Source organism: Veillonella sp. (assembly GCF_041333735.1).
Lineage (GTDB): Bacteria > Bacillota > Negativicutes > Veillonellales > Veillonellaceae > Veillonella.
This window is the reverse complement of sequence record NZ_JBGKFB010000001.1, coordinates 1889214-1946884: the sequence shown is the minus strand read 5'-3', so window position 1 is coordinate 1946884 and position 57671 is coordinate 1889214. Positions and strand designations below refer to the sequence as shown.

The following is a 57671-nucleotide window of genomic DNA, read 5'->3' as shown; positions in this document are numbered from 1 at the left end:
GCTAACTAGAAAAGCCATTCATGAAGGCTTTGAAGTTTTTGGTATTGAACGTGGCTATTTAGGTATTATGGAAGAACAATTTGTTCCTTTAGCAAACCGTTCTGTAGGTGGCATTATTACTCAAGGCGGTACCATGCTAAAAACAGCTCGTTTTCCTGAGTTTCAAAATGAAGATGTTCAGCGTAAAGCTTACGATATTTTGAAAGCCCATAGCATTGACCACCTTATTGTTATTGGTGGCGACGGTTCTATGCGAGGCGCTACGAGTTTAGCTAAGTTAGGTATGTCTACGATGACGATTCCCTGTACTATAGATAATGATATGGGTGGCACTCAATATACGCTAGGATTTGATACGGCGCTCAATACTGTAGTTGATGCGGTTGGAAGAATTCGTGATACATCTAATTCCCATGAACGGGTAGCCATTGTAGAGGTAATGGGACGTAAAGCAGGTCATATTGCGCTTAAAGCGGGTCTTGCCTGTGGTGCAGAAATTGTACTCGTTCCTGAAAAACCTATGCCTTTACATGAGGTCTGTCGTCATTTGAAGGAAACACAAATCCGTGGTAAAGAATATAGTGTGATACTCGTTGCTGAAGGTGCTTACAATAGTGGAGAAGTAAAATTCTATATTAAGGAGCATACGGAATTTGATCCTAGTTTGACTGTATTAGGCTATTTACAACGCGGTGGTGGGCCTTCTGCATTCGATGCTATTTTAGCGGCACGTATGAGTGAAACTTGTATTGAGTTATTGATGAATGGTACAGATAATCGACTAATTGGATATATTGATGGTCATATTCGTGCTATTTCTTATCAAGAGGCTGAAAGTCTTTTATTTCCTATTAATGAAAAGGATTATACATTATTATCCATTTTAAGCAGTTAAAAATATAATGACCCGCAAGGGTCATTTTCTTTTATCATCAATTATTCATTAATGAAATTATATTGCATAAAAGTAATTGGTACTGTATAATTTAAAAATACTAATAGTATTGTTAGGAACGATACATGTTGTGCCAATATCTTCATTTTAATATAAGGAGATTATAATGAAAGAATTTTTGCAAAAGCATCGTAAACGCATTATTGCAGGTGCTGTTGTTCTTTGTGTTCTTGGTGGTGGTACATACTACTACATGCATAGCGAAGGTTCTAAGCAAACACAAAAATTATATACAACTGGTAAGGTAGAAAAGGGTGATGTAAAAACTAGTATTAGCGCAACTGGTACTATTAACCCTGTAAATTATGTAGACGTTTCTACGAATGTGGCTGGCAAGCTTGAAAAAGTCTTAGTAAAAGAGAATGATCAAGTTACGGCTGGTCAAGTTATCGCTTATATTGATACACGTCAATTACAAGCCTCTGCAGATGATGCACGAGCTGCATTAGCTAAGGCAGAACTTGATATGAATCGTTATAAAACATTAGCAGAACAAAATGCTATCGCTCAACAAACCTATGATGATTCTGTAACATCTTATGAACGTGCAAAATCTACGTATGACCGCGCAGCAGCAGATTTAAGCGATGCTACAATTACAGCACCAATGTCTGGCACTGTTATAGGCACTCCATTGAAAGCTGGTCAAACTATCAGTACCGGTATTTCTACACAAATGATTATCGCTACTATTGCAGATTTAAGTGACTTAGAAATTTACTTAACTGTAGATGAAACCGATATTGGTAGTATTAAACAAGGTGCTAAGGTAGAATTTACAGTAGACTCTAAGCCAGGTGAAACTTTCACAGGCTACGTATCTGAAATTGCAAAAGGTACAAAAGGTAACATGGGCGCTACAAGTACTAGCGTAGTGTACTATACTGTAAAAGTTCAAATTCCTGAAAATATTTCCAACAACTTCTTACCATCTATGACTGCTCGTGCAACCATCTTTGGTGAGGATATTAAAAATACATTGGTAGTACCTCTTACGGCAGTGCGTACAGATAAGCAAGGGGAATACGTATATGTTATTAAAGATGGTCAACCAGTACGTACCGCTGTTTCTACAGGTGTAACTGGTGATACTAACGTACAAATTCTAAAAGGCTTATCTGAAGGTGATGAAATCATCGTCAGTGGTGATGTAACAGCACCTAAGAATAATAGCCGTGGACCATTCTAATAGTAGGTGAATATGAATCAAGCAGTAATCGATATACAAGGGATTACGAAGACCTATGTAAATGGTAAATTATCGCTGCCTGTTTTGCATGGTATCGATTTACAGGTCAATAAAGGCGAATTCGTATCTATTATGGGTCCTTCTGGTTCTGGTAAGTCTACATTTATGAACATTCTTGGCTGTTTAGACAGACCAACGACAGGTTCATACCGCCTTAATGGCGATGAGGTAGCTACCTTATCCGATGATGAATTGGCCTTTGTACGAAATAAACAAATAGGCTTTGTATTCCAAAGTTTCAACTTATTAACAAAATTAACAGCCTTAGAAAATGTAGCGCTCCCTATGATTTATGCAGGGATGGATAAAAAATCGCGTAATGAACGAGCTGCTGCACTATTATCTTCCGTTGGTCTTGGCGAACGTATGGATCACTTGCCATCTGAGTTGTCTGGTGGTCAACGTCAACGTGTTGCTATTGCTCGTGCACTGGCTAATAACCCTGCTATCATCATGGCCGATGAACCGACAGGTAACCTTGACTCCAAGTCGACTATCGATGTTATGAATATTTTTAGAGGCCTTTACGATGAAGGGCGAACTATAATCCTTGTTACTCATGAACCGGAAATTGCAACCTATGCAAGTCGCAATGTAGTATTGCGTGATGGTTTAATTGTAGAGGATTCCCAAAATCTTAATATGACGCCTGTACAGGAGGTGCCACATGTATAAAGAGAGTTTCTTAATGGCATGGGCATCCCTCATTGCTAATAAAATGCGATCCATTTTAACCATGTTAGGCATTATTATCGGTGTAGCTGCCGTAATTGCCTTAGTATCTATTGGTAATGGTGTAAAGCAAGATATCCAAAATTCTATTTCTAGCTTAGGTTCTAATCTATTGATGGTTATGCCTGGTGCACCTCGTACACCGGGGGTTCGACCTTCTGCAGGATCTATGAAGTCTTTAAAGGTTTCTGACTATGAAGCTATTTCAAAGTTAGATGGTGTTAAAGCAGCTAGTCCCATGACAAATGGCTCGTATGTAGTGATTTATCAAAATAAGAACTGGACTACTTCAGTATCTGGTGTTAGCTATAACTATTTAGATGTAAACAATTGGTCTATGAAATCCGGTCGATTCTTGTCTGAAAAGAATGTACAGAATCGTGAACGCGTTGCAGTCGTAGGTAAAACAGTTGTTAAGAATCTATTTGGTGATGAAGATCCAGTAGGTGCTGAAATTCGTGTCAAAAATATTCCATTCCGTATCATTGGTGTTCTTAATAGTAAGGGCAGTGGTGCTATGGGTAATGACCAAGATGATATGGTAATTATTCCATATACTACAGCTATGGAACGGGTAGAAGGTGTTGATTATCTCCGGATGATCTACGTGGTAGGTAAGGATGAAAGTGGTATCGATCGTTTACAATCCGATATTGAAAACCTATTGCGTGTACGACATGGTATTAAAGATACAAACCTCGATGATTTCAATATCCAAAACATGAACTCCATCATGGAAACTATGGAGGAAACAACAGGGACGTTAACATTATTCCTTGGTGCTGTAGCGGCCATTTCCCTTGTGGTCGGTGGTATTGGCATTATGAATATTATGCTCGTATCCGTAACTGAACGGACAAGAGAGATTGGGATACGTAAAGCGCTGGGTGCTACTTATAGTGTTATCGTTACACAGTTCCTTATCGAAGCTGTTGTTATCAGTTTGATGGGGGGCATAATAGGGATTATACTCGGCATAGGCTCATCTAAGCTGATTGGCATGGCTTCGGGCATGAGTACGGTTATATCTATACCAACGATTGTAATGTCCTTTGCCTTCTCTATGGCAATAGGCTTGATCTTTGGTATTTATCCAGCCCGTAAAGCGGCTAAACTTAATCCAATTGATGCATTACATTATGAATAATCCTTAGTTGTAGATGCGTTTTTTTAAGAACATACTACATAATTAGATAGAGTTATTCGCATATGGTGCGTTGCATGATACAATATGTATGATGTAACGCACCATTTTTATGTTTGCATTGAGTTTTGTAAAAAATCTTTGAATCATTTCATGCAAGCATTTGGAAATAGAAGGGGATTAAATTTAGTTAATCTATGTGTCAGTATATTGAATGGAGAACCATATGGCTACAACATTGTTAGAATATTTCAACGAATTACGAGATCAAAATCCATTTTCTTGGGTAAAAGATTCTGAGATTACAGCGGTTGAACCAGGTCATGCAGAAATGACCTTACAAACTAATGAAACAGATTACTGCAATTTTAGAGGAGATTTGCATGGCGCCGTTTGCATTGGCTTAGCAGATAGTGTGATGGGAACAGCTTGTTTTACATTGGGCAAATCTGTGAGCACCATTGATCTTAATGGTAACTATGTGAAAGCTGTTAAAGGCGGTACTGTATTGCGTGGTGTAGCTAATGTAGAGCATAGTGGTAAAACAACTATGGTTGCGACAGCTCGTATTTATAATGAATTAGGTGAACTAGTTCATTTAGCACGTGGTACATTTTTTGTACTAGAAGAGAAGCCATTACCTGAATTACCATGGCGTTTTATTGAAGAAGATAACCCTGATTTGGTATAATACAGTTTAGACTTTTAAATATAGGAGGATGCTTTAATGGAACAAGAATTACAACGTCTTAAGGCAGAAGCCCTTGAGGCCATCAAAGGCGCTGCTGATCAACAAGCGTTGCAAGATATACGTGTAAAATATCTAGGTAAAAAAGGTGAGGTAACAGCATTACTAAAAGGTCTTGGTAAATTATCTCCTGAAGAACGCCCTAAGGCTGGTGCTCTTGTTAATGCGGTTCGTGAAGCATTAGAGGCTGAACTTGAGGCAGTAAAAACTCGTATGGAAACAGAAGAGTTGAATGCTCGTTTAGAACAAGAACGCATCGATATTACATTGCCAGGTCGTGCAGTAAAATCTGGTCATATCCATCCATTAACAAAGGTTAATGAAATGATTGAAGACTTCTTCATGAAAATGGGGTATACCGTTGAAGAAGGTCCTGAAATTGAACAGGATTACTTTAACTTTGAATGTTTAAACTTACCTAAAGACCATCCTGCACGTGATATGCAAGATTCCTTCTATATTACAGAAAACTTCTTATTGCGTACCCATACATCTCCTGTACAAGCTCGTACAATGCAACGTCATGAACCTAATAGTCCAATCCGCATGATTGCGCCTGGTAAGGTTTACCGTTGGGACTATGATGCGACTCACTCCCCAGTATTCCATCAAGTGGAAGGTCTCATCATTGACGAGCATATTACATTTGCTGATTTGAAAGGTACATTAGAGTCTTTCTTACGTCACATGTATGGTGATGAAACAAAGGTACGTTTCCGCACAAGCTTCTTCCCATTCACAGAACCATCTGCCGAAGTAGATATTTCTTGTGTAATGTGTGGTGGCGAAGGTTGCCGTGTATGTTCTCATACAGGTTGGCTTGAAATTTTGGGCTGCGGTATGGTTCATCCGGATGTATTGCGCATTAATGGGTACGATCCTGAAAAGGTTAAAGGCTTTGCCTTTGGCATGGGCGTAGAACGTATTGCTATGCTTTTATACGGCATTAACGATTTACGTCTATTCTTTGAAGATGATGTACGATTCTTGGAACAATTTTAGGAGGAACTCATGAAAGCAAGTTTACAGTGGATGAACGAATACGTGCCTGTGGATATGAATCGTCCTGCTCAAGAATTGGCCGATGAATTAACACAAGCTGGTATTCCTGTAGAAGATGTCATTGCTATGGATAATGGCATTAAGAAAATTTATACTGGTAAAATCGTTGAGATTACAAAGCATCCAGATGCAGATAAATTACAAGTATGCCAAGTTGAATGCCTTACTGAAGAAGGTGAGCCTGTTACTAAACAAATCGTAACAGCGGCTACTAATGTAGCTGTAGGTCAAATCGTACCTGTAGCGTACCATAAATCTCGCCTAGCTGATGGCACAGAGATTAAAAAAGGTAAATTGCGCGGTGTAGTTTCTGAAGGTATGTTCTGCTCCGTTGCGGAATTTGGTATTTCTAGTGATTTAGTATTGCCAGAAGAAGCACAAGGTATTTATATCTTCCCTGAAGGTACACCAATTGGTCTTGATGTAAAAGACGTGTTGGGCTTAAATGATACAGTGTATGAATTTGAATTGACTGCTAACCGAGCAGATTGCTTCTCCATGGTTGGTTTATCCCGTGAATTCGGTATTATGACAAACCAAAAAGCTTTATTCCCTGTTATCGTGGTTAACGAAAATGGCGAGTCCATTGAAGGCAAAGCATCTGTATCCATCGAAGCGGATGATCTTTGTACTCGTTTTACCGCTCGCTTAGTAACTGATGTTAAGGTTGAGCCATCTCCATTGTGGATGCAAAACCGTTTGCGTAACAGTGGCATTCGTCCTATCAATAATGTAGTAGACGTTACAAACTACGTTATGTTAGAACTTGGTCAACCTATGCATGCCTATGATTATGACCATGTAAAAGGACATCAATTAGTGGCAAGACGCGCTAAAAATGGCGAAGTGCTTGTTACCCTTGATGGTTCTGAACGGGAATTAAATGACTCCATGCTTATCATTGCTGATGCAGAACGTCCAGTAGGCGTAGCAGGTATCATGGGTGGCTTTGATAGCGAAGTAACAAATGAAACGACTACAGTTCTCTTCGAAGCTGCCGTATTCAACGGTCCATCCATTCGCCGTACAGCTAAGGCTCTTGGCATGCGTTCTGAAGCGTCTGGTCGTTTTGAACGTGGTGTAAATCATAAATACACTGCTTATGCTATCGACAGAGCAGCTCAATTATTACAACAACTCTGCCCTTCTTGTAAAGTTGATGTAGGCGTTATCGATGTATATAAAAATCCTGTAGAACAACATACAGTTACTTTCACAGCAAAACAAATCAACGATTACTTGGGTACAAACATTGAAAAAGACGAAATGGTTCGTATTTTGACTGCCCTTGAGTTCGTTGTAACCGAAGAGGGCGACAAATTGACTGCTCTCGTTCCAACATGGCGCGGCGACGTAACAGTGATGCCTGATATCGCTGAAGAAGTAGCTCGTATTTACAACTACGATAATATTAAGCCTACAATTCCGGTAGCCGTATTATCCTCTGGTGGTATGACACCTAAGAAAGCTCTTACTAAAGAGGTAACTCATGCATTGGCTAAATTGGGTATGACTCAAATCATTACATTTAGCTTCATGCATAAAGATGGCCTTACTAACATGATGCTTCCTGAGGGGGATAGCCGTTATACAGCCATTCCAATCTTGAACCCTATTTCTGAAGAATTCCCTTATATGCGTACTACATTGGTACCAGCTGTTATTGAAGCAGCTAAACGCAATATTGCGCAACAAAATAAGGATCTTTGGTTGTTTGAAACAGCTAATGTATATGAACCAAAAGCATTACCTTTAACAGAAGTACCTCATGAACGCCCTATGGCTTGTGGTATCTTGATGGGCAAGGCAAACCAAGCTGGATGGAATCAAGCAGAACGCACTACAGATTTCTATGATGTAAAAGGCATTGTAGATGCATTGTTAGCTGAATTAGGTGTTACAAGCTATGAAATTAATCGCGGCACTGAGCCATACTTCCACCCAGGTGTAAGTGCTCAATACGTAGTTGATGGTAAAATGATTGCTCAATATGGTGAATTACACCCACAAGTGAGCAAAAACTTTGATTTACCTGGCAAAGTATACATGTTTGAAATCGATTTGGAAGCAGTATTATCCTTAACGATTCCAGCATTCCGTTATACATCCTTCAGTAAATTCCCAGGCACTAGCCGTGACCTTGCTATCGTTGCACCTGTGTCCGTATCTAGTGGCGAAATTTTATCTATCATCAAAGAGCATGGTGGAGAATATTTAGAAAATGCATCTATCTTCGACGTTTACGAAGGTGAACATATCGAAGCAGGTTACCGCAGCCTTGCATACAACTTACAATTCCGTTCTATGGAAGGTACGTTGAATGATGAGGATATTGATGGTAATATTCAAGCTATTATTGATGCATTAGCAGAAATTAACTGCAAATTACGTTAATTGTAAGCAGTATATTGAAAGGGTTTACCGTATGGTAAACCCTTTTAGTACTATAGTTATACCTTTAGTTAGGTAGAAAGGATTGTCCATGGAATTATTGGCTCCTGCCGGTACGATGGAAAACTTTATAGCTGCCTTAGAATCTGGAGCAGATGCGATTTACCTCGGTGGTAAAGGCTTTAATGCTCGTGCTCATGCGGCAAACTTTGGCATTGAAGAACTAGCTGAGGCTATTCGATTAGCCCATATTCTAGATGTGTCCGTATATGTAACAGTAAATATTCTTATAGGCGATTCTGAATTATCTGCTCTTGAAGAATATTTAAAAGATTTAGAGCGTATTGGTGTGGATGCTATCATCGTTCAAGATTTAGCTGTTGCAAAATTGGCGCAGCGCGTAGCTCCGAAATTACATTTGCATGGTAGTACACAAATGACGGCGGCAACGCTAGATGCTGTTCGTTTTTATGAAAGTCTTGGCTTTACCCGCGTTGTGTTAGCTCGTGAATTGAGCCTAGCTGAAATCGAACATATTTGTAAAAACTGTACAGCTGAAATCGAAGTCTTTGTACACGGCGCCTTATGCGTATGTTATTCTGGTCAATGCTTAATGAGTTCTTTCATCGGTGGTCGTAGTGGCAACCGTGGTGCTTGTGCACAACCTTGCCGCTTGCCTTATGAGCTATTGGATTCATCAGGCACTAGCTTATTGCCAAAACACGAAGCCTATCTATTGAGTCCAAAGGATCTTAACTATAGTGAACATATGAATGAACTCGTTGCAGCTGGAGTTACGTCCTTTAAGGTAGAAGGACGTATGAAAAAGGTTTCCTATGTGCGTCAAGTTATTGGGACTTATCGGCATATTTTAGATACAGCTCATATAGACTCTTCTGATGCCGATGCATTGGCTTCTGGATTTAATCGTGGGTTCTCTACGGATTATTTAACAGACCATGTTGGGAAATCTATGATGACTGTTGTGGCTCCAAATAATCAAGGGAAATTGATCGGTAAAGCAGAGGTCAAAAAGGGACAAGTTCATTTATACTTAACGGAACCGATTGAAAAAGGTTCACTCTTAAAGGTAATGCAAGCTTCTGGTAGTATTACGTACTACCAAATTGATCAGAATTGGTCCTTAGTAAATGAAAAGCATTTTGTAGGTAAACCTGATGAAGGCTTTGCAGCAGGACAAGTATTCTTGGCATCTTCACCAAAATCTCAAAAGCAACGGGGCTTACAAGACTTTAGTGCTAAATTAGAGGTACATGGGTATCTATCTATTAATACAGACCGAGAACAGCCATGTACAAATCTTACCTTTGTATTAAACGATGGTCGTACTGTGACAGTATCTAATGAGTTTGAACCTGTGTATGCTAATAATAAACCGACTACCTTAGAGAAGGTTACAGATCAAGTGGGTAGATTAGGTAATACATTGTTTACTCTAGCTTCTATGTCCATTCCCGAAGGGCCATACATGTGGCCTGCTAGTGTGTTAAATGCATTGCGTCGCGATGCAGTGGAGGCTTTAGAAACTCTGTTAATTACAGATCATGAAACAGCTTGGGCCGAACTTGCCGTAGAACCTCAAGATATGTCATCCTTAGTAGCTAAGGATACGATTCAGTATACAGAACCTATGGTAAGTGCTCGTGTTGATGAATTAGAGGCTGTGAAAGCTGCTATTGCAGGTGGTGCTAAGAAGATTATCTTTGGCGGTGACCGTTTACAACGCAAGCCTTATGAACTTAGTATTTATGAAAAGGTAGCTAACCTTTGTAAAGCACATAATGTGCTTTGTGTATTTGCTACGCCTCGCGTTGTGAAAGACGATGAAGTTGAGGCGTACATGAATACTCTTAAGGCTATAGTTGAGGCTAAACCAGATAGCATTTCTATTCATGTGCCACAAGCCTTATTATGGCTTCGTGATTTAGGGTATACAGGTGCTATTGAGGCTGATACAGGTCTTAATATATTTAATGGCTCAGCACTACAAGTATGGCAAGATTTTAATATGAGTAGCATAGCACCATCCTTAGAGTTAACCTTGGCACAACTTGTTAACTTGCAAAAATCTACTACATTGCCATTAGAAATCATGGTACATGGTTACACGGAAATGATGATTTCTGAATACTGTGCCATCGCTAGCTTTGTGGGCACTGGCAAAAAGGAAAACTGTCCTATGCCATGTGTAACAGAGGACTATGCATTGAAGGACCGTAAAGGGGAAGTGTTCCCATTGCGTACAGATCCTTATTGCCGCATGCACATCATGAATAGTCATGAAATGGACATGCGTGCCTACGTGCCAGAGTTACATCGAAAGGGGCTACATATTTTGCGCATCGATGGACGCCATATGGATCCAAAGAGATTGCGCACTATTGTAGCAGATTATGTATCCATTCAAAATGGAACAAAAAAGGCTCCGCCTAAGAGTATAGGTAAAGATGATACTCCTATTACAAGGGGTCACTATTTTAGAGGTATTTTATAAAAGAGGTAGTACATTGTTTAACGAAGATGTATTAGACTTTCACCATATAAAAGAACAATTACAACAACACTGTAGTTCTACTATTGCTAAAGAATTAGCTATGCATATTGAACCAATGACGGATGCTAAAGCTATTCAAGAGAACCTTGATGAAACAGCAGAAGCCATGCGTTCTTTGCAAACTGAGGTAGAACAACCATTAGGTGGTACGCGAGATATTCGCGAATCCTGTAAAAAGAGTCGTAAAGACTTTGTCCTTACTCGTGAAGCATTGTGGGATATTTACTTGACCATTGGTGCTTATAAGCGGATGACAAAGTTCTTTAGAACGAAATATATGGAATATCCATTGCTATCCCTATGGGTACAGGATATGCCGAATACAGACCGCATTGAAAACCGTTTTAAACGCGTTTTTGATGAAAAAGGGGAATTGCTTGACACAGCATCTCCTAAATTGGCGAGCCTTAGAAATACGATTATTAAGACTCGTGAAAAGATTAAAAATGATATTCAAGCTATCTTGCACGATAAGGATAATCAAAAGTATTTCCAAGAAGCAATCATTACACAACGTAATAATCGTTACGTAATCCCTGTAAAACAAGAGTATCGCCAATACTTTGATGGTCTTATTCACGACCGTTCTGCAACGGGTCAAACCTTATATATTGAACCGATGCGCTTGGTGAATCTAAATAATGAATTACAAGAGGCATTAATTGGTGAAGAGCAAGAGGTATTGCGTATTTACCGTGAATTATCGGCACTTGTAAAACAACATAGTAATGATTTGATGGATGCCTGTGAAAAGGTATCACACATCGAATTTGTATATGGTAAGGCGAGCCTTGCTATTTCTTATAAGGGTGTACCAGCAATCTTGAGTACTGATAGAACAGTTAATCTCATGAGAGCTCGTCATCCATTAATTCCACCAAATGTAGTAGTGCCTACAAACATTCAATTGGGCACATCGTACCGTATTTTATTAATCACTGGTTCTAATACAGGTGGTAAAACAGTATCCCTTAAAACATTGGGGCTATTGAGTTTAATGAACCAATGTGGTTTATTTATACCTGCTGATCACGGCTCTATGTTGCCAATATTCCATAATATATTCGCTGATATTGGGGACGAGCAAAGTATTGAGGCCAGCCTTAGTACGTTCTCTGCTCATATGACACAAGTTATTTCTATCATTAAACATTGTGGTCCTAATGACTTAGTCTTACTAGATGAGTTAGGTTCTGGTACAGACCCAGAAGAAGGTAGTGCACTTGCTGTATCCATCCTTGAGTTCTTCCGTAAAAAAGGCGCTCTCATGATGGTAAGTACCCATTATAATGAGCTTAAAAATTATGCATATCATACGGAAGGTATTGAAAATGGCCATGTAGAGTTTGATGAGCGCACATTAAAACCAACGTATCGACTCCATATCGGCGTAGCTGGTAGTAGCCATGCATTGAGCATTGCTGCACGCTTAGGCTTACCAAAGGATATTGTGACGCGCGCAGCAGAGTATAAATCTCAATTTGGTAGTCATGAAATGGAAGAGGTTCTTTCAGATTTGAATGAACAACTTCGTAAAGCCTCTGAACGTGAAAGAGCGTTAAAGAAAGAGCTGGATGAAACACGTCGTATGCGTGGTCAATTAGAGAAGGAAAAGAAACAGTTTAACGAAAAACGTAAACAAATCTTAGCCAAAGCTCAAGCAGATGCAGAATCTATGAAACGTAGCTTACGCGTTGAAGGGGAAGCGATTATCAAGCAATTGAAAGCGCAATTCTCTGAAACAAATAAAGATAAGCGTCAATCTGCCATTAATGCAGCACGCAAGGGTATCTCTAATGTACATGTACCAGATGCTCCAGTAGATGATGATCGTAAGTCCTTGACGGCAGATGCTATTAAGGTAGGTCAAGCTGTATATGTTACATCATTGCGTTCTCTAGGTACTGTATTATCTATTAATGGCAATCGCGTGAATGTAGATATTAATGGATTAACAGCAACTGTTAAGGTTAGTGAATTACAATCTACTACACGAGAAGAAGGAAATAAACTAGCTCGTGAACAAAAGGCAGCTATGCCTAAGACGCGAAAACGCATGGGTGGTTCTGCTGTACAACGTCAGAAAGAGGTCCGTACAGAAATCAATATTCTCGGTCAAACTGTAGATGAAGCGACAGTTTCCGTTGGTAGATTTATTGACCAAGCTTTGCTTGGCGGTGTTAACCAAGTACGCATTATCCATGGTAAGGGGACTGGTGCTTTACGAGAAGGCGTACATCAATATTTACGTACCTTACCGCATGTAGCACACTTTGAAACTGCAGGCTATGATGAAGGTGGTGCAGGGGCTACTAATGTAGTTCTAAAATAAACTAAATATTTCTCTTATGATGATGTTCTATATGGAGATATTACATAGTTAGATATCAATAGAATACAATAGAAAAAGGTAGTAAGTTCTTTGAACTTACTACCTTTTTTGTTTAAAAGAAAGGAGCGGAACATATTGTTCCGCCCCTTGTTGAGGTCTATTAAAAATTAACGATCTTTTTTACTAGACTTTTTACTTTTAGATGAATTAGATTTTTGTTCACTAGCATCATCTTTTGAAGAGCCACTGTCATCTTTTACTGCTTCATCTTTGGACTTGTCTTTATCGTCTTTTTTATCTGCTTTTTCGTCCTTAGCAGCTTCTTTCTTAGGCTGTGCTTTTACAGGGTTGTAATACCCTTCAGAGACAGCTGATTGTGCGCTAGCAGGAACAGGGAAATCAGAAGCAGGGGTATTGGCAAGAGCATTTGCCATGAATTGGCCCCACATAATAGCAGGTGTGTCACCACCGGTGATGCCTCGTAATGTTTCCGAGCCATAGTCATCACCAATCCAAACGGCAGCTACTAAATCAGGCGTGTAACCAACGAACCAAGCATCCTTGGAATCATCTGTTGTACCAGTTTTACCTGCTGCAGGACGTCCGATTGCGGCATTACCACCAGTACCGCCATTTATAACGGATTCTAGCATATTTGTAATGATTGCTGCATCTTTTTCGTCTACAACGCGTTTTTCTTGGATGGAGTGTTCCTCCACCACTTGGCCGTTGCGATCAACAATTTTAAGGATTGCCGTAGGTTGAACTTTGATACCGCCATTAGCGAGTACACCATAAGCTTGAACCATTTCAAGAGGTGTTACACCGTGAGTTAAACCACCAAGTGCAGTAGACAAGTTATTATCTTGATCTGTAAGGGTAGTGATACCCATTTCTTTGGCAAGTTTAATAATCTTAGACATGCCTACTTCATCAGCAATTTTTACAGCAGCTACGTTACGAGAATGTTGTAATGCATAGCGATATGTAATATTACCTACGAAGTCATTTTCATAGTTTTTAGGGCTCCAGTTACCAAATGTAACAGGGCTGTCATCTACGATAGAACCAGGAGTTTTACCAGATTGAATAGCTGCTAAATAAACAAATGGTTTCATAGCAGAACCTGGTTGACGTTCTGCTTGTGTAGCACGGTTAAATGCATCATCACCACGGCCACCAACCATAGCCATAATGTAACCGTTGTGCGGATTCATAGCTACGATAGCACCTTGAGGTTGATGTAAACCATTGCTATCAGTGTAGTAGTTAGGCAAGTTTTGCATTGCTGCTACAGCCGCATTTTGTGCATCCATATCGAGTGTGGTATAAATTTTTAAACCATCTTTATAGATTGCATCGTCACCATATTTCTCAGAAACTTGTGCAATAACATAGTTAATGAAGTAAGACGCATTAGATTTTTCATGCGTTTGTTCTTGTTTTGCTACTAAGCCTAAATCTGCTTGACGCGCTTCATCGGCTTGCTCTTGTGTAATGTATCCGTATTTAACCATTTGGCCTAAAACTACGGCTTGACGTTTTTTACTAGCTTCCAAATCATTGAATGGAGAGTAGTAGTTAGGACTTTGTGGTAAGCCCGCAATGAGCGCTGCTTGAGCAAGCGTTAATTGGCTAGCATCCTTACCAAAGTACACATGAGCTGCAGATTGTACACCGTATGCACCTTGACCAAAGTAAATTTGGTTCATGTACATTTCTAGGATTTCATCTTTAGTGTAATGTTGTTCAATTTTAAGTGCTAGCAATGCTTCAGAAATTTTACGTTTAAATGTTCTGTCTTGCGATAAGAATGCATTACGCGCTAACTGTTGAGTGATTGTAGAACCACCTTCAGATACGCCACTATGAACAATGTTAACCCATACAGCACGCAAGATACCAACCGGGTCGATACCGTGATGGGAATAGAAGCGAGAGTCCTCAGTAGCAACAAAGGCATTTTGTAAATCCTTTGGTACATCTTTTAAAGGTACTGGTAATCTGTTCTCTGTGGAATGAACCGTTGTGATGAGATTACCATGGACATCGTAAATTTGAGACGATGCAGAAGGACGTACATTGGATACATCTGGTAGGTTAGACAGTGTGGCACTGATAAAACCACAGCCACCTCCGGCTACGATGAGTATAAGGAGAAGGGCACAAATCCAAAATAGACGCTTCGGACTTGTTTTCTTCGGTGTAGAGCCGCTACCGTTAGAACGGCGGCTGCTTCTCGCATTTGAGTTATTACTCATAGAGTCACCTCTTTTTTCTTTTGTTAGTAAATATAACGTAAATTCTATTACGCAGTTATAAATATTATATCATAAATGGCTTAAAACCAATACTATATATATAATTGTGAAAGTTTTTAGATAATGGTATACTAAAACAATAGTATTTCGAGGAGGATTATCATGGTTAGTGCTCAAGAACAAGTACGCCAAATTAAACACGGCGTAGCAGATTTAATTAATGAACAAGATCTTGTAAAGAAAATAGAAAAATCCATTAAGGAAAATAAACCTTTAGTTGTAAAACTAGGTTTGGACCCAACAGCGCCAGATATTCATTTGGGTCATACTGTACCGCTTCGTAAATTACGTTTGTTCCAAGAATTTGGTCATCAAGTAGTTATTGTTATTGGTGGTTTCACTGCACGTATTGGTGATCCTACTGGTAAAAGCGCAACTCGTCCACCACTTACAAAAGAAGAAGTATTGAAAAATGCTGAAACTTATAAAACACAAATCTTCAAAGTGTTGGATCCTGAAAAAACTATCGTTCGCGACAATAGTGAATGGCTTGAATCCATGAACTTTGCTGATGTACTTCGCTTGGCAAGTTCTTACACTGTAGCACGTATGATGGAACGTGATGATTTCAATAAACGTTTCAAAGAAGGTCGTGCAATCGGGGTTCATGAATTTATGTATCCATTGATGCAAGGTCATGATTCTGTAGCATTACATGCTGACGTTGAATTTGGTGGTACAGACCAAACTTTCAACTTGTTAATGGGTCGTCATTTACAAGAGTTAGAAGGTCAAGAGCCACAAGTTGTTATCACAATGCCATTGCTTGAAGGTCTTGATGGCGTTCAAAAAATGAGTAAATCTTTAGGCAACTACATCGGTATCGATGAAGAACCTAAAGAAATGTATGGTAAAGCAATGTCTATTCCTGATGAATTGATGATGCGTTACTTCATGCTCGTTACAGATATGCCAATTGAAGAACAAGAAGACATGGAAAAACGTCTTGAAAGTGGTGAGTTACATCCACGTGATGCTAAAATGCAATTGGCTCGTACCATCGTTCGTTTGTACCATGGTGAAGAAGCTGCTCTTGAAGCAGAAGAGGAATTCAAACGCGTATTCCAACAACGCGCGTTGCCTACAGATATTCCTGAATACGCTATGGATGCGCCAACAGAACCAATCTTTGTTCCACAATTCTGTACAGATGCTGGTTTGACTGCTTCTAATGGTGAAGCACGTCGTTCCATTAAAGCTGGTGCTTTCAAAGTAAACGGTGAAAAATATACGGAAGAAAACCTTACCCTTGAAGATGGCATGATCGTTCAAGTTGGTAAACGTAAATTCCTGAAAATTAAATTTAACTAATATAAAACTGTGATGAGATAGAAACTTCATCACAGTTTTTTTCTGTCTATTTGGTCTATAAGATTATTTATCTACTAAATCTGTTGTTTATGAAGCAAAAAATGATTTACAAGTTCATGTATAATGAAAGTAAAATATAAATTCAAATTTAAATACAGACACAAATATAAAATACAAATTTGACACATAAAAATTTTATATAGATATCGTATAGTATCTATAAAGTAAAAGGACTATATATGGACAAAGAACTAAGCAACTTTTTAGAACAACGAGAGCATACTGTTCTTACCGACATTGACGTTATAACTGCTGCCGTAGCTGTACCATTATTAGAAATCGATGGGGAAGATCATGTGGTATTTACTGTACGGAGTAATAAGTTGCGCCGTCAACCTGGTGAAATCAGCTTCCCTGGTGGGCATTGTGAACCTAATGATAAAAGCGGTGCTCATGCTGCCATGCGTGAATGCTCTGAAGAATTGGGTATCGATTTTGATCAAATTGAACTATTAGGCAATTTAGACTGCCTAGTATCGGCTATCGGTGTCAAACTATACGCCGTAGCCGTACGCCTACATACAAGTGATTTAAAACCAAATCCAGATGAAGTAGGAGAGGTATTTACAGTTCCACTAAAGTATCTACTAGATATGAAACCGACAGTGGGTCATCTAGACATTGGAACGAAACCATTAAAAGATTTTCCGTTCCATTTACTAGAAGGCTACAACATCGACTGGAAAATTAGACAAAACTACTCCGTCTATTTCTATCCTTATAAACAATACACCATATGGGGGCTAACGGGACGAGTACTAAAGAATTTTTTAGATATATATAAGACGGTTAAATGAATGCAGAATTTATCTGTATAGAAATATTATATTTTGACTTTATAAGAGAGAGCATATTTTGTTTAAATCATTACGTTTATTAGTATTTAAACCAATTTCTATTGGTGCAAATTACATAATGGAAAATGAAACCATTAAGTCTTTGTTTTCATTCTTTTTAATGATATGGTTTATAAACCACTTATTAATAATGCTCGTAGGTGGACATGTTAAGTATTGGAATGTAATATATCCTTTGTCCATAGATCAATATATAGGTTTTAGTTTATTCCCTTATATTCTTAACCTTAGTAGTATTATCTTAATAAGTATTTTTATAGCATTCCTTTGTTGGGTCAATTTTAATATTTGGACAGAGGTAAAATTTACAAAACTATTAAAGGCATCTTTAATATTAACCTGTTTACAACAAATTCCAGATTTTATAAGATTGTTTTTATTATATCCAATTCAGTTTTTATATGTTTATAGTCCATTCTGGGCTCAGACGATATATGATTCTTTAAAATTTATAGCAAGTATATCAGAAATTTATATTGCGTTTCTTTTTATTGTATTGTTATATAAACTTACAAAAGTTAATAGATTAGGCATAGCTATATTTGTTATTGTAGTACTTCTAGGAGTTACAGAACTTCAGAATGTAATTATTCAAGCAATTTCTTAAATCCAACTTGAAAGAAATTATAATGGAAGAATTAGAGACTAATAAGAATCCAAAGTAAATAATAAATTAGTGAAAACGGTAATGTCTACAAAGAATAGGTAATATGAATGTTAATAAATGATTTACTAGATACAATTTTAAGCAAATTAATTGATATGTCGGATTATATTTTTAACTCTCTGATTATACTTTTTTTCTGCTTACTTGGAATATTATTTCCTTGGCTTAATGATGTTGTTTATGGAACATTTAAAAGATCCTATAAAGTAGAAAGAATTACTTTCCTTGTTATTTTAAGTATTACATTAGCTTATATTTTCTATCAGCTTATATCAGTATAAATGCAATAAAATATTTAAAGTTTATTCAGTATGAAGATAAAATTCTACAGATTAGAAGATATATCAGAAATTATAATCTGGAGTAATTGAAAGAATTATTTTATGAAAAAATCTTTATATTTATTAATATTTAGGCCAATTTCAATTGGTGCAATTAATATAATTGAAAACGGAACTATTAAATCTTTATTTACTACTTTTACTCTATTTTGGCTTATAAATAGTATGTTAGTAGTCCTACATGGTGGGTACGTAAAGTATTCGAATTTCTTGTTTAGTTTATCACTGGATAGATATATTGGATTTAACTTGTTTCCCTATATTTTCGATTTTATTATTAGTATAATCGTTACTCTTTTGATGGCTTGCTTATGTTGGGCTAATTTTAACCTTTGGACTGAGATAAATTTTACTAAATTATTTAAGGTGTCTTTAATAATATCTTGCTTACAGCAAATCCCTAGTATTATAAGATCTATTTTTTTGTATTTAGTACAATTTTTAGCTTTGCATAGTCCATACTGGACGAAAATTGCATTGGATTGTTTAAAATCAATAATTAATTTATCAGAGATTTATATTATGTTTCTCTTTATTGTATTGTTATATAAACTAACAAAAGTTAATAGGTTTGCTATAACTTTATTTGCTATTGTAGTGTTTATAGGTATTGCACAACTCCAGAATATAATTATTAAATCAATCTCTTAATTCCAACTTGAAAGGAATTATAATGTTACAAACCTTTATTAATCTCTTTATACGTCCTCGATCTGTTGGAATTAGCCAAGTAATTGAAACTACAAGTTTAAAATGTGCTTTAAGTTTATATACTGTATCTTGGGTATTGCTACGACTTGTTTTAGGGGATATAGGTGTTGATATTCTTCATATAGCACCAATTATTAATGATGTTGAGATACTTTCATACTTTAGTACTATAGTAATTTTTTGTATTGACTATATAACTATTTTACTGAGATTAATCATAGCCATTTTATTATTATGGATTCTATATCGGTTCTGGTGCTCCGTATCCCTGAAAAAGCTGATTATAATATCACTTTACTTTATGGGACTATGGTTCTTATTTGCTAGTATTAAACTTAATTTACAATACTATTTTTTGAGCTTAGACTATCTTGATGACAGTAATTGGAGCTTTCTCATGTGGAATGTTACGGGCTTGTTAGGGAATATAATTATACTCTATACTTGCATATTGCAATTTTTAACCCTATACCGTCTGACACAAATAAACAAATTCACATTTCTAGTTACTACAGTAATAGTATTTATCCTATACTCTACAGTGGAGATTACTATTAAATATTAACGTTTATAATTTAAGGGATGATTGCCTAGTATTAGGCAATCATCTTTTTATGTTTTGATTAGTTTTATTTGTATAATAATCCTCATATAAATTGACAGATTGTAAATTAAGGTATACTATTTATGTGTAAAAGGTTTAATGTGTTGCACTAATTAATCTAGGAGGTTCTCACATGAATCGCGAAACAGCATACGTACTTTGGTTTGATGAATTACGACGTGAAGATGTTAATTTAGTAGGTGGTAAGTCTTCTTCCTTAGGGGAATTGACATCCTCCACTAATGTGCCTGTACCTTACGGTTTTGCTACAACTGCTCATGGTTATCGTGAGTTTATGAAAGCAACAGGTTTGGAAGATAAAATCCGCGCTGAGCTTGATGCGTTAGATGATGTAGAAAATTCTGCACTATTGCGTGAAGTATGTGCTAAAATTCGCCGCATGATTTGCGAAGAAGAAATGCCTAAAGAATTGGCAGATGCTATCCGTAATGCTTATGAAGAACTTGGTAAAAAAGTAAACGAAGAAAATCCGTTCGTAGCAGTTCGTTCTAGTGCAACAGCAGAAGACTTGCCAGATGCAAGTTTTGCAGGCCAACAAGATACATATTTAAATGTACGTGGTGCTGATGTTATTATCGAGAAAGTTAAAGAATGCTATGCATCTACTTTCACAGACCGTGCAACATATTACCGTGTAAAACAAGGTTTCGATCATATGACAGTAGCATTGAGTGCTGCCGTTCAAATGATGGTATTCTCTAAAGCTGCTGGCGTAATGTTTACTGTTGACCTTGTAACAGGCAATGACAACAATATTCTTATCGAAGGTTCTTGGGGCCTTGGTGAATACGTTGTACAAGGTACAGTTACACCAGATAATTTCCATGTAGATAAAGCAAAAATGGAAATTACAGACCGCATGATTAATGACAAACATATCCGTTTAGTTCGTAAAGCTGACGGCGATTGCGTTGAAGAGGTTGTTCCAGCAGATGAAGCTAAACAACAAGTGATTACAGATGCTCAAGTGTTAGAGCTTGCTGAATATGCAAAAGCAATCGAAAAACATTATGGTTGTTACATGGATATGGAATGGGGCGTAGATGAACGAGATGGTAGAATTTGGATTTTACAAGCTCGTCCAGAAACAGTTTGGTCCCGTAAAGAAAAAACAGAAGTATCCGAAAAACCTAGCACATTAGATGCCGGTAATCGCGATATTATCGTAAAAGGTTTGCCAGCATCCCCTGGTAATGCAGCTGGTAAAGCTCATGTTATCATCAATCCTGAGGATATTGATGAGTTCAAAGAAGGAGAAATCCTTGTCACAGCTATGACAGCTCCTGACTGGGTGCCAGCAATGAAAAAAGCGAAAGCTATCGTTACAGATGCCGGTGGTATGACTTGCCATGCGTCCATCGTTAGCCGTGAGCTTGGTATTCCTTGTATCGTTGGTACTAAGAGCCGTAGCCATGAAGCAACTACATCTATTAAAGATGGTCAAATGATTACTGTAGATGCTACAAATGGTATCGTATATGATGGCGTATTAGAAGATATCGTTAAAAAGCCAGAAGCACAAGCTACTGCAAATGTTGTTGCTGAATCTGTTCCTGTAACAGGCACTAAGATTTACATGAACTTAGGCGATCCTGATTTGGCTGAAAAACATGGTGTATTGCCTTGTGATGGTATCGGTCTTATGCGTGAAGAGTTCATTTGGACTACTTTCATCCATGAACATCCATTGCACCTTATCGAAACAGGTCGCAGTGATTTTGCTGTAAATACATTGGCAGAAGGTATGCGTAAAGTATGCCAAGCTTTAGCTCCTCGCCAAGTTGTGGTTCGCTTGAGCGACTTCAAATCTAGCGAATATCGTGATCTTAAAGGTGGCGACAAATACGAACCACATGAATCCAGTGCATTACTTGGCTGGCGTGGTGCTTCTCGTTACTACGATCCTAAATACACACCTGCTTTCAAATTAGAATTAGAAGCAATCAAAAAAGTACGTAACGAGTTTGGTTTCAAAAATCTACAAGTTATGATTCCATTCTGCCGTACTGTAGAAGAAGCTGAACTGGTAACTAATTTGATGGCTCAAGAAGGCCTTGTACGTGGTAAAGATTTCAAAATCTGGCTCATGGCTGAAATTCCAGCAAATATTATCTTAGCTGATCAATTCAATAAATATGTAGATGGTTATTCCATTGGTTCTAACGATTTGACAATGCTTGTTCTCGGTTGTGACCGCGATAACGAAACAGTTCAACATATTTACGATGAACGTAATTTAGCTGTTCGTAGAGCTATTCGTCATCTTATCGAAGTAGCACACAAAGATGGTAAAACTGTATCCATCTGTGGCCAAGCACCAAGTGTATACCCTGAACTTTGCGAATTCCTTGTGAAGAGCGGTATCGACTCCATTTCTGTTAATCCAGATGCGGTAGTAAGCACTAAGAAAATGGTGGCTCAATTAGAACAACGAATCATGCTTGATGCTATGACTGGTCGTGGTCGTCAAGAAACTGATGATTTAACTTGGTAATAATATAGTTATATTAAAAGAGGAGGCCGGTAGGTCTCCTCTTTTTCTGAATGGTAACTTAGGATATAATACAAACAGAGATGAAAGGGGGTTACCGTGTGAAACTGTCGAAACGACAAGAACAAATTGCTCAAATCGTTCGTGAAGAAGGACCTGTTACAGGTAGTGCTATTGCTGAACATTTAGAGGTTACACGATCTGCATTGCGTTCAGATTTATCTGTTTTAACTATGCTAGGTGTCTTAGATGCACGTCCTAATGTGGGCTATTACTATGTGGGGCTTTCAAAAGAAACACAAACAGCGGAGCGATTAAAGTCATTTCTGGTAAGTGATGTATTATCCCAAGCAGTCGTAGTCAATGGGGATACAAGTTTGTATGACACGATTGTTACTATATTTACTGAGGATGTAGGGACCATTTTAGTGTGTGATGATTCCTATTTAGTAGGTGTCGTATCCCGTAAGGACTTGTTGCGTGCCTCTATGGGGCAAACAGATTCGCACAGCATGCCTATATCTATGATTATGACCCCTGTAAGTAAGGTTATAACTGTGGAGCCTACAGATACATTGGTAGAGGCTGCTCAGAAGATGATAGATTATGAGGTAGATTGTTTACCTGTCGTCGTTCGCGAGGATGTGGAAAACAAGAAACGTTTAAAGGTTGTAGGCCGCGTATCTAAAACGACGGTAACAAAAGTATTTTTAGAATGTAGCATACATTGAGGTTGATAGAATGGCAGAAAAAATTATTTATGCAATATCGGACTCCCTTGGGGAGACCGCAGAGGCTGTAGCAAGAGCTACGGCGAGTCAATATGATAAGGAACAAATTGAAATTGTTCGCATTCCTTATATTGATAGTGAAAGCCAAATTGATGAAATTATAGCAGATGCAAAACGTGGTAATCATGTTATTTGTCATACCATCGTATCTGAGTCTTTGCGCAAATATCTTCATGAAAAAGTAGCAGAATACAATATTCCTGCTGTAGATATTATGGGCCCAGTTCTCGATGCAGTAGGTACTGTAGCATCTACAAAACCTCGCATGACTGCGGGTATGGTTCATAAACTAGACCAAGAATATTTCAAAAAGGTTGAAGCTATTGAGTTTGCTGTAAAGTATGATGATGGTAAAAATCCGTCTGGCTTTGAAAAGGCTGACGTAGTCATCATTGGTGTATCTAGAACAAGTAAGACACCATTGTCTATGTTCTTGGCATACAAAAAAATTAAAGCTGCCAACTTGCCATTAGTGCCAGAGGTACCATTGCCAGAGGAATTATTTAAAATTCCAGCAAAGAAAATCGTGGGCCTTATTATCGACCCATTTAAGTTAAATAATATTCGTAGTGAACGGTTACGCGCTATCGGTTTAGAGGACGAAGCAAATTATGCTTCTATTGAGCGTATTCAATCCGAACTAGAATACGCGAAGGCTATTATGCGTCGTTTGCATTGCCAAGTGTTAGATGTTTCCAATAAATCTATCGAAGAAACAGCATCTCTTGTTATGCAACTCATCGACCGTAACCGCGCATCGGAGGGTAAATGAATATACGGGAACAAATAGAGGAGAGAGAGGCATTGCTTCTATCTCCTTATGCTGCTAAAAGCCGCGATGCAATCCGTGATATTGAGGAAGCTCCCGATCCACTTAGAACCGCGTTTCAACGTGATCGGGACCGCATTATTCACAGTAAATGTTTTAGACGGTTAAAGCACAAGACACAAGTTTATATTGCGCCAGGTGACCATTATCGTACACGCATGACTCACACCCTTGAGGTGGGCCAGATTGGTCGTACAGTGGCTCGTGCATTGCGACTCAATGAAGACTTAGTAGAAGCTATCGCCATGGGCCATGATGTGGGACATACACCATTTGGTCATGTTGGAGAATATGCGTTACGTGATATGGTAGGCCATTTCAACCATAATGAACAGAGTTTGCGTATGGTTGAAGTGTTAGAAAAGCATGGTGAACATCAAGGTCTTAATTTAACGACCGCTGTTCGAGATGGTATTTTAGGCCATACAGGGGCTACTATTCCTGTTACCTTAGAAGGTCAGATTATTCGTATCGTTGACCGCATTGCTTATTTATGTCACGATTTTGATGATGCTCAACGGGCAGGCATGTTGACGGCGGAGGAATTACCTTTTGAAGTACGTGAACACTTCGGTATGACTCCATCTAGCATGATTACAGCCATGGTTGAAGATATGGTGAGGGAATCTTTAGATAAGCCTGTTATTTCTATGTCCTCTGATATCGAAATGACCATGAATCTATTCCGTCAATTTATGTTTAAAAATGTCTATTTGGCGCCAGCTTTAATTCCTGACCGAAATAAGGCGTCTCATGTGGTGAAAAACTTATTTACTCACTTTATGGAACATCCTGATGATATGGAGGGCTGTGAAAGTAACCGTGAGTTTTACTCCACTCGCGATGTAGTGGATTATGTGGCCGGCTTAACTGATCAATATGCTATTAAGTTGTTTAAACAGTACTATATTCCAAATATTACCTTGTAAGATTTTTAGTAATAGGTATATAGATAACAAAAAAAGCAGTTAGTTCAAATGAACTAACTGCTTTTTTTGGGGCTCTAGAACCCCAAAGAGTACATGTACTTTTTATTTTACGCGCGTGTAATTTTATTAGAACGAAGGCAGCGAGTGCATACGTTAACTTTTTTAGTAGCACCGTCTACAACCGCCCGTACTCTTTGAATGTTCGGTTTCCAAGTTTTTCTTGTGCGAATGTGAGAGTGACTCACGTTCATACCGCTAGATGTGGATTTGCCACATACTTCGCAAAGGTTTGCCATAGTTTCCACCTCCAAGCTTAATCTATAACATAACAAAAGTATATTATCATAAAGACATAGTTAAAGCAAGTGTTTTTATCGTACATATTGCTCTTTTTATGAAATATACTACAATATAAGGTATACTATATATCATATTCTATGATATGAATGGGCTTTTACACAAGGATATACAGAAATTGGATATATCCTCAGTGTTTATCGTATATTTAAAGGAGTTTCTATGGATGAACGGTTAACGACCATTAAAGGGATTGGTCCTGGTCGGGAGAAACAATTGCATAAGCTAGGGATTACGAATGTAACATCGTTGTTGACATATTTCCCGCGAAGCTACGAAGACCGCCGTACAATTTATAGAATTGGTGAATTAAAGTCTGGTATGACCGGTGGCGTTGTGGGCAATGTTATTGCTGTTCAAGAAAAACGTCCTCGACCTAGATTGTCTATATTAGAGGTAGTCATTGCAGATGGTACTGGTCCATTAAAGATTGTTTTATTTAACCAAGGGTATAAAAAGAACTTTTATAAAAAAGGTCAGCGTCTATATGCATATGGCAAAGCAGAATTTCAATATGGGTCTATGCAAATGAATACGCCCCAAATAGAAAATTTGGGAGATGGTGGAGAGCCAGATCGTGGCATTGTTCCTATTTATGCCTTGGCTGATGGAGTGTCTCAATTTGTGGTGCGCTCATCAGTACGCAATTGGTTCGCTGCTAATCATGAATTGCAAGAGATTTTGCCTGCTGAGGTTCGTGAAGCACATCAATATATGAGTCGCTATGATGCATTTAAAATGATGCATTTCCCGGATTCTTCAGAGCGATACGAAGAAGCGCGTCACCAATTGGCCTATGAAGAGTTATTTGTCATGCAATCTGGATTGGCCTTGTTGCGGAATAAAGAGCAGTGTCATAAAGGGCCTAAGATGGGACCTAATGGGGACTTAATGGCTCAGTGTATAGAAAACTTACCGTTCTCCTTAACAGGTGATCAACAGCGTGCATTAGAGGATATTCGCATCGATATGGAAGATGAACGTCCTATGCAACGATTATTACAAGGTGACGTAGGTTCTGGTAAAACCGTTGTAGCTACATTGAGTTTGTTGAAGGCCATTGAAAATGGGTACCAAGGTGCGTTAATGGCCCCTACGGAGATTTTGGCGGCTCAACATTATGAAGGCATAACAGAGGTATGTCGTAATTTAGGCATTACTATGGAGTTATTAACTGGTTCTACTACAAAAAAAGAAAAAGAGCGCATCTATGAAGGCTTAGCTGATGGATCAATTAATATGATCATCGGTACTCATGCGCTTATTCAAGAGGGCGTAAACTTCCATAATTTAGGCCTCGTCATTATCGACGAACAACATCGCTTTGGTGTGGAACAACGGGCACGATTACAACAAAAGGGTACATACCCACATGTACTCATTATGACAGCTACACCAATTCCACGGACCATGACCTTATCTGTATATGGTGATCTTGCTGTATCCTTGATTAAAGAGATGCCACCAGGGCGTAAGCCTGTTAAAACGTATGCTGTAGATAGCTCATATAAAGAACGATTGAGAAACTTCTTTGGCAAAGAGATGGCAGAAGGTCGTCAAGTTTATGTAGTATGTCCTCTAGTAGAAGAGTCTGAAAAATTAGACTTACAGGCAGCAGAAGAACTGTATTTAGAACTAAAAGAGTACTTTTACAAGGCTTATGAAGTTGGCCTTGTACACGGTCGTATGAAACCAAGTGAAAAGGATGAAGTGATGAATGCCTTTCATAAAGGTGAGATTTCATTACTCGTTTCTACTACCGTTATTGAGGTCGGTGTCAATGTGCCTAATGCGACCATTATGTGCATTGAAGGGGCAGAGCGATTTGGTCTATCTCAATTGCACCAGTTGCGTGGCCGTGTAGGCCGTGGATCTCATCAATCCTATTGTATTCTTGTAAGTGATTCAAAAAATGATGTAAGCCAAGAGCGTTTAAAATTGATGGAACAGACACAGGATGGTTTTGAACTTGCCGAACAAGACTTATTATTGCGTGGTTCTGGTCAATTATTTGGCTTAGCCCAATCAGGATTACCTGATTTACGGGTTGCCAATATTATTAAAGATATTGAAATATTGGTACAGGCTCGCAAGGATGTATTAGATTTTGCAAGTCACCATGGGATGGAAAAACTTGAATCTGTAATGAAAGAAGAATTAGAAAAAAGATTTGGTGAAAAATTTCTTAGAATATTGTATAATTAAGAGGTAGGAATAATAAGTACATAAGTAGCGATAATATTAGATTTTATCTGGGTTTTTCCCTTGTGTATCTGTTCCTCATACCGTATAATAGAACAAACAAATTTATTTCATTTTCATCTATGGAGGTCAATATGCCACTTATTCATGTAGAGCTCGTTGAAGGGCGCACAAAAGAACAAAAAAAACAATTAGGTGAAGCTATCACTAAAGCTGCGGTTGATATCGTTAATGTACCTGCTGACGCAGTAAAAGTTATCTTCGTAGATATGAAAAAAGATGATTATATGGAAGGCGGCATTTTGCGGTCTGAACGCTAAGCTACGACTGACCGCCTAGTCCAATATGGACTAGGCGGGTCGTAGTTTTGTTTTATTATACGGAAAGGAATTAAATATGAGAGACGATAAATTCGGTATGCGTGGACTAACTTTTGATGATGTTTTATTAGTACCAGCGGCTTCTGATGTGCTACCACATCAAGTAGAGTTAAAAACTCAATTAACTCGTGACATTACGTTAAATATCCCTATGATTAGTTCTGGGATGGATACAGTTACTGAATCCCGTATGGCTATTGCTATGGCTCGTGAAGGTGGCCTTGGCGTTATCCATAAAAATATGTCTATTGAAGAACAAGCCCATGAAGTTGATAAGGTAAAGCGCTCTGAACATGGTGTTATCGTTGATCCTATTTTCTTAAGTCCTCAAAATTTACTATCTGATGCAGCAGAAATTATGGGAAAATATAAAATTTCTGGTGTACCTATCACAGAACATGGTAAACTAGTAGGGATCATTACAAATCGCGATATGCGTTTTGAAACTGATTTAACTCGCCAAATCGGAGACTGCATGACAAAGGATTCCCTTGTTACTGCACCAGAAGGTACTTCTCTTGAAGAGGCAAAAGCAATTTTAAGTGAACATCGTATTGAAAAATTACCTCTCGTAGATGGCGATGGAAACTTAAAAGGCTTAATTACTATAAAAGATATTGAAAAAGCGACAAAATATCCAAATTCTGCCAAGGATAGCAGTGGTCGATTATTAGTTGGTGCTGCTGTTGGTGTATCTAAAGATTTATATGATCGTCTTGATGCACTTGTATCTGCTAAGGCTGACGTAATCATTGTAGATACAGCACATGGTCATTCTGCAGGTGTACTTCGTACATTGAAAGAAATTAAACAAGCTTATCCTCATATTCCTGTTATTGCAGGTAATGTAGCGACTGCAGCTGGTACAGAGGCTCTTATTGAAGCAGGTGCAGATGCTGTTAAGGTCGGTATTGGACCGGGCTCTATTTGTACAACACGTGTTATCGCAGGTATTGGGGTACCTCAAATTACTGCAGTATATGAGTCTGCTCAAGTAGGTCGTCGCTATGGAATTCCTATCATCGCTGATGGGGGCATTAAATATTCTGGCGATATTGCCAAAGCTATTGCGGCTGGTGCCAATGTAGTTATGATGGGGAATATTTTAGCTGGTACTGATGAAAGCCCAGGGGAAACAGTGATTTACCAAGGTCGTTCCTATAAAGTATACCGTGGCATGGGTAGCTTAGGGGCTATGAAGCTTGGTAGTAAAGATCGATATTTCCAAACAGAAGCTAAGAAATTAGTTCCTGAAGGTATTGAAGGTCGCGTACCTTATAAAGGTATGTTGGCTGATACAATTTTCCAAATGGTTGGTGGTTTGCGTGCAAGTATGGGGTATTGCGGATGTCATAACATCCAAGAAATGATTGAAAATACTCAATTCATTCAAATTACAGCGGCTGGTTTAAAAGAAAGTCATCCGCATGATGTAAGCATTACCGTTGAAGCACCAAATTATAGTGGTTGATAATGGAGTATTACATTGAATAAACGTATTTCTGTTTTATCTGTGCCTATCGATTGTGTAACAATGGATGAGGCAGTCCAACGTATTTTGCAATTAACTGAAGAGCCGGGGCTACATCTAGTAGCCACGGCTAATGCAGAAATGGTTATGTTGGCTAATGAAAATCCTACATTGCATACCATATTGAATAATGCTAGTCTCGTCGTTCCCGACGGGGCTGGCATTTTGTGGGCTGCAGAGCGTCAAGGCGAACATGTGCCTGAACGTGTAACGGGGGTAGACGTAACAAAACGATTATTTAAAGTTGCGGCTGACCAGCAAATTCCTGTATACTGCTTAGGGGCAGCACCTGGTGTTGCTCAACGAGCAATTGATAATTTATCTGCCCAAGTTGGACCATTAAATATTGCAGGGATTCATGATGGATTCTTCGATAGCACAGAGGAACAAGAAATCGTTAAAGCTATTGGGGAGTCTAAGGCAAAATTAGTGTTTGTTGCCTTAGGCGTACCAAAGCAAGAACAATGGATTTCAGAAAAATTGAGTCACCTTGATGGCGTTGTTGCCATTGGTATTGGTGGTTCCTTTGACGTTTTGGCAGGTAATATTCCTCGGGCCCCAGAATGGATGCAACGGAATCGTCTCGAATGGTTGTATCGATTATATTTAGAACCTCAACGGATTGGCCGCATGTTGGCTATTCCTAAGTTTATGTGGACCGTTATTAGAAATAAATAGAGGAGTGTTGAATCGTGCCTACAGGACCAATAATTAAGGAAGGGTTTCCACTGATAGGGGCTATGCTCATTATCACTGTGGTGTTAGGATTTTTAGGACATTATGTAATTGCGATTATTTCATTTATTCTGGCATTATTTTTCGTCAATTTCTTTAGAAATCCTAAACGTGTAATCCCTCAAGATCCAGATTTAATTTTATCTCCAGCAGATGGTAAAATTATGGATATTTCTGATGTATACGAAGATATTTACTTACATAAAGAATGTAAAAAGGTAACTATTTTCCTATCTGTTTTCGACGTACATGCCAATCGTGCGCCTATTGACGGTAAAATTACATACCGTCATTACACAATGGGCAGTTTCTTGCCTGCTTTTAAAGATGATGTAGGCTTTGAAAATGAACGTCATACTATTTGTATTGAAAATGATCGCACTTCCGTATTAGTAACACAAATTGCGGGCCTTTTAGCGCGTCGTATAGTATCTTGGACGGATCTTGATAGTGTGCTTGAACGCGGTCAATTGTACGGGATGATTAAATTCGGTTCCTGTACTGAAATCTACATGGATAAGGATGTAGAGTTGTTCGTGGAAAAAGGTCAACATATTACAGGTGGAGACACTGTTATTGGGAGGTTGCGTCATGAATAAATCTATTATTCCAAATTTATTTACTAGTGCTAATTTAGCCTTCGGTGTCCTTGGCATTACATTCTCTGCTACAGGTAATACTTTCTATGCAGCTATTTGCGTACTATTATCCTTAGTCGCTGATGGTTTAGATGGTCGTGTAGCGAGAGCATTAGGTGTAGCAGGCCCTATGGGGCGTGAATTAGATTCTTTATCTGATGTTGTGGGCTTTGGTGTAGCACCGGCTTATATGTTATATATGAAAGAGCTATACGGTTTAGGTTGGATTGCCTATGTTCCTTTACTAGCATTTGCTGTATTAGGCGCATTCCGCCTTGCTCGCTTTAATATCAAAACTGAAGAAGTTCATGGTTACTTTGAAGGGTTACCAATTCCAGCTGCAGGTTGTTTGGCTGCTACCTACGTATTGTGTGGCGTAGAGGTGCCTCAATTTGTGCTAGTAGTTTGCATGATAGGTGTAGGCTTCTTAATGGTTAGTGAAGTTAAATATCCAGACTTCAAAGGTAAATCTGCGGTTAATATTAATAAACTTTCCATTGTACTTACTGCTATTTTTGTTCTAGCTTGTCTCGTTTATGATTGGCACACATGGGCAGTAATGATTTTTGCTGGCTATGTAGTGTTTGGCCTTATTAATGGGGCGTTAAATATGGTGCGTAAATAAGTGTGTGGAGGATAATAGTATGAATTACCTACTGGATCTGATATTGATCCCTATGCAGGTAATAATCGTAATTTATACGGTTTATTATTTTGTACTCGCCGTAATCGGTATGTGGCGGTCTAGAGTACATAAAAACTATACCCCAAAAAATTCCTTTGCTATTGTTGTGTGTGCTCATAATGAGGAAGCTGTAGTCGGTGAATTAGTAAAAAATTTACGAAGTCTAGATTATCCGGATGAGCTGTACGATATCTTTGTTGTAGCTGATAACTGTACAGATAAGACTGCTGATGTAGCAAGAGCTGCTGGTGCTAATGTGCATGAACGATTCAATAAAGAAGAAGTAGGTAAAGGCTATGCAATGGGGTGGATGTTTAATCGCGTAGAACAAATGGATCGGAAATATGATGCATTTCTTATCTTTGATGCCGATAATTTAGTACATCCCCAATTCATGTTGGAAATGAATGATCATCTTGAAAAAGGTGAATCTGTTATTCAAGGTTACTTAAATTCTAAAAACCCTACGGACTCATGGGTAGCGGGTACGTTCTCTATCGCATTTTGGATGGTTAACCACATGTGGCATTTGGCAAAATACCGCATTGGTTTATCTACAGCCTTAGGCGGTACTGGTATGTGTATACGTACATCTATTATCCGTGAATATGGTTGGGATTGTAATAGCTTGACTGAGGATATGGAATTCTCCATGAAGTTGTTAACTCATGGTATTCGTACGTGTTGGGCTCATGATGCCATCGTTTATGATGAAAAGGTTACAACCATGAAGGCGTCTTGTAAACAGCGCTTACGTTGGGCGCAAGGTCAATTTGACTGTGCAGGACGATATATTCCAAAGTTGTTTGCTACTGGTATCAAAACTGGTAATATTATGATTTTGGATGGTATTTTCCAAGTGAGTCAACCGTATTTCCTATTGTTGACTACCGTGTATTTGGTATTGTCTTATATCAATGCTTACACACCAATCTATACAAACATTTTGTATCAAATTTTACCTATGTCTGTATGGACTATTATCGGTGTTGGGCAATATTTATTCCCACTTATCGTATTATTGAAGATTAAGGTACCACCAAAGATTTGGTTCTATTATTTACTATATCCATTATTTGTATATTCTTGGATTCCTGTAAATATTTTAGGCTGGTTCCGTCGTCATAATAAGGTGTGGTCTCATACAGTTCATACGCGAGCTGTTGGCTTAAATGACGTTAAATTGACCCGTATGGGAAACATGAATAAGAATAAAAAATAGAATCTGTAGGAGTGACTATGCATATTTTAATGTGTAATGATGATGGTATTTTAGCAGATGGTTTACGCCGTCTTGCATCGTACTTAAGTCAATATTATCGAATTACCGTTGTAGCACCTGCCAATGAGCAAAGTGCTAAATCCCATGCATTGACGACTGAGATTCCTTTAAAATTAGATGCGTACAATGGCGAGGATGAAAATCCTCGCCTTTATGCTCTAACGGGAACACCGTCTGATTGCATGAAGTTTGGTCTTAGTTATTTATTAAGTGATGATATGCCGGATCTTGTGATTTCAGGTATTAATCATGGTTTTAACTTAGGATCGGATGTATTGTATTCTGGTACGGTTTCTGCTGCCATGGAAAGTTGTTTTTACGGCATTCCAGGCTTAGCATTATCTGTGGAACGGTATTCTCCTGAACGAGGGGATGAAATGCATCCCTTTATACATGAATTAATTGAAAAGATCTATGTTAAAGGTCAATTTGATGGCTTATTGAATGTAAACTTCCCATTGCGTGGGGCATGCGATTGGGATCATTTTAAAATGGTTAGTCAAGGTTTACAAACCTATAGTAATATTATCGATGCTCGTATTAACTCAAGAGGGCAAGATTATTATTGGTTAGCAGGCGAGCTTGATTATGGTGCTGAAAGTATTCCCACTGATGTGGAATATGCTCGTAAAGGCTATATAACAGGTGTAGCTCTTACGTGGAAGCAACAATGTGACATCGGTATGGAAACGGTTAAAAATATTTTAGATAAAATATAAAAAATATGTTGACATTGTTTTGGGATATCTGTATAATAACAAATGTTCCGAGACGCCGGAGTGGCGGAATGGCAGACGCACTTGACTCAAAATCAAGCGGGTAACACCGTGTGGGTTCAAGTCCCACCTCCGGCACCAACTTTAGGCGGTAAGACTTTTGTCTTACCGCCTATTTTTTATATATTTATATTTGTGAATTAATATACAGTTATATACATTTTATTTGCTTGAGGTGAAAGTATGGATCAAGGTGTAATTGAATATATTGCTAATGTCTTTGACATACCAAAGCTAGCACAACCTGTAAGTGCAGTTCAAATGCCTTTACCGTTAACACGGTTAGCTGAGATACCCTTAGATAGTTCTGTTAATCAATGCCAAGGCTTTTGTTATAACTCTAAAAAAGATGTATTTGTTCTTGCCTGTATAAACTCAGATAATACAAAGCAAATTATTTATGAAATAAATCCAACAACGTTACAAGTTGTTGCTAAGTATGAATATAGTCAAAAACGTTTATTAGGCCATATGAATACGTTGACCTATAATCCGAATAATAATCGTTACTATACAACTAACGCTGTTGTAGATGGATATATCGTTACACCTATTGAAGCTGATAGCATGATTGTAGAGGCGCCTATTAAATTGAAAGAAAAGGTATTTAACTTTGCTTTTGATAAAGAGCGCAACGAATATGTATCGATTGTGCCTTTAACAAATTCTCATCGTACAATTAATTATTACGATGAGAATTTTAATCGAATTCGTAGCTTTACCATTGATGCAGAGCATAGTGATTTAAATAATAATGGCGCCTATGCAGCGAATGGTAATACTATATTTACAACCTTAACAACCTTTGTTTCTGTTGATGATGAAGGTGTTGTTAAGAATATAACTCCTTATGCGTCAGGTATGGAAGTAGAAGATATGGATTATCGTAATGGTCAAATGTATGTGGCCGTTAATCGCAAGGGTAAGGTAGAAATTTATAGCTTGCCTACATTACCATTTTCAGTAAATGCCTAGATTTTATCTATGTTTTTATCCACTTTAAGAGTGTATAATATAAATGTTAGGGTAATTTAGGAGTTATTATGAAATTAGGGAATGATATTATTGAAATTGACCGTATCCGTTGTGCTATAGAGAAATCTAAATCATTTCGTGATCGCGTGTATACGTCTCATGAGATTGATTACTGTGAAAGCCGAAAAAAAGGGCGTTATGAGTCTTATGCTGGTATATATGCTGCTAAAGAGGCTTTCATTAAAGCATTAGGAACGGGAATGCGTCATGGTTCATGGCAAGATATAGAAATTTATCATGATGAATTGGGGGCGCCCTTAATTCGTCTACAAGATACTTTTAAAGAAATCTATGAAACATTAGGTTATACTGAAATACATGTGTCGATTAGCCATTGTAAAGAATATGCAATGAGCACGGTTATACTTGAAGGAGCATAAGATGCAAATATTAACAACTGAAGATGCTCGATATATAGATCAAGAGGTACCTAAGCAGTTAGGTGTTTCTTTGGAAATTCTAATGGAAAATGCAGGACGTGGCATTGTAGATGCTTTATGGGGACAATATGACTTATTTTCCTTAGATAATGCACGTTCAATCAATAGTTTTGTGCTATTTATCTGTGGTACAGGAAATAATGGGGCAGATGGACTTGTAGCCGCTCGTCATCTATTAGAACAAGGCGTACCTGTACAAATTGTACTTGTCGGTGATACGAGCAAATGTAGTGACCTCTTTGCAGTGCAACTTGAAAGATGCGAAGCCATGGGTTGTATCATTGATATGTATGACGAATTCAATGATTGGTCCAATGTGGCTATTGCTGTAGAAGGTATTATGGGCACAGGGTTAACAGGTCGATTACGGGATTTAACCATCGATGTTTTGCATGATATTGATACTATGCGTAGTCAATATAATTTTGATTTGTGGGCTATTGATGTACCGGCAGGGCTTGATGCTTCTTCTGGTCAAATTTCAGAAGGAACATTGTCTTATGATTATACGGTTACCTTTGGGGCTATTAAACAAGGCTTATTATTATATCCCGGCAAGGCCATAGGGGGTACAGCTATTGTTGCACCGTTAGGCGTACCTTGGCATCACGTATTAGTTGATCGAGATAGTACTATAACTATTGATTCGGATTTAGCAGAAACACTAATTAATTATCGGGTTCCTATGGCACACAAAGGTGTAAATGGGAATACATTAATAGTCGGTGGATCTAGTGATATGGTTGGAGCCCCTATGTTGGCCGCAGAAGCTGCTGTTCACAGTGGAGCCGGTAAGGTTACATTAGGCGTTCCAGATACAATTAAACATGTTGTGCAAGGTCGTATCATACCGGAGGTAATGGTAACATCTATCGATGAAAATGAATCCCTTTATGACGGACGTCAAGTAGTTGCTATTGGTCCAGGTTTAGGGCGCACTACAGATATTCCAGATGTAGTAAATCAAGCTATTGATTCCTATGAAGGCGCGCTCGTCATTGATGCAGATGCGTTATATGCATTGGGGCATGTAGGGTCTGTAGATAAAGATGCGTTGCGTGATGGACATATTGAGTCCGTATATAAGGTGCAAAAAAATCTGCCATACTGTGTAATGACGCCTCATTTAGGTGAATTTAGTAGACTTATAGATTTACCTATAAAATGGATTGAACGTCATTATATTACACTGGCTCGAGCATTTGCCAAAGCGCATCAAGTTGTATTGGTGCTAAAGGGAATTCCTTCTGTTGTGGCACTACCTGATGGTACGGTATATGTTAATACTATCGGAAATGCTGGTATGGGAACTGGTGGTATGGGAGATGTATTAACAGGTATTATTGCAGGTTTTATTAGCCAAGGTTATTCCTTACAAGATGGTGCCATTTTAGGCGTCTATGTACATAGCCGCAGTGCAGATATACTAAGTGATACTAAAACTTGGGGGTATACACCTAGTGATGTAAGTACATCGATAGGTTGTGTTATTAGTGAATTATTGGGAGAATAAGAATGACAAATAAAATACAGCGACTTATAGCCTTTTTATTAGTGCTATGCATTCCTATCTTTGCCATTGCGGGATGCACGAATAAAGATGTAGCTAATGCAGCATCTCAGAATAGCACTAGTGTAAATGAAGGCTATTCCATTGATACGAAACAAACAAATCCTGAAGGTCATCTAGACGTATATATGCTTGATATTGGTCAAGGCGATGCCATATTGCTCAAGGTTGGCGATGAATATAGTATGATCGATACAGGTGATATAGAGCATCGTGAGAACATTGTGGCACAGTTAAAATCTATGGGTGTTACAAAGCTAAAAAATGTAATTATCACACATCCTCATGCTGATCATATGGGTGGTTTCTATGCCATCGCAAAAGCTATGCCTATTGAACATGTGTATGATGATGGTATTTCTGTTGATAATAATATGTATAAAACCTATGAAAAATGGATTGATAAAAATAAAATCCAACGGTCTACATTGCGTAGTAGTGATGTAGTAGATTTTGGTCATGGAGCGGTATTTGTTGTATATGCACCTTGGACTGAACCTTTAACAGATAAAAAAGGAGCGCCAGATCTTAATAATAACTCTATTGTAGGTAAATTAATTTTTGGTAAATTCTCTATGCTCTTTACTGGTGATGCAGAATTACAAGAAGAGAAAAAACTCATAAAAGAGCAGAACTCTAGACTGTTTGCCCGTGTTCTTAAGGTAGGTCACCACGGTTCTCGCACAAGTAGCTCTGAAGATTTTTTGAAATCTATTAAACCAGAAAGTGCATTAATTTCAAATGGCATGTATAATAGTTATGGTCATCCTCACGATGTAACATTACGTCGTTTGCAGGAGAACAATATTGCCATTTACCGTACAGATACGATGGGACGTATTCACATTAGTACGGATGGGAATGAATGGCAAATTACAACTGAACGTTAGCGTCGATTGCATAGCACAAAAATTAATTTTAAGCAACTGATTTTTGTGTGTACTGTATAAAGACTTTATATAGTAATATGTATAATCGGCATACTAATCTTCATGTTTGTATGAAATAATCTATCTATAATCTAACATTAGTTTATGGATAGATTGGAACGATGAGACTTTGATTCACAAAGATATCATCGACTCATCTCTATGGTTTGGACACTACGTATGTCAGTTAGATTGGAGTGAATGTATTGCGTAAACTATTTTTTATGTGCCTTGCTCTCTTGATGGCGATACCACTATTCTTGACTCAAGCAAAGGCAGCTAATCTTGAAGATGCTCGATGGGTGACACGAACTGATGCACCGGTACCATATGTTCGTATGGTTATGGATTTGTCAGCACCGGTAAAAGCGTCTGCATCGATTAGCAAAGATGGGAAAACGACGACTGTTACCTTAAAGAACACAAAGCTAAAAACTGCTAAAGCGAATATCAATATGGACTCTAGCATAGCTAGTTCTGCTAGACTCACAGAAGATGGCAGAGATGTGAAGGTAACAATCAAGACACCTTCATCTATCGATACGAGTGATGTAAAGGTATTTTCCCTAAAGAAAGATACGGTTAATCAGAAACCGTATCGCATCGTTGTAGATGTACAGAAAAAAGGTGTGGCACCTAAACCTGCTTATTATGGCAAACGTCCATCTCCTTCTGCACATCCTGCGAAAAATATGCCAACAGGATCCGGTAATTATTCTATTAGCGGTGGTCTATCTGGTAAAACAATTACGATTGACCCAGGTCATGGTGGTAGTGACTCTGGTGCCGTTGGGCCGCATGGTGTACAAGAGAAAAATATTACACTACCGATTTCTATGTACTTGAAAAAAGCTCTAGAAAATCGTGGCGCTAAAGTGCTTATGACTCGTACTACAGACGTAGACGTATACGGTCCTAATGCAAGTGGTGTTGATGAATTGGGTGCTCGTGTTAACGTAGCAAACCGTAGCAATTCTGATGCGCTCATCAGTGTGCATATTAACGCATTCAACAACCCAAGTGTTGGTGGTATTGCAACATACTACTATAGTAAAACAGGCAATGATGCTCGATTAGCACAAAAGGTACAATCTCAAATTGCTAGCGTTCCAGGTTTCAATGGTGACCGTGGCATTCAAGAAGGTAACTTATATGTGTTGAGACATTCTAACATGCCTGCAGTTCTTGTAGAGCTTGGTTTTATTTCCAACCCTAATGAAGAACGTGTATTGCAATCTCCTCAAACACAAGAAGACTTTGCAAATCGCATTGCCAATGGTATTGCTAGTTACTTTGGAGGTTAATCGATGAAATTACGTAAACAAGTTCTGTCGATCCTCTGCGTAGGTTTGCTTGCATTTGCAGCGGGTTGTACACCTAATCAAGCACCTACAACTAGTAAAAGTGAACCTGTGCAAGAGACGAAAGTCAATAAGGATGCAGAAACAACAAAAACATCTCAAGAAATGGTTAAGATGGCCTTCTTTGTTCCAACAGAGGATGGCTCAGGGGTAAAACAATCAACCGTTGAGATGGAGGCGGATAAAGTAACGCCTAAAGCTGCTCTTCTAGCGATGTTAAAAGCTGATAGAGCACAAAAATATCCAGTATTCTCCAAGGATATTGAAATTACATCCGTTACTGTAAAGGACGGCATTGCTTCTGTAGAAGTGAATGACGCTTTCGTAAAAGGTAATGGTGGGGACTTAACTGTTAAATTACAAATGGCTGCCATTGTAAATACATTGACATCTTTTGATAATATTAATGGTGTTCTCTTCGTTAGCAATGGTAAAAAGGTAACTACTGTAGGTTCCTTTGATACGAAAAATCCTGTTAAACGGATGACAAACCTAATTAAAAAATAATTAAGTTAGGCTCATTGATAGCAGATAGTTGATATATCAACTATCTGCTATTTTTGTTGTCTTTTATATATGTTACAATACAATATGTATACTATTCGGAAGCCAGGTGATGAGATGCAATTAAAAGATGTAGGGGAATTTAATTTCATTCGCCACATTCAAGATAATACGATACATGATCCAAGTACTGTGATTACAGGAATTGGTGATGATTGTGCTGTATATAGTGCTAAGGAAGAAACAGATCAATTAATTAGTACTGATACGATGGTGGAAGGGGTTCACTTTAGCTTTCACTATATGAAGCCCTATGATGTAGGCTATCGTCTCATGACGGCCAATTTGAGTGATATTGCTGCTATGGGTGGTACTCCTCGTCAAATTGTGCTATCTGTGGCGGCACCTAAATATGTTGATACGGCTATTCTTGATGAAGTTTATAGAGGTATAAAAGATCAATGCGCAAAATATCATCTTAATATACTTGGTGGGGATACGGTGCGTACGGAAGGGCCCATGGTGTGGACTGTAACAATTATTGGTGATGTCCCTAAAGGAACTGCTATTATGCGTAGCGGTGCGCAAGTAGGTGATATTGTGGGTATTACAAATTACGTAGGTTATGCTGCTACAGGTTTGGGCGCCTTATCATATAATTTAGATGGTTATCATATGACCAAGGTTGGTCATCAACGTCCAGATCCACAAATAGAATTGGGCCAACAATTGAGACAATTAGGTATTCATAGTATGAATGATATAAGTGATGGTCTCGGTAGTGAATTAAATGAAATTGCATCGGCTAGCAATGTATCTATTGTCATAGAGGAAAAAGCTATTCCACTACATGAGGAGACTTATGAATTAGCTAAGTATTTGCAGACTAATCCAGTAGATTATGCATTGTATGGTGGCGAGGACTTTCAACTAGTATTTACGGCTCCTAAATCATTGCTTCCTAAATTAGAGAATTTAGCAGGCATTACAATAATTGGTGAAGTTGTATCTGGATCAGCTCAGGTGCAGATGGTAACACCGGATAAAACGATTAAGACCATAGAAGCGAAAGGATATAATCATTTTCATGAATCATAAGGCACAGGTTCAATTAGAGACTCATACAGTTGAAGATACACAACAATTTGGACAATTATTAGGCAAATGGGTCAAACAAAGTGGTGACCCTTTATGTATTGCCTTAATTGGTGATTTGGGGACCGGAAAAACACATCTATCCCAAGGCATTGCGAAAGGGTTTGGCGTTACAGAGGAGATTACTAGCCCTACGTTTGCCATCATGAATACTTACGATGTTGATAGAACACATTTATATCATTTTGATGTATATCGATTAGATGATATAAGTGAATTAGAAAATATTGGCTTTTACGAATATACAGAGGACTGTGTATCCATTGTGGAGTGGGCTGATAAATTTTCTGATGAATTACCAGATGAAACATTATGGATATATCTGACTCGTATTGATGATACAAGCCGATCCATTACGTTAAGTAGTGATTATCTTACAAAAGATGATTTAGTAGATATAGGAGGCCCATATGTGGTTGGGAATTGAGACAAGTTCGCTCGTATCGAGTGTGGCCTTAATGGATGAAACAAACTTGATTGGTGAACTAACCATTCAAGCGGGATTAACTCATTCTGAGCAGCTAATACCTCACATCGACATGTTGTTGCGAGCCTCACAAGTAAAAAAGAATGAACTAAAAGGTATTATAGTTAGCATTGGTCCTGGTTCATTTACGGGATTGCGTATAGGTATGGGGACTGCAAAAGCTATGGCTTATGCCTTACAAATTCCATTGTACGGTGTGATGACCATGGATAGTTTGGCTCATAATGTTTCATATACAAATAGAACTATCTGTACTGTAATCGATGCTCAGAAAAAGCATGTATATGCAGGTCTATATCGATATGAAAACAATGAGCTAGTATGTAAAGAGGAACCGTTTGTTATTGCGGTTAGTGATTTATTAGAAAAGTTCCGAGAAACTAAGGAAGAGGTCTTATTCTTAGGTGATGGTATCAAGCGTATTGAAAAGCTTTTAGACGAAAACGATACTAATTTGACTATTCTAGATATTTCACAACGCATTCCAAAAGCCAGTTCTTTACTTTTAGCGGGACGCGACTTAGTTATCCGTGAAGAAATATGTGATCCAATGGATATGGTTCCTTATTATATCCGTCGCTCTGAAGCAGAGGTTTTATGGGAGGAACGACATAAGGATAATCCAGACATGTTAAACCAAAATCCTACAGTTGTTGTTACCGAAGCGGCAGGAGCAGAATAATGGAGATTCGGTTAGCTACGGTAGATGATGCTCAAGCCATTTATGATATAGAGCAACAGTCCTTTTCTGTTCCATGGAGCTTGGAATCTGTACTTGCTGAACTTGAAGGGGACGATAATAAGCTATATATGGTTATTTGTGAAGGAAATCATATTGTGGGTTATGCTGGTGCTTGGCTTGTATACGATGAAGGACAAATCACGAATATTGCTATTTTACCTTCCGCCCGTGGTAAGGGATATGGCTCAAAACTTACTAAAGAATTAATAGATGAATGTTTGAATAGAGGGATGCATGAAATCTTCTTGGAGGTACGCATATCTAATTTACCTGCCTTGGCAATGTATAGAAATCTAGGATTTACTGTTAAAGGAATTCGCAAAGATTATTATTCAGAGCCAAAAGAGGATGCTTATATTATGTCTCTCGTTTCAGAGGAAATAGAATGAGTATTTACACATTAGCCTTGGAAAGTAGTTGCGATGAAACATCTGCATCCGTCCTAAAGGATGGGCGTACTGTTTTATCTAATGTAATTTCTAGCCAAGTGCCTATTCATAGAAAATTTGGTGGTGTTGTACCAGAAATCGCATCACGCCATCATATTGAACAAGTTATACCTGTCATAGATCAAGCTTTGCGCGATGCAAATGTAACTTTACAAGATATAGACCATATTGGCGTTACCTATGGTCCAGGTCTAGTGGGCGCATTATTAGTTGGTGTAGCTGCTGCAAAGGGATTATCCTTTGCTACAGGTATTCCTTTGGTGCCGGTTCATCATATGGAAGGTCATATTTTTGCTAATTTCTTAGCCAATCCAGAATTGGAGCCTCCATTTTTAAGCCTCGTTGTGTCTGGTGGTCATACCATGTTAGTGCATGTAAAAGGCTATGAAGAGTTTGATATTCTTGGACAGACTCGTGATGACGCAGCGGGGGAAGCATTTGATAAAATTGCTCGTGTTATGGGGTTCCCTTACCCAGGTGGCCCTCATATCGATGCATTAGCTCTTGAAGGTAATCCAGATGCTATTGAATTTCCAAAGGCTTTGAGTGAGCCTGGAAATTTCGAATTTAGTTTTAGTGGCTTGAAATCTGCTGTGTTAAACTATTTAAATAGCAAGCAGCAAAAGAATGAGCCGATAAATCAAGCAGACGTTGCAGCGTCCTTCCAAAAGGCGATTGTAGATGTATTAGTTGAGAAAACACGAGATGCAGCGCATACATTGGGGGAAACTCGTATTACCATAGCTGGTGGTGTTTCTGCTAATAAAGGTTTACAAACAGCATTACAAAAGATGTGCGAAAAAGAAGGATTTACCTATTACAAGCCTCATAAAATTTTGTCCACTGATAATGCAGCGATGATTGGTTGTCGCGCTTATTATATGGCCCAAGCCGGTAAATTCGCAGATTTAACATTGAATGCAAAACCAAGTGTTGAAATTGGTCATGTATCTTGGAAAGAGGATTAATCGTGGATATCGGTCAAGATATTTTAAATACAACACCATTAGGTCCATTACAAACCTCATTATTAGAGCATATTAGTAAACTTATATCCTTTGGCGAGTCATTGACCCGTCAAAGAATACAGATTTTTACACCCCTTCTAGAGTCCTCACAAGGTACTATGCATCATCGTGCCGATATGCTGTGTATTGAACGAAGTGACCAAGGTGTTATTACTCGACAGTTAAAAGGGAATAATACATGGCATTCTATGATGGAAAATGGACAACCGCTTATTGGGGTAGAACATGATCAACGACAACATGTTTTTCCTGTTGTAGATAATGGTGGTCGTATTATTGGGGGCATAGCTTTTACCGTGTCTCCGTCTATTAAGATAGAGCAATATGAGCAAGAATATACCTTGTCAGATACGATGCAACGGCTCATGCTGACTGCTACGGATGAGCAAATACAATCGTATGAACCAATCTCATATTTTGACGGTTTAATTATTTTTGATGATTCTCATAGAATTCTGTATGGTAATGAGGCGGCTGTACAATTAGTAGATTTGCTAGGATTTGACCGACGACTTGTGGGCTCGTCGATTTATAGCAGTACCTTAAAAGTTTCAGCCATCCAACAAGTGTTAGATGATAGAACGATATACACTAGTGAAGAAATCTATCAAGATATGGTCATTCGTCAACATATGATTCCTATTGCTATGGGCCGTAATGAAACACGTTGTTTCCTCGTGCTTCACGATTGTACCCGTGAAAGTAAGCAGCAACAAGAATTGCTGGTAAAGAACTCGATTATTAAAGAGGTTCACCATCGTGTAAAAAACAATTTACAAACGGTAGCTGGATTGTTGCGTATGGAGGCTAGACGTTCTAGCTTACCTGAGGTTAAACAAGCCTTGCAAGAGGGAATAAATCGTATTGAAAGTATGGCATTAGTTCACGATATTGTATCCCATTATGACGAGGATTATATAGGTATCCGATCAATTTATGACGAGCTATGTCGCTTATTGCGTATGAGTATGGTTCAACAAGACCAAGATGTTACCTTTACTTATAGTGGAGAGGATATGTTGATTTCCTCTCATATGGCAAGTTATGTATCCCTCATAATTAATGAGCTAATTACCAATAGCCTTGAACATGGCTTAGATGGTAAAAATGGAGAGATTCGTTTAGCTGTTACAGAGTTAGATGAATATATTGTATTAGCTTTTTCTGATACGGGGAAAGGGTTACCTCCAGAGTTTTCTATTAACTCCAATAAGCGCTTAGGACTAACTATCATTAATAATTTGGTTACCCATGAGTTAAAAGGTAAATTATCTGTAGAAAATACAGATGTTGGTGTACTCGTAACAATACATATGAAGAAGGAGAAGTAAATGCGCGTTTTAATAGTGGATGATGAATCCCTTATACGTATGGATCTACGCGATATTATTGAATCCTGTGGTCATGAAGTTGTAGCAGAAGGCACTAATGGGGTAGAAGCCATTAAACTTTGTAAAGAATATAAGCCTGATATTGTTCTTATGGATGTAAAAATGCCGGAATTAGATGGCATCGAAGCAGCACGTCAAATTGGCTTTCACCATGAAGCACCAGTCGTACTATTAACAAGTTATAGTCAACAGGATTTAATTAATAAGGCTAGAGAATCTGGCGTTTATGGCTATTTAATAAAACCTGTACGTGAAGAGCAATTGGTTCCCACCTTAGAAATGGCCTTAGGCCGTTATCATAGTGATGCGCAGCTTCGCGAAAAAATGGCTGAATTAGAACAGTCATTAGAAGATCGTAAAATCATTCAAAAGGGGACCGGTATATTGATGGATTTATACTCTATATCTGAAGAGGAAGCGTATAATCGCATTCGTGCCCTAAGTATGAAGAAACGAGATAGTATTGTTAATATCTGTAAAGCATTAATAAATCAAGTTTCTAAATAGATGAAAAGACTAGTATAAGGATAAAACTTATACTAGTTTTTTTGTGTCTAATATCAAATAAAAACTAAAAAGTCAAAAAATCAAAATTTCTGCTTGCATTTATTTTGACATCGGTTATAATAATACATGTGATTAGCACTCGGTAACTTAGAGTGCTAATAAATTGTAAATAATAACTAGTAAATAAGGAGTGACATCATATGTTAAAACCATTAGCTGACCGCGTTCTTATCCGTTTAGAAGCAAAAGAAGAAAAAACTAAAAGTGGTATTTTCCTTCCTGATACAGCAAAAGAAAAACCTCAAGAAGGTGTAGTAGTAGCTGTAGGTGCTGGTAAAGTTTATGACAATGGTCAACGTGTAGCTCCAGAAGTTAAAGTTGGCGATACTGTTATGTTCGCAAAATATGCTGGTAGCGAATTAGAAATCGATGGCGCTACTCACTTGATCATTAGCGAACGCGATATTTTGGCAGTATTATAATAGCTGATTAATAGCTTTCACGGCTATACATATTAATGATACATTTTATATTGCCTTAGGGCATATATTTCTATACATTGGATAGTGTTACTATCTAGGAGGTAATACATATGGCAAAAGAAATCTTGTTTAATGAAGAAGCTCGTCGCGCTTTAGGTCGTGGCGTTGATCAATTGGCAAATGCTGTAAAAGTTACATTAGGACCAAAAGGCCGTAATGTTGTATTGGATAAAAAATTCGGTTCTCCAACAATCACAAACGATGGTGTAACAATTGCTCGTGATATCGAACTTCCAGATCCATTTGAAAACATGGGTGCTCAATTAGTTAAAGAAGTTGCTACTAAAACTAATGACGTAGCAGGTGACGGTACTACTACTGCAACTGTATTGGCACAAGCTATGATTCAAGAAGGTATGCGCAACGTAGCAGCTGGTGCTAACCCAATGATCTTGAAAAAAGGTATTGAAACAGCAGTAAAAACTTTGGTAGAAGAAATTAAAAAACGCTCCATTAAAGTTTCTGGTAAAGCTGAAATCGCACAAGTTGCTAGCGTATCTGCAGCTGATGAAGAAATTGGTGGCTTGATTGCTGAAGCTATGGAAAAAGTTGGTAACGACGGCGTTATCACTGTTGAAGAATCCAAAGGCTTGCAAACTGCATTAAACGTAGTAGAAGGTATGCAATTTGACCGCGGTTACATTTCCCCTTACATGGTAACTGATCCTGATCGTATGGAAGCAGTTATGGATAATCCATACATCTTGATCACTGACCGTAAAATCAGTGCTATCGCTGATATGTTACCAACACTTGAAAAAGTGGTAAAAGTAGGTAAAGAACTTCTTATCATTGCTGAAGATGTAGAAGGTGAAGCATTGGCTACATTGGTAGTAAACCGCTTACGTGGTACATTCAAAGCTGTAGCAGTTAAAGCTCCTGGCTTCGGTGACCGTCGTAAAGCTATGCTTGAAGATATCGCTATCTTGACTGGTGGTACTGTAATTACTGAAGATATGGGTCGTAAACTTGATTCCGTAGAACTTACTGACCTTGGTACGGCTCGTCAAGTTCGCATTACTAAAGATGAAACTACAATCATCGATGGTGTAGGCGATAAAGATGTAATTGCTAAACGCGTTAGCCAAATCCGTGCACAAGTGGAAGAAACAACTTCTGAATTCGACCGTGAAAAATTACAAGAACGTCTTGCTAAATTGTCCGGTGGTGTTGCAGTTATCGAAGTAGGTGCTGCTACAGAAGTTGAAATGAAAGATAAAAAACTTCGTATCGAAGACGCATTGAACGCAACTCGCGCTGCTGTTGAAGAAGGTATCGTAGCTGGTGGTGGTACTACATTCATCGACATCATCCCTGCTTTGAACACATTGGAAGCTACTGGTGATGTTCAAACTGGTATTAACCTTGTTAAACGTGCAGTAGAAGAACCTCTTCGTCAAATCGCTTACAATGCTGGTCTTGAAGGTTCCGTTGTAGTTGAAAAAGTTAAAAATACTGAAGCTGGCGTTGGTTTCAATGCTTTGACTGAAGAATACATCGACATGGTAAAAGCTGGTATCGTGGATCCTGCAAAAGTTACACGTTCTGCTCTTCAAAATGCTGCATCCATTGCATCTCTTGTATTGACTACTGAAACAATCGTAGCTGATAAAGTAGAAGAAAATGCTGCAGTACCTGCAATGCCTCCAATGGGTGGCATGGGCGGTATGATGTAATCAACTGCTTAGCGCATAATCTATAAGATTTAGAATAATCCTAATGAATTAGGAACTATATGTTCACTTTTTCATTAGGATTATTTTTGTATTTATCTAAATCAGCTATATGAGGATTATCAAATCGATAAAATTGATTTTGTATACAATATATGTTATAATTCTATAGAATTTAATATTGAGTCTAGTTTGACACGGTAGTTACTGACCTTTATAATATGGTTATCGAATTATTTCGATGTTGTTTAACCTGAAAGAAGGATTACTATGTTGAGCTTTATTTTTAAAAGTAAACCTAATTATGTTAATTTTGGCCTCTTAGTTTATCGTTTGGCACTTGGTATTTCCATATTTTATCATGGATATTTAAAGTATTTGAGCGGTGCTGAAGGCCTTTATAAAGTTGGAGCTATGTTGGCACCATTAGGTGTACCTGGTGGTTATGAAATATTAGGTACTATGGCAGCATATGCTGAAATGATAGGCGGCGTACTTATAGCAATTGGTCTATTTACACGGATTGGATCTTTGTTACTCATAGGTACATTAGTAATAGCAACGATATTAAATCTTAGTGGTAGTTTCTTTAGTTGGGACTATCCATCTCAAATGGGATTTGGTGCTCTTATGTTGTTCTTTGCTGGTGCAGGTCGCTATAGCCTAGATAAAGCTTTATTTAAATAATAATTAGGATAATAGACTCGTCGATTGATGAGTCTTTTATTTGTGTAGCGAGGTTATTATGAATACAAAAACAGTTCCGTTTACAGCTGAACAATTAGAAAATATTATTGCCCAATATCCAACACCATTTCATATTTACGATGAAGAAGGTATCATTGAAAATATGAAATCTTTCATCGATGCATTTTCTTGGAATAAAGGGTTTAAACAATATTTTGCTGTAAAAGCGACTCCAAATCCATATATTATGCGTGTGTTACAAAAACTTGGGGTAGGTGCAGACTGCTCTTCCTTGGCAGAGTTGATGCTATGCGAAAAAGTGGGCATTACAGGTCATGATATTATGTTCACATCTAATGACACACCATATGTGGAATATAAAAAAGCACTAGAAATGGGTGCTATTATCAACCTAGATGATATTACTCATATTGAATATTTAGAAAAAAATCATGGTTCTTTGCCTGATACGTTCTGCGTTCGTTATAACCCAGGCTCCTTAAAAGAAGGGGGCAATACAATTATTGGCCTTCCTGAAGAAGCTAAATACGGTATGACTCGTGAACAAATTTTTGAAGCATATAAACAACTACAAGCAAAAGGTGTAAAACACTTTGGTATCCATACAATGGTCGTATCTAATGAGCTTGATATCGATGGCTTAGTTGGCACTGCAGAGCTTTGCTTTAATCTTGCAGTAGATATTAAAAATGAGCTTGGCATCAATGTTGAGTTTATCGATCTTGGTGGTGGCGTAGGTGTTGCTTATAAACCAGAACAAACACCTGTAGATTTCAAAGCGCTTAGCAAGGGTGTAGAAGAGGCTTACAATAGAATTCTCGTAGCTAATGGTCTTGGTGATGTAGCATTAGCTTATGAATGTGGTCGTATGGTTACAGGTCCATTTGGTTACCTAGTTTCTACAGCGATTCACAAAAAAGATATTTATCGTCATTACATTGGTCTTGATTCTTGCATGGCAAATCTTATGCGTCCAGCATTATATGGTTCTTATCACCATATTACTGTAATGGGTAAAGAAAATGCGCCTAAGGACCATGTATATGATGTAACAGGCTCCTTATGTGAAAATAACGATAAGTTCGCTATCCAACGTGAATTGCCAAAAATTGATATTGGTGATCGTATCATCATTCATGATGCTGGTGCACATGGTCATTCTATGGGCTTTAACTATAATGGTAAATTGCGTTCTGCTGAGTTGTTATTACATAAAGATGGCTCTGTTACACAAATTCGTCGTGCTGAAACATATGATGATTTGTTTGGCACCCTCGATTTCTCCAACCTATAATTTAATATTGAGAATCGAATAGGATGAGAATGAATATTATTAAAAGCCTATCAATATATGTAATATATGATATTCTTTTAATTCCTGTATATTTTAGTAGGAATATCTTGCTATCATTTAGATAAGAATGTATAATAATTGTAGATTGTTATGCACATACTTGCTAAGTTGGCGAGAATTACGGCGGTATTCACGTTAGTGCGTACCGCCTTTTTATATGTGTCAGTATATACGTTTTACATATAACGATTGTATGCCTCGATATTGAGGATACATAATAAAAAGGAGTGAATATTTTGGCTGAATTACTTCAGATAAAAGATTTAAAGGTATCCGTTGAAGATAAACAAATCTTGAAAGGTATCAACTTAACAATTAATAAAGGTGAAATTCACGTTGTAATGGGCACAAATGGTGCAGGTAAGTCTACACTTGCTAATGCTATCATGGGTAACTCTACATATACTGTAGACAGCGGCTCCATTATTTTTGATGGTAAAGATATTACAGAAGATGCAGTAAACGATCGTGCAAAAGCTGGTATTTTCATGTCCTTCCAAAACCCAATTTCTATTCCTGGTATCACTGTAGAAAACTTCATTCGTACAGCGAAATCTACAATTACTGGTGAAAATGTACGTGCCTTATCCTTCAAAAAAGAATTGAAAGAAAAAATGGATGAATTATCCTTTGATTTGTCCTATGCACAACGTTATGTAAATGAAGGTTTCTCCGGTGGTGAACGCAAGAAAAATGAAATTCTTCAAATGTCCATTTTGAATCCTAAATTGGCTATTCTTGATGAAACTGACTCCGGTCTTGACGTAGACGCGGTTCGTATCGTATCCGAAGGCGTACAACGTTTCCACAACGAAGACAATGCGGTATTGATCATCACTCACCACAACCAAATCTTGCAAAAATTAAAACCTGACTATGTTCATGTATTGATCAACGGTAAGATCGTTAAAACTGGTGATGCTTCTCTTGTACGTGAAATCGAAGAAAAAGGTTACGACGCATACAAAGCATTAGCATAGGAGGCACAATGGAAGAAAGAAAGAAAACCCAAGTCGCGGATATGGACCGTGGTGTCTATGATATTAAGAATGACTTTGAATATTCTTATATTTCTGATGCCGGTTTAACAGAAGATATTATCCGTGAAATTTGGTCTAATAAAAATGAACCTGAATGGATGCTTGACTTCCGTTTGAAATCTTTAGAAATCTACAATCGTATGGGTATTCCAAACTGGATTCCTGATATTTCTGGCTTAGATATGGCTAACATCCATACTTATGTTAAGCCTAAAGTAGATATGAAAGAAAACTGGGACGAAGTTCCAGAAGAAATTAAAAGCACGTTTGACCGCTTAGGTATTCCAGAAGCGGAAAAAACATCTCTTGCTGGTGTTGGTGCGCAATATGACTCTGAAGTTGTTTACCACAGTATTCAAGAAGATCTTGTTAAACAAGGTGTTATCTATACTGATATTGAAACAGCATTACATGAGCATGAAGAAATCGTAAAAAAATACTGGATGACATTGATTCCACCTACAGACCATAAATGGGCTGCTCTTCATGGTGCAGTTTGGTCTGGCGGTTCCTTCGTATACGTTCCAGCAGGCGTACAAGTAGAAATTCCATTGCAATCTTATTTCCGCTTGAATGCACCAGGTGCTGGTCAGTTCGAACATACTATGATCATTGTAGAAGAAGGTGCTAAATTGCACTTTATCGAAGGTTGTTCTGCTCCTAAGTATGACGTATCTAACCTTCATGCAGGCGCTGTTGAATTGTTTGTTAAAGACAATGCTACATTGCGTTACTCTACAATTGAAAACTGGTCCAAAAACATGTACAACCTTAATACAAAACGTTGTGTAGTAGGTAAAAACGGTACAATTGAATGGGTATCTGGTTCCTTTGGTTCCAAAGTTTCTTGCTTGTATCCAATGAGTATTCTTAACGGTGAAGGTGCACATGCTGAATTTACAGGTGTAACATTCGCTGGTGAAGGTCAATTCCTTGATACAGGCTGTAAAGTGGTACATAATGCACCATATACAACAAGTAATGTTAACTCTAAATCCATCTCTAAATCCGGTGGCGCTGCAATTTACCGTGGCCTTTTGAAAATTGGTCCTAAAGCTGAACATTCCAAAGCAACAGTTTCTTGTGAATCCTTGATGCTTGATGCTGAGTCTCAATCTGATACAATCCCAGCAATTATCGTAGAAAATGATAATGTGGATTTAGGTCATGAAGCAAAAATCGGTCGTATTTCCGATGAAGCAATTTTCTACCTCATGACTCGTGGTATCAGTGAAGAAGAAGCTCGTGCTATGCTTGTTCGTGGTTTCGTAGAGCCAATCTCTAAAGAATTGCCACTTGAATATGCAGTAGAAATGAACAATCTAATCAATCTTGAATTAGAAGGCTCTATCGGTTAAGGAGGAATTATGAGCGAATTACTATTTAATGAACTCCCTAGACCGACATTCAGATGGTTACGCGTTAATCATACTGTAAGCTCTCTAGCTGGAGAAGATGCAGCGGTACAATCCATCGCTGTAGAAGCGAATCAAAATATTCTTTCACCATTACCTACTGGTACAGCATTACTAGATGGTAATTATGAAGGTGCCAATAAAGAAGCTGTTCTAGAATTAGTGGAAAAAGCGGAAGGCTATGCTATCAATGTACCTGCTAAAGCAAAAGAGGTAGTAGGTATCCGCATTGATGCTAATGCTCGTGTGGCGAACCGTTTCCAATTTATCGTTGGTGAAGGTGCTGAATTAGAAGTGCAATTCTATGTAACTGGTTCTGGCGATACATTGACAAATGTTAGCTATTTAAACGAATACGATGTTAAAGAAGCTGGTAAAGTTGTAGTGAAAAAGGTAAATCTTTTACCTGAACATGTACAACATATCGAGCATCGATACACTAAATTAGAAGATAAAGCAGATGTAGAATACATCAATATTGAAATTGGTGGTAGTGAAAACATCTTGAATTACTATCACGATTTAGTAGGTCAAGAATCTCGTATGATTCATGACATTGCTTATCTTGGTAATAAAGAGCAAAAATTTGATATTTCTATGGTTATGAGTCATGGTGGTAAAAAGTCCTACAGTGATATTCATACCTTAGGTGCTCTTAGCGGTAATTCTAAAAAATCCTTCCGTGGTACTCTTGATTTCCTTCATGGTGCAACTGCAGCTGAAGGCGCGGAAGAAGATACTTGCTTGTTGTTAGACCCTACTGTAAAATCTATTTCTTTGCCACTATTATTGTGTAAAGAAGATAATGTAGTTGGTAACCATGCAGCAAGTGCAGGCCAAATTGATCATAATAAATTGTTCTACATCATGAGCCGTGGCTTTAGTGAAGTAGAAGCAAAACATATTATTGTTGAATCTATGATTCGACCTATTATTGATCGCATTGGTGATGAAACGATTGAAGAAGCAGCATTAGCAGCTGTACGTAATAAAATTTAAAGAGGCGTTTTTATGAGACCAATTGCAGAAGCATACAAAGACTTTCCTATATTACATAAAGAGCATAATGGGCACCGCGTTATCTATTTAGATAGCGGTGCTACTGCACAAATTCCACAGTCCGTAATTGACCGTGTTGTGGAACATATGACACAACGTAATGGTAATCCACATCGTGGTTCTCATATTTTGGCTATCGAAGCATCTGAAGACTATGAAAATGCACGGGATCGCGTAGTTGAATTTATCAATGCTCGCGAACGTGAAGAAGTCGTGTTTACACGTAATAGTACGGAATCTATGAACTTGATTGCCCATAGCTATGGTCTTCATAATGTGAAAAAAGGTGACAAGATTGTCATTACTGTTGCTGAACATCATGCTAATCTTGTAACATGGCAATATGTGGCAGAACAAACCGGGGCAACCTTAGAATACATGTACCTTGATGAACATGGTCATTTAAAAGATGGTGAAATCAATAAAATTGATGAAAATACTAAAATCGTCGCTTTTGCTCATGTTAGTAACGTGCTTGGTATGGAATTCCCAGTAAAAGAATTAACTGAAAAGGCTCACTCTGTAGGCGCTATTGTTGTTCTAGATGGTGCTCAATCTACACCTCATAAAAAAATCGACGTTCAAGCATTAGATTGCGATTTCTTCGTATTCTCTGGCCATAAAATGTGTGCATCCCAAGGTATTGGTGTACTCTATGGTAAACGTGAGCTATTAGAAGCTATGCCTCCATTCCTATTGGGTGGGGACATGATTGAATATGTAAAAGAACAAACTGCTACATTCAATGAGCTTCCATATAAATTCGAAGCTGGTACTCCAAATGCTGATGGTGCTGTTTCCTTACATGCTGCAATTGATTATTTAGAATCTTTTGGCATGGATGCTATTGAAGCCTATGAAGAGGAACTAGTAGCATATATTCTTCCTAAGATTGTTGCATTGCCACATGTTCATGTAATTGGCTCTCAAAATCCTAAGGAGAAACATGGCGTAATTGCGTTCACTGTAGATGATGTACATCCTCATGACGTAGCTACAATTTTAGATTCTAAAGGTATTTGCGTTCGTTCTGGTCACCATTGTGCACAACCACTAGGTGCATTTTACAATGTGTCTGCATCTACTCGCTTAAGTATGTACTTATATACTCGTAAGGAAGATTTAGATGCTTTCCTTGAAGTATTAAAGACAGTTCGTTCAGTAATGGGTTTTAAAGATTAGGAGATTTACCATCAATGGAAATGGATCAATTATATACGGAACTTATTTTGGAACATAACCAAGATAAGCGTAATAAACATGAATTAGCTCATTTTACAAATTCTGAGCATGGCCATAACCCAAGTTGTGGTGATGACCTAACATTGCAACTCAATGTGGAAGATGGCATTATTAAAGATGCTGCATATACAGGCTCTGGTTGTGCTATCAGCCAAGCATCTGCATCTATGATGATTGATATCATCAAGGGCAAATCCGTTGAGGAAGCTCTTCGTTTGGTAGAAATTTTCTTAGGTATGATCAAAAAAGAGATTACCGATGAAAATGAGTTAGAAGAATTAGAAGATGCTATGGCATTACAAAATATTTCTAACATGCCAGCACGTGTTAAATGTGCAGTTCTTGCATGGCATACATTGAAAGAGGCTTTAAAGAAATAATATGAAGAAAACGATATTATTTGATTTAGATGGAACTTTAACGGATTCTCAAGAAGGTATTCTTAAAAGTATTAAATTTGCATTGGAACATTTTGGCTATGATGTTCCTGATGAAGAAACATTGCAATTATTTTTAGGACCACCATTGGTAGATGCGTTCCAAGAACATTGTGGCATGACCTTTGACCAAGCGGAAGAAACGTACTTTAAATTCCGCGAACGATATGGTACAATCGGTAAATTTGAAAATCAAGTGTATCCAAATATTGTAGACTTGTTGGCTAAATGCAAAACAGAACAATATACTATTGCCGTTGCTACAGCAAAGCCGGAGCATTATGCTAAGGATATTTTAGATCACTTTGAATTAACACCTTACTTTGATGTAATTGTGGGTGCTAATTATGAAAGTGGTTTATTGCATAAGAAAGAGATTCTTGAAAAAGCTCTTAAACTTTGTGGCAATCCTTTAACTGATGAAAATGGTCGTCGTTTGGCCTTTATGGTGGGCGATCGTAAGTATGATGTAGAGGCAGCTAATGAACTTGGTTGTATTTCTATCGGTGTTACTTATGGTTATGGTACAGAAGCTGAACTAAAAGAAGCCGATGCAGAGTACATCTGTGATGATGTTGATGAAATTGCTGATGTTCTCGATCTTGAAGAAATGATGGTTCGTAGATAAGCTATTATAAATAAAATATTAACCTTAAAAAGGCTAGAGGGATTTCCTCTAGCCTTTTTGTATCTATCTAATAAAAGGACTAACCAATAAGGTTAGTCCTTTGTACTATTTTTTTAGGCCGCTTTTTTTAGCTAATGTTTTGATAACCTTAGCACTTTGTTTTTTCAATTTGCCGCCTGTTTGTTTGAGTTGAATACGTGTACGAGAAACACGACCAAGTGTAGTAATCTTTGTTTTACGACGTGGCTTCATATCGCGTTCGTTACCAAAGTCGCCACGTTGTACACTTGTTGCTTTTACCTTTTCTGCTCTGAAAGATTTACGCAACGCTTTCATAATTAATGTGAGCGGTAAGGATTGCTCAAAAGAATACAAATCAACAGCCACATAGCCTAGAGCAGGATACGTGTGCAATGTAAAGTGAAAGCCTGGTGCAACAGATAGGAGGGCGATCTCCTCGTCCATAACTTGACAACTGATTTCATCAACATCAAGGTCAGCTAAATCAAATGCGGTTGCTACACTTTCTTGTACAGCTGTAGCGGATGAGATTGCATCTTCATCGCAGGAATATAAATCAATTAAAAGTTCTTGTCCTAATGCTTCTGCCATAACAACACCTTCTTTCATAAAAATATATCTCATTTATTATACCTATAATTTAAGATTAAGTCCAATTATAGGGGGATGTATTAAAAGGTCAAATGTATAGTATAGAAATTTGACCTTTATATTGACTAAAGTCAAAAAGTCAAATATAATAGATATATGTAAAAAGCAAATAGTCAAAATATATATTAAATAAAATGTTAAAGAGGTGTTTTTTATGAGTATGATAGCTGATAAAATAGAAAAGTTTATATTGGATCGTATGCGTGAAGAACAAGAGAAATTAATTTTAAAGCGTAACGAATTAGCTGATGAGTTAGATTGTGCACCTTCGCAAATTAGTTATGTTTTAAGTACGCGATTTTCCAATGAGCGTGGGTTTGATGTGGAATCAAGACGTGGATTAGGTGGATATATTCGAATCACAAAATTAAATCCAGAAAGTTCTGATTCTCTACCAGCTGTAACAACCTATCGTATTTATGAAGGTCAAAATACAGTAGATCGTTTAATTGATATAAAAGATGTAGACCAATCATTATTTCAATTACTACAAGCAGAAAAAATTACTCGTCGTGAGGCTCAATTGATGCATAATTCTTTTGCTACATTGATTAAAAATACGGATATTGAACATCGGAATAATGCAATTCGTGAGCTATACGCAACAATGGTGGATACACTACGGAAGGAGTGATGATCAGTGATATGTGATCATTGCCATAAAAATGAAGCTACTATCCATATGACAAATATTGTAAATAATCAGAAAACGGAACAACATCTGTGCAATACTTGTGCTACAGCACTACAACAAGAGGGAAAATTATCTCCCTATAGTTCCTTTATGAATGATATGTGGGATGATAGCTTTTTTACCAATGATTTCTTTAAAAATATGGTCTATCCTGATAATTTATTAAAATCTCATCAATCTAAACGGTGTCCTCAATGTGGTATTACTTATGATGAGTTTAATCGCGTAGGCAAGTTTGGTTGTGATACATGTTATGAAACCTTTGCTAGTGAAATAAAACCGTTATTACAACGATTACAAGGTAGTTCTGAATACGAAGGAACTGTTCCTAGTCATGGTCATAATGTATTTAAAGCCAAGTATGAACTAAAGCGATTGCGTCACCAATTAGACTCAGCTATTCAAGCAGAGAACTTCGAGAATGCAGCCATTTTAAGAGATAAAATAAAAGAATTAGAAGCCATCATTGGTGGCGATAAAGAGTAGGAGGTTCTTATTATGTTAGATACTATATTAGACTCTCCTTTAAGCCCATGGCTACAACACGATACGGATGCAACCGATCATATTGTCATATCTAGTCGAATCCGATTAGCACGCAATTTTGATGGAATATTGTTTACAAATCGTAATGATAAGTCATCTTTAGAAAAGGTAAATATCATCTCTAGAGGTTTGCTTCAACCTTTAAAAGAAGTAGATGGACATCAATACTCCAATATTAATCTTGAGCAATTAAGCGAGCGTGAGCGAGCTATATTAGTGGAAAAACATTTAATGAGTCCTGCATTGGAGGAAAAACTGCCATATCGTAATTTAGTAGTATCTGACGATGCATCTATTGTAATTATGGTGAATGAAGAAGACCATTTGCGGATTCAATCTATGGTTTCAGGATTACG

The 57671-nt window shown here is 37.9% G+C and carries 54 protein-coding genes and 1 tRNA gene (3 of these 55 running past the window's edge); 52 read left to right on the top strand and 3 right to left on the bottom strand.

Annotated elements, in window-relative coordinates:
- On the top strand, nt 1–9 hold the end of the coding sequence (locus tag ACDF53_RS08990) for a shikimate kinase (protein ID WP_370816093.1). The gene continues 786 nt to the left of window position 1, outside the view; only the last 9 of its 795 coding nucleotides appear in the window; the start codon falls outside the window, past its left edge; it ends in the stop codon at nt 7–9.
- Nucleotides 1–895, top strand: partial view of an ATP-dependent 6-phosphofructokinase gene (locus tag ACDF53_RS08985; protein ID WP_370816203.1) — the 3' portion only. It extends 20 nt beyond the left edge of the window; only the last 895 of its 915 coding nucleotides appear in the window; its start codon lies beyond the left edge, outside the window; the stop codon is at nt 893–895. The genes ACDF53_RS08990 and ACDF53_RS08985 overlap by 29 nt, the downstream gene beginning before the upstream one ends.
- A 166-nt stretch (nt 896–1061) precedes the next feature.
- On the top strand, nt 1062–2144 hold the full coding sequence (locus ACDF53_RS08980) for an efflux RND transporter periplasmic adaptor subunit (RefSeq protein ID WP_370816092.1): 1083 nt from the start codon (nt 1062–1064) through the stop codon (nt 2142–2144).
- 12 nt (nt 2145–2156) lie between these two features.
- Complete coding sequence (locus ACDF53_RS08975) at nt 2157–2879, top strand: ABC transporter ATP-binding protein (protein WP_370816090.1); 723 nt, start codon at nt 2157–2159, stop codon at nt 2877–2879.
- Nucleotides 2872–4083: an ABC transporter permease gene (locus ACDF53_RS08970; protein ID WP_370816089.1), complete on the top strand. Its 1212-nt coding sequence runs from the start codon at nt 2872–2874 to the stop codon at nt 4081–4083. The genes ACDF53_RS08975 and ACDF53_RS08970 overlap by 8 nt, the downstream gene beginning before the upstream one ends.
- Nucleotides 4084–4306: 223 nt before the next feature.
- Entirely contained in the window at nt 4307–4771 is a 465-nt protein-coding gene (locus tag ACDF53_RS08965; RefSeq protein ID WP_295783574.1) for a PaaI family thioesterase, read from the top strand.
- Nucleotides 4772–4807: 36 nt separating this feature from the next.
- Entirely contained in the window at nt 4808–5830 is a 1023-nt protein-coding gene (gene pheS, locus ACDF53_RS08960; RefSeq protein ID WP_295783577.1) for a phenylalanine--tRNA ligase subunit alpha, read from the top strand.
- Between the two features lie 9 nt (nt 5831–5839).
- Nucleotides 5840–8284, top strand: coding sequence for a phenylalanine--tRNA ligase subunit beta (gene pheT, locus ACDF53_RS08955; RefSeq protein ID WP_370816087.1), 2445 nt, complete (start codon nt 5840–5842; stop codon nt 8282–8284).
- Nucleotides 8285–8372: 88 nt separating this feature from the next.
- Nucleotides 8373–10796 carry a DUF3656 domain-containing protein gene (locus ACDF53_RS08950; RefSeq protein WP_370816086.1) on the top strand — a complete coding sequence of 808 codons (2424 nt, stop codon included), beginning with the start codon at nt 8373–8375 and terminating at the stop codon, nt 10794–10796.
- Between the two features lie 13 nt (nt 10797–10809).
- Entirely contained in the window at nt 10810–13188 is a 2379-nt protein-coding gene (locus ACDF53_RS08945; protein WP_295783586.1) for an endonuclease MutS2, read from the top strand.
- A gap of 167 nt (nt 13189–13355) precedes the next feature.
- Here the strand turns inward: ACDF53_RS08945 and ACDF53_RS08940 are convergent, their stop codons facing one another.
- Nucleotides 13356–15449 (bottom strand): transglycosylase domain-containing protein, encoded by a 2094-nt coding sequence (locus tag ACDF53_RS08940; protein ID WP_370816084.1) that lies wholly within the window; start codon nt 15447–15449, stop codon nt 13356–13358.
- A gap of 162 nt (nt 15450–15611) precedes the next feature.
- Between ACDF53_RS08940 and tyrS the strand changes: the two genes are divergently transcribed.
- From tyrS to ACDF53_RS08905, 7 genes are all read left to right on the top strand, one after another.
- A complete protein-coding gene (tyrS, locus tag ACDF53_RS08935; protein ID WP_370816083.1) occupies nt 15612–16820 on the top strand; it encodes a tyrosine--tRNA ligase in 1209 nt (402 codons plus the stop codon).
- Between the two features lie 239 nt (nt 16821–17059).
- The gene (locus ACDF53_RS08930; RefSeq protein WP_370816082.1) at nt 17060–17677 is read left to right on the top strand and encodes a CoA pyrophosphatase; all 618 of its coding nucleotides are present in this window, start codon (nt 17060–17062) and stop codon (nt 17675–17677) included.
- Nucleotides 17678–17735: 58 nt separating this feature from the next.
- Nucleotides 17736–18344, top strand: a complete 609-nt coding sequence (locus tag ACDF53_RS08925) for a hypothetical protein (RefSeq protein WP_370816081.1) — start codon at nt 17736–17738, stop codon at nt 18342–18344.
- 1849 nt (nt 18345–20193) lie between these two features.
- Entirely contained in the window at nt 20194–22575 is a 2382-nt protein-coding gene (gene ppsA, locus ACDF53_RS08920; protein ID WP_296007329.1) for a phosphoenolpyruvate synthase, read from the top strand.
- Between the two features lie 98 nt (nt 22576–22673).
- Nucleotides 22674–23303 carry a helix-turn-helix transcriptional regulator gene (locus tag ACDF53_RS08915; RefSeq protein WP_370816080.1) on the top strand — a complete coding sequence of 210 codons (630 nt, stop codon included), beginning with the start codon at nt 22674–22676 and terminating at the stop codon, nt 23301–23303.
- A gap of 10 nt (nt 23304–23313) precedes the next feature.
- The gene (locus tag ACDF53_RS08910; RefSeq protein WP_105089295.1) at nt 23314–24135 is read left to right on the top strand and encodes a pyruvate, water dikinase regulatory protein; all 822 of its coding nucleotides are present in this window, start codon (nt 23314–23316) and stop codon (nt 24133–24135) included.
- Nucleotides 24132–25121: a deoxyguanosinetriphosphate triphosphohydrolase gene (locus ACDF53_RS08905; RefSeq protein ID WP_295794210.1), complete on the top strand. Its 990-nt coding sequence runs from the start codon at nt 24132–24134 to the stop codon at nt 25119–25121. Before ACDF53_RS08910 ends, ACDF53_RS08905 begins: the two co-directional genes overlap by 4 nt.
- Before the next feature lie 107 nt (nt 25122–25228).
- Here the strand turns inward: ACDF53_RS08905 and rpmB are convergent, their stop codons facing one another.
- Nucleotides 25229–25417 carry a 50S ribosomal protein L28 gene (gene rpmB, locus ACDF53_RS08900; protein WP_005386334.1) on the bottom strand — a complete coding sequence of 63 codons (189 nt, stop codon included), beginning with the start codon at nt 25415–25417 and terminating at the stop codon, nt 25229–25231.
- A 223-nt stretch (nt 25418–25640) separates the two neighbouring features.
- Here rpmB and recG point away from each other — a divergent pair, with 223 nt between their 5' ends.
- From recG to ACDF53_RS08740, 32 genes are all read left to right on the top strand, one after another.
- Nucleotides 25641–27683: an ATP-dependent DNA helicase RecG gene (gene recG / locus ACDF53_RS08895; protein WP_370816079.1), complete on the top strand. Its 2043-nt coding sequence runs from the start codon at nt 25641–25643 to the stop codon at nt 27681–27683.
- 131 nt (nt 27684–27814) lie between these two features.
- On the top strand, nt 27815–28000 hold the full coding sequence (locus ACDF53_RS08890) for a 4-oxalocrotonate tautomerase (protein WP_105089292.1): 186 nt from the start codon (nt 27815–27817) through the stop codon (nt 27998–28000).
- 76 nt (nt 28001–28076) lie between these two features.
- The gene (gene guaB, locus ACDF53_RS08885; protein ID WP_295231795.1) at nt 28077–29531 is read left to right on the top strand and encodes an IMP dehydrogenase; all 1455 of its coding nucleotides are present in this window, start codon (nt 28077–28079) and stop codon (nt 29529–29531) included.
- A 15-nt stretch (nt 29532–29546) separates the two neighbouring features.
- Nucleotides 29547–30269: a WecB/TagA/CpsF family glycosyltransferase gene (locus ACDF53_RS08880; protein WP_295231793.1), complete on the top strand. Its 723-nt coding sequence runs from the start codon at nt 29547–29549 to the stop codon at nt 30267–30269.
- Nucleotides 30270–30283: 14 nt separating this feature from the next.
- Nucleotides 30284–30925 (top strand): phosphatidylserine decarboxylase family protein, encoded by a 642-nt coding sequence (locus ACDF53_RS08875; RefSeq protein WP_005386340.1) that lies wholly within the window; start codon nt 30284–30286, stop codon nt 30923–30925.
- Entirely contained in the window at nt 30918–31589 is a 672-nt protein-coding gene (gene pssA, locus ACDF53_RS08870; protein ID WP_370816078.1) for a CDP-diacylglycerol--serine O-phosphatidyltransferase, read from the top strand. The genes ACDF53_RS08875 and pssA overlap by 8 nt, the downstream gene beginning before the upstream one ends.
- Before the next feature lie 19 nt (nt 31590–31608).
- The gene (locus ACDF53_RS08865; RefSeq protein ID WP_370816077.1) at nt 31609–32871 is read left to right on the top strand and encodes a glycosyltransferase family 2 protein; all 1263 of its coding nucleotides are present in this window, start codon (nt 31609–31611) and stop codon (nt 32869–32871) included.
- Nucleotides 32872–32888: 17 nt separating this feature from the next.
- Nucleotides 32889–33650 (top strand): 5'/3'-nucleotidase SurE, encoded by a 762-nt coding sequence (gene surE, locus ACDF53_RS08860; RefSeq protein ID WP_370816075.1) that lies wholly within the window; start codon nt 32889–32891, stop codon nt 33648–33650.
- A 54-nt stretch (nt 33651–33704) separates the two neighbouring features.
- Nucleotides 33705–33788, top strand: a tRNA-Leu gene (locus ACDF53_RS08855).
- Nucleotides 33789–33890: 102 nt separating this feature from the next.
- Nucleotides 33891–34682 carry a hypothetical protein gene (locus ACDF53_RS08850; RefSeq protein WP_370816074.1) on the top strand — a complete coding sequence of 264 codons (792 nt, stop codon included), beginning with the start codon at nt 33891–33893 and terminating at the stop codon, nt 34680–34682.
- Nucleotides 34683–34750: 68 nt separating this feature from the next.
- Nucleotides 34751–35122 carry a holo-ACP synthase gene (gene acpS, locus ACDF53_RS08845; RefSeq protein WP_370816073.1) on the top strand — a complete coding sequence of 124 codons (372 nt, stop codon included), beginning with the start codon at nt 34751–34753 and terminating at the stop codon, nt 35120–35122.
- A gap of 1 nt (nt 35123) precedes the next feature.
- Nucleotides 35124–36695 (top strand): NAD(P)H-hydrate dehydratase, encoded by a 1572-nt coding sequence (locus ACDF53_RS08840; RefSeq protein ID WP_370816072.1) that lies wholly within the window; start codon nt 35124–35126, stop codon nt 36693–36695.
- Between the two features lie 2 nt (nt 36696–36697).
- Entirely contained in the window at nt 36698–37642 is a 945-nt protein-coding gene (locus ACDF53_RS08835) for a ComEC/Rec2 family competence protein (RefSeq protein WP_370816070.1), read from the top strand.
- Between the two features lie 245 nt (nt 37643–37887).
- A complete protein-coding gene (locus tag ACDF53_RS08830) occupies nt 37888–38985 on the top strand; it encodes an N-acetylmuramoyl-L-alanine amidase (protein WP_370816068.1) in 1098 nt (365 codons plus the stop codon).
- 3 nt (nt 38986–38988) lie between these two features.
- Nucleotides 38989–39549 carry a GerMN domain-containing protein gene (locus ACDF53_RS08825; protein WP_370816067.1) on the top strand — a complete coding sequence of 187 codons (561 nt, stop codon included), beginning with the start codon at nt 38989–38991 and terminating at the stop codon, nt 39547–39549.
- Nucleotides 39550–39663: 114 nt separating this feature from the next.
- A complete protein-coding gene (gene thiL / locus ACDF53_RS08820) occupies nt 39664–40644 on the top strand; it encodes a thiamine-phosphate kinase (RefSeq protein ID WP_370816065.1) in 981 nt (326 codons plus the stop codon).
- Nucleotides 40634–41128 (top strand): tRNA (adenosine(37)-N6)-threonylcarbamoyltransferase complex ATPase subunit type 1 TsaE, encoded by a 495-nt coding sequence (tsaE, locus tag ACDF53_RS08815; protein WP_295232014.1) that lies wholly within the window; start codon nt 40634–40636, stop codon nt 41126–41128. The genes thiL and tsaE overlap by 11 nt, the downstream gene beginning before the upstream one ends.
- On the top strand, nt 41112–41870 hold the full coding sequence (gene tsaB, locus ACDF53_RS08810) for a tRNA (adenosine(37)-N6)-threonylcarbamoyltransferase complex dimerization subunit type 1 TsaB (RefSeq protein WP_303931866.1): 759 nt from the start codon (nt 41112–41114) through the stop codon (nt 41868–41870). The genes tsaE and tsaB overlap by 17 nt, the downstream gene beginning before the upstream one ends.
- Entirely contained in the window at nt 41870–42319 is a 450-nt protein-coding gene (gene rimI / locus ACDF53_RS08805; RefSeq protein ID WP_370816064.1) for a ribosomal protein S18-alanine N-acetyltransferase, read from the top strand. The genes tsaB and rimI overlap by 1 nt, the downstream gene beginning before the upstream one ends.
- A complete protein-coding gene (tsaD, locus tag ACDF53_RS08800; RefSeq protein WP_295232007.1) occupies nt 42316–43347 on the top strand; it encodes a tRNA (adenosine(37)-N6)-threonylcarbamoyltransferase complex transferase subunit TsaD in 1032 nt (343 codons plus the stop codon). Before rimI ends, tsaD begins: the two co-directional genes overlap by 4 nt.
- Before the next feature lie 2 nt (nt 43348–43349).
- Nucleotides 43350–44738, top strand: coding sequence for a sensor histidine kinase (locus ACDF53_RS08795; protein WP_370816062.1), 1389 nt, complete (start codon nt 43350–43352; stop codon nt 44736–44738).
- Nucleotides 44739–45305, top strand: a complete 567-nt coding sequence (locus tag ACDF53_RS08790; protein ID WP_370816060.1) for an ANTAR domain-containing response regulator — start codon at nt 44739–44741, stop codon at nt 45303–45305. It begins immediately after the preceding gene.
- 200 nt (nt 45306–45505) lie between these two features.
- Nucleotides 45506–45787, top strand: coding sequence for a co-chaperone GroES (gene groES / locus ACDF53_RS08785; protein WP_004696047.1), 282 nt, complete (start codon nt 45506–45508; stop codon nt 45785–45787).
- Between the two features lie 110 nt (nt 45788–45897).
- Nucleotides 45898–47523 (top strand): chaperonin GroEL, encoded by a 1626-nt coding sequence (gene groL / locus ACDF53_RS08780; RefSeq protein WP_105089275.1) that lies wholly within the window; start codon nt 45898–45900, stop codon nt 47521–47523.
- 267 nt (nt 47524–47790) lie between these two features.
- The gene (locus tag ACDF53_RS08775; protein ID WP_370816059.1) at nt 47791–48207 is read left to right on the top strand and encodes a DoxX family protein; all 417 of its coding nucleotides are present in this window, start codon (nt 47791–47793) and stop codon (nt 48205–48207) included.
- Nucleotides 48208–48265: 58 nt separating this feature from the next.
- Nucleotides 48266–49522, top strand: coding sequence for a diaminopimelate decarboxylase (locus ACDF53_RS08770; protein WP_005386368.1), 1257 nt, complete (start codon nt 48266–48268; stop codon nt 49520–49522).
- A gap of 296 nt (nt 49523–49818) precedes the next feature.
- A complete protein-coding gene (gene sufC / locus ACDF53_RS08765; protein ID WP_039969146.1) occupies nt 49819–50562 on the top strand; it encodes a Fe-S cluster assembly ATPase SufC in 744 nt (247 codons plus the stop codon).
- 8 nt (nt 50563–50570) lie between these two features.
- The gene (gene sufB, locus ACDF53_RS08760) at nt 50571–51980 is read left to right on the top strand and encodes a Fe-S cluster assembly protein SufB (RefSeq protein WP_105089273.1); all 1410 of its coding nucleotides are present in this window, start codon (nt 50571–50573) and stop codon (nt 51978–51980) included.
- Nucleotides 51981–51989: 9 nt separating this feature from the next.
- Nucleotides 51990–53036: a SufD family Fe-S cluster assembly protein gene (locus ACDF53_RS08755; protein WP_295825601.1), complete on the top strand. Its 1047-nt coding sequence runs from the start codon at nt 51990–51992 to the stop codon at nt 53034–53036.
- 12 nt (nt 53037–53048) lie between these two features.
- On the top strand, nt 53049–54278 hold the full coding sequence (locus ACDF53_RS08750; protein WP_295781761.1) for a SufS family cysteine desulfurase: 1230 nt from the start codon (nt 53049–53051) through the stop codon (nt 54276–54278).
- A 14-nt stretch (nt 54279–54292) separates the two neighbouring features.
- Nucleotides 54293–54718: a Fe-S cluster assembly sulfur transfer protein SufU gene (gene sufU, locus ACDF53_RS08745; RefSeq protein WP_024066921.1), complete on the top strand. Its 426-nt coding sequence runs from the start codon at nt 54293–54295 to the stop codon at nt 54716–54718.
- 1 nt (nt 54719) lies between these two features.
- The gene (locus ACDF53_RS08740) at nt 54720–55403 is read left to right on the top strand and encodes an HAD hydrolase-like protein (RefSeq protein WP_119208029.1); all 684 of its coding nucleotides are present in this window, start codon (nt 54720–54722) and stop codon (nt 55401–55403) included.
- Between the two features lie 105 nt (nt 55404–55508).
- Here ACDF53_RS08740 and ACDF53_RS08735 read toward each other — a convergent pair whose 3' ends face one another.
- On the bottom strand, nt 55509–56015 hold the full coding sequence (locus tag ACDF53_RS08735; protein WP_005386379.1) for an S-adenosylmethionine decarboxylase family protein: 507 nt from the start codon (nt 56013–56015) through the stop codon (nt 55509–55511).
- Nucleotides 56016–56229: 214 nt separating this feature from the next.
- Between ACDF53_RS08735 and ACDF53_RS08730 the strand changes: the two genes are divergently transcribed.
- The 3 genes in view from ACDF53_RS08730 to ACDF53_RS08720 are tightly spaced (at most 48 nt apart) and all read left to right on the top strand, a layout consistent with a single transcriptional unit that may run on beyond the window.
- Complete coding sequence (locus ACDF53_RS08730) at nt 56230–56709, top strand: CtsR family transcriptional regulator (RefSeq protein ID WP_105093853.1); 480 nt, start codon at nt 56230–56232, stop codon at nt 56707–56709.
- A 48-nt stretch (nt 56710–56757) separates the two neighbouring features.
- Nucleotides 56758–57255: a UvrB/UvrC motif-containing protein gene (locus ACDF53_RS08725; protein WP_370816057.1), complete on the top strand. Its 498-nt coding sequence runs from the start codon at nt 56758–56760 to the stop codon at nt 57253–57255.
- A gap of 12 nt (nt 57256–57267) precedes the next feature.
- A protein-coding gene (locus tag ACDF53_RS08720; protein WP_370816056.1) for a protein arginine kinase crosses the window boundary here: on the top strand, nt 57268–57671 show its 5' end (the start). It continues 658 nt past the right edge of the window; 404 of the gene's 1062 nt are visible here — the first part of the coding sequence; the start codon lies at nt 57268–57270; its stop codon lies beyond the right edge, outside the window.

Excerpts from the sequence above, each read along its gene's own strand:
- ACDF53_RS08850 (WP_370816074.1), top strand. The coding sequence starts at position 33,891 with ATGGATCAAGGTGTAATTGAATATATTGCTAATGTCTTTGACATACCA.
- guaB (WP_295231795.1), top strand. The coding sequence starts at position 28,077 with ATGAGAGACGATAAATTCGGTATGCGTGGACTAACTTTTGATGATGTT.
- ACDF53_RS08930 (WP_370816082.1), top strand. The coding sequence starts at position 17,060 with ATGGACAAAGAACTAAGCAACTTTTTAGAACAACGAGAGCATACTGTT.
- ACDF53_RS08775 (WP_370816059.1), top strand. The coding sequence starts at position 47,791 with ATGTTGAGCTTTATTTTTAAAAGTAAACCTAATTATGTTAATTTTGGC.
- ACDF53_RS08835 (WP_370816070.1), top strand. The coding sequence starts at position 36,698 with ATGACAAATAAAATACAGCGACTTATAGCCTTTTTATTAGTGCTATGC.
- ACDF53_RS08725 (WP_370816057.1), top strand. The coding sequence starts at position 56,758 with ATGACAAATATTGTAAATAATCAGAAAACGGAACAACATCTGTGCAAT.
- ACDF53_RS08965 (WP_295783574.1), top strand. The coding sequence starts at position 4,307 with ATGGCTACAACATTGTTAGAATATTTCAACGAATTACGAGATCAAAAT.
- pheT (WP_370816087.1), top strand. The coding sequence starts at position 5,840 with ATGAAAGCAAGTTTACAGTGGATGAACGAATACGTGCCTGTGGATATG.
- ACDF53_RS08755 (WP_295825601.1), top strand. The coding sequence starts at position 51,990 with ATGAGCGAATTACTATTTAATGAACTCCCTAGACCGACATTCAGATGG.
- ACDF53_RS08940 (WP_370816084.1), bottom strand. The coding sequence starts at position 15,449 with ATGAGTAATAACTCAAATGCGAGAAGCAGCCGCCGTTCTAACGGTAGC.
- ACDF53_RS08950 (WP_370816086.1), top strand. The coding sequence starts at position 8,373 with ATGGAATTATTGGCTCCTGCCGGTACGATGGAAAACTTTATAGCTGCC.
- groES (WP_004696047.1), top strand. The coding sequence starts at position 45,506 with ATGTTAAAACCATTAGCTGACCGCGTTCTTATCCGTTTAGAAGCAAAA.
- ACDF53_RS08730 (WP_105093853.1), top strand. The coding sequence starts at position 56,230 with ATGAGTATGATAGCTGATAAAATAGAAAAGTTTATATTGGATCGTATG.
- ACDF53_RS08910 (WP_105089295.1), top strand. The coding sequence starts at position 23,314 with ATGGCAGAAAAAATTATTTATGCAATATCGGACTCCCTTGGGGAGACC.
- ACDF53_RS08865 (WP_370816077.1), top strand. The coding sequence starts at position 31,609 with ATGAATTACCTACTGGATCTGATATTGATCCCTATGCAGGTAATAATC.
- ACDF53_RS08970 (WP_370816089.1), top strand. The coding sequence starts at position 2,872 with ATGTATAAAGAGAGTTTCTTAATGGCATGGGCATCCCTCATTGCTAAT.
- ACDF53_RS08905 (WP_295794210.1), top strand. The coding sequence starts at position 24,132 with ATGAATATACGGGAACAAATAGAGGAGAGAGAGGCATTGCTTCTATCT.
- acpS (WP_370816073.1), top strand. The coding sequence starts at position 34,751 with ATGAAATTAGGGAATGATATTATTGAAATTGACCGTATCCGTTGTGCT.
- tsaD (WP_295232007.1), top strand. The coding sequence starts at position 42,316 with ATGAGTATTTACACATTAGCCTTGGAAAGTAGTTGCGATGAAACATCT.
- ACDF53_RS08840 (WP_370816072.1), top strand. The coding sequence starts at position 35,124 with ATGCAAATATTAACAACTGAAGATGCTCGATATATAGATCAAGAGGTA.
- pheS (WP_295783577.1), top strand. The coding sequence starts at position 4,808 with ATGGAACAAGAATTACAACGTCTTAAGGCAGAAGCCCTTGAGGCCATC.
- ACDF53_RS08980 (WP_370816092.1), top strand. The coding sequence starts at position 1,062 with ATGAAAGAATTTTTGCAAAAGCATCGTAAACGCATTATTGCAGGTGCT.
- groL (WP_105089275.1), top strand. The coding sequence starts at position 45,898 with ATGGCAAAAGAAATCTTGTTTAATGAAGAAGCTCGTCGCGCTTTAGGT.
- ACDF53_RS08890 (WP_105089292.1), top strand. The coding sequence starts at position 27,815 with ATGCCACTTATTCATGTAGAGCTCGTTGAAGGGCGCACAAAAGAACAA.
- ACDF53_RS08740 (WP_119208029.1), top strand. The coding sequence starts at position 54,720 with ATGAAGAAAACGATATTATTTGATTTAGATGGAACTTTAACGGATTCT.
- ACDF53_RS08735 (WP_005386379.1), bottom strand. The coding sequence starts at position 56,015 with ATGGCAGAAGCATTAGGACAAGAACTTTTAATTGATTTATATTCCTGC.
- ACDF53_RS08750 (WP_295781761.1), top strand. The coding sequence starts at position 53,049 with ATGAGACCAATTGCAGAAGCATACAAAGACTTTCCTATATTACATAAA.
- sufB (WP_105089273.1), top strand. The coding sequence starts at position 50,571 with ATGGAAGAAAGAAAGAAAACCCAAGTCGCGGATATGGACCGTGGTGTC.
- tsaE (WP_295232014.1), top strand. The coding sequence starts at position 40,634 with ATGAATCATAAGGCACAGGTTCAATTAGAGACTCATACAGTTGAAGAT.
- surE (WP_370816075.1), top strand. The coding sequence starts at position 32,889 with ATGCATATTTTAATGTGTAATGATGATGGTATTTTAGCAGATGGTTTA.
- recG (WP_370816079.1), top strand. The coding sequence starts at position 25,641 with ATGGATGAACGGTTAACGACCATTAAAGGGATTGGTCCTGGTCGGGAG.
- ppsA (WP_296007329.1), top strand. The coding sequence starts at position 20,194 with ATGAATCGCGAAACAGCATACGTACTTTGGTTTGATGAATTACGACGT.
- thiL (WP_370816065.1), top strand. The coding sequence starts at position 39,664 with ATGCAATTAAAAGATGTAGGGGAATTTAATTTCATTCGCCACATTCAA.
- pssA (WP_370816078.1), top strand. The coding sequence starts at position 30,918 with ATGAATAAATCTATTATTCCAAATTTATTTACTAGTGCTAATTTAGCC.
- ACDF53_RS08790 (WP_370816060.1), top strand. The coding sequence starts at position 44,739 with ATGCGCGTTTTAATAGTGGATGATGAATCCCTTATACGTATGGATCTA.
- sufU (WP_024066921.1), top strand. The coding sequence starts at position 54,293 with ATGGAAATGGATCAATTATATACGGAACTTATTTTGGAACATAACCAA.
- tsaB (WP_303931866.1), top strand. The coding sequence starts at position 41,112 with ATGTGGTTGGGAATTGAGACAAGTTCGCTCGTATCGAGTGTGGCCTTA.
- ACDF53_RS08825 (WP_370816067.1), top strand. The coding sequence starts at position 38,989 with ATGAAATTACGTAAACAAGTTCTGTCGATCCTCTGCGTAGGTTTGCTT.
- rpmB (WP_005386334.1), bottom strand. The coding sequence starts at position 25,417 with ATGGCAAACCTTTGCGAAGTATGTGGCAAATCCACATCTAGCGGTATG.
- ACDF53_RS08770 (WP_005386368.1), top strand. The coding sequence starts at position 48,266 with ATGAATACAAAAACAGTTCCGTTTACAGCTGAACAATTAGAAAATATT.
- ACDF53_RS08975 (WP_370816090.1), top strand. The coding sequence starts at position 2,157 with ATGAATCAAGCAGTAATCGATATACAAGGGATTACGAAGACCTATGTA.
- rimI (WP_370816064.1), top strand. The coding sequence starts at position 41,870 with ATGGAGATTCGGTTAGCTACGGTAGATGATGCTCAAGCCATTTATGAT.
- tyrS (WP_370816083.1), top strand. The coding sequence starts at position 15,612 with ATGGTTAGTGCTCAAGAACAAGTACGCCAAATTAAACACGGCGTAGCA.